The 57,671-nt window shown below is 70.8% G+C and carries 51 protein-coding genes and 1 tRNA gene (2 of these 52 only partly in view); 46 read left to right on the top strand and 6 right to left on the bottom strand.

The features are described from left to right. Together BIV04_RS17470 and BIV04_RS02905 are read right to left on the bottom strand one after the other, a co-directional pair. On the bottom strand, window positions 1–1,855 hold the 5' portion of the coding sequence (locus BIV04_RS17470) for a YgcG family protein (protein WP_143048516.1). 167 nt of this gene lie to the left of the window's left edge; only the first 1,855 of its 2,022 coding nucleotides appear in the window; it begins with the start codon at window positions 1,853–1,855; its stop codon lies beyond the left edge, outside the window. 106 nt (window positions 1,856–1,961) lie between these two features. Then, window positions 1,962–2,369 (bottom strand): hypothetical protein, encoded by a 408-nt coding sequence (locus tag BIV04_RS02905; protein WP_071253958.1) that lies wholly within the window; start codon window positions 2,367–2,369, stop codon window positions 1,962–1,964. Between the two features lie 50 nt (window positions 2,370–2,419). Between BIV04_RS02905 and BIV04_RS02900 the strand changes: the two genes are divergently transcribed. The 3 genes from BIV04_RS02900 (at window position 2,420) to BIV04_RS02890 (ending at window position 4,357) form a co-directional block, all read left to right on the top strand. Continuing rightward, window positions 2,420–3,310: a DMT family transporter gene (locus BIV04_RS02900; protein WP_071253956.1), complete on the top strand. Its 891-nt coding sequence runs from the start codon at window positions 2,420–2,422 to the stop codon at window positions 3,308–3,310. A gap of 142 nt (window positions 3,311–3,452) precedes the next feature. After that, the gene (locus BIV04_RS02895; RefSeq protein ID WP_143048515.1) at window positions 3,453–3,668 is read left to right on the top strand and encodes a hypothetical protein; all 216 of its coding nucleotides are present in this window, start codon (window positions 3,453–3,455) and stop codon (window positions 3,666–3,668) included. 104 nt (window positions 3,669–3,772) lie between these two features. Next, on the top strand, window positions 3,773–4,357 hold the full coding sequence (locus BIV04_RS02890) for a recombinase family protein (RefSeq protein ID WP_071253952.1): 585 nt from the start codon (window positions 3,773–3,775) through the stop codon (window positions 4,355–4,357). A gap of 88 nt (window positions 4,358–4,445) precedes the next feature. Here BIV04_RS02890 and BIV04_RS02885 read toward each other — a convergent pair. Further along, window positions 4,446–4,520 (bottom strand) — tRNA-Arg (locus BIV04_RS02885). Window positions 4,521–4,598: 78 nt separating this feature from the next. Here BIV04_RS02885 and BIV04_RS02880 point away from each other — a divergent pair. Next, on the top strand, window positions 4,599–5,306 hold the full coding sequence (locus BIV04_RS02880) for a pyridoxal 5'-phosphate synthase (protein ID WP_177174744.1): 708 nt from the start codon (window positions 4,599–4,601) through the stop codon (window positions 5,304–5,306). Window positions 5,307–5,420: 114 nt separating this feature from the next. Further along, window positions 5,421–6,248: a gamma-glutamyl-gamma-aminobutyrate hydrolase family protein gene (locus BIV04_RS02875; protein WP_255364124.1), complete on the top strand. Its 828-nt coding sequence runs from the start codon at window positions 5,421–5,423 to the stop codon at window positions 6,246–6,248. A gap of 54 nt (window positions 6,249–6,302) precedes the next feature. Here the strand turns inward: BIV04_RS02875 and BIV04_RS02870 are convergent, their stop codons facing one another. Beyond that, window positions 6,303–6,929, bottom strand: coding sequence for a hypothetical protein (locus BIV04_RS02870; RefSeq protein ID WP_071253950.1), 627 nt, complete (start codon window positions 6,927–6,929; stop codon window positions 6,303–6,305). Window positions 6,930–6,993: 64 nt separating this feature from the next. On the opposite strand from BIV04_RS02870, the gene argS reads away from it, so the two are divergent. The 21 genes from argS (at window position 6,994) to BIV04_RS02765 (ending at window position 29,251) form a co-directional block, all read left to right on the top strand. Continuing rightward, window positions 6,994–8,655: an arginine--tRNA ligase gene (gene argS, locus BIV04_RS02865; RefSeq protein WP_071253948.1), complete on the top strand. Its 1,662-nt coding sequence runs from the start codon at window positions 6,994–6,996 to the stop codon at window positions 8,653–8,655. A gap of 83 nt (window positions 8,656–8,738) precedes the next feature. Then, the gene (locus BIV04_RS02860; protein WP_071253943.1) at window positions 8,739–9,518 is read left to right on the top strand and encodes a DUF2993 domain-containing protein; all 780 of its coding nucleotides are present in this window, start codon (window positions 8,739–8,741) and stop codon (window positions 9,516–9,518) included. A 67-nt stretch (window positions 9,519–9,585) separates the two neighbouring features. Continuing rightward, complete coding sequence (gene lysA / locus BIV04_RS02855) at window positions 9,586–11,016, top strand: diaminopimelate decarboxylase (protein WP_071253941.1); 1,431 nt, start codon at window positions 9,586–9,588, stop codon at window positions 11,014–11,016. Window positions 11,017–11,085: 69 nt separating this feature from the next. Then, on the top strand, window positions 11,086–12,417 hold the full coding sequence (locus tag BIV04_RS02850) for a homoserine dehydrogenase (protein ID WP_071253939.1): 1,332 nt from the start codon (window positions 11,086–11,088) through the stop codon (window positions 12,415–12,417). Then, a complete protein-coding gene (gene thrC / locus BIV04_RS02845) occupies window positions 12,417–13,499 on the top strand; it encodes a threonine synthase (protein ID WP_054145791.1) in 1,083 nt (360 codons plus the stop codon). The genes BIV04_RS02850 and thrC overlap by 1 nt, the downstream gene beginning before the upstream one ends. Then, window positions 13,496–14,449 carry a homoserine kinase gene (thrB, locus tag BIV04_RS02840; protein ID WP_071253937.1) on the top strand — a complete coding sequence of 318 codons (954 nt, stop codon included), beginning with the start codon at window positions 13,496–13,498 and terminating at the stop codon, window positions 14,447–14,449. The genes thrC and thrB overlap by 4 nt, the downstream gene beginning before the upstream one ends. Before the next feature lie 290 nt (window positions 14,450–14,739). Next, window positions 14,740–17,019, top strand: coding sequence for a transcription termination factor Rho (gene rho, locus BIV04_RS02835; protein ID WP_071253935.1), 2,280 nt, complete (start codon window positions 14,740–14,742; stop codon window positions 17,017–17,019). Window positions 17,020–17,021: 2 nt separating this feature from the next. Further along, window positions 17,022–18,104 (top strand): peptide chain release factor 1, encoded by a 1,083-nt coding sequence (gene prfA / locus BIV04_RS02830; RefSeq protein ID WP_071253933.1) that lies wholly within the window; start codon window positions 17,022–17,024, stop codon window positions 18,102–18,104. Beyond that, window positions 18,101–18,991: a peptide chain release factor N(5)-glutamine methyltransferase gene (gene prmC, locus BIV04_RS02825; protein WP_255364123.1), complete on the top strand. Its 891-nt coding sequence runs from the start codon at window positions 18,101–18,103 to the stop codon at window positions 18,989–18,991. Before prfA ends, prmC begins: the two co-directional genes overlap by 4 nt. 39 nt (window positions 18,992–19,030) lie before the next feature. Next, window positions 19,031–19,708 (top strand): L-threonylcarbamoyladenylate synthase, encoded by a 678-nt coding sequence (locus BIV04_RS02820; RefSeq protein ID WP_071253931.1) that lies wholly within the window; start codon window positions 19,031–19,033, stop codon window positions 19,706–19,708. Next, on the top strand, window positions 19,705–20,985 hold the full coding sequence (locus BIV04_RS02815; RefSeq protein WP_071253930.1) for an MraY family glycosyltransferase: 1,281 nt from the start codon (window positions 19,705–19,707) through the stop codon (window positions 20,983–20,985). The genes BIV04_RS02820 and BIV04_RS02815 overlap by 4 nt, the downstream gene beginning before the upstream one ends. Then, complete coding sequence (locus BIV04_RS02810) at window positions 20,982–21,407, top strand: hypothetical protein (RefSeq protein ID WP_071253928.1); 426 nt, start codon at window positions 20,982–20,984, stop codon at window positions 21,405–21,407. The genes BIV04_RS02815 and BIV04_RS02810 overlap by 4 nt, the downstream gene beginning before the upstream one ends. Before the next feature lie 182 nt (window positions 21,408–21,589). After that, on the top strand, window positions 21,590–22,396 hold the full coding sequence (atpB, locus tag BIV04_RS02805; protein ID WP_043594504.1) for a F0F1 ATP synthase subunit A: 807 nt from the start codon (window positions 21,590–21,592) through the stop codon (window positions 22,394–22,396). Window positions 22,397–22,450: 54 nt separating this feature from the next. Then, complete coding sequence (gene atpE / locus BIV04_RS02800; protein ID WP_043594505.1) at window positions 22,451–22,684, top strand: ATP synthase F0 subunit C; 234 nt, start codon at window positions 22,451–22,453, stop codon at window positions 22,682–22,684. Between the two features lie 20 nt (window positions 22,685–22,704). After that, window positions 22,705–23,265 (top strand): F0F1 ATP synthase subunit B, encoded by a 561-nt coding sequence (locus BIV04_RS02795; RefSeq protein WP_071253926.1) that lies wholly within the window; start codon window positions 22,705–22,707, stop codon window positions 23,263–23,265. Window positions 23,266–23,267: 2 nt separating this feature from the next. Next, window positions 23,268–24,062, top strand: a complete 795-nt coding sequence (locus tag BIV04_RS02790) for a F0F1 ATP synthase subunit delta (protein WP_071253924.1) — start codon at window positions 23,268–23,270, stop codon at window positions 24,060–24,062. 59 nt (window positions 24,063–24,121) lie between these two features. After that, a complete protein-coding gene (gene atpA / locus BIV04_RS02785; RefSeq protein ID WP_055972164.1) occupies window positions 24,122–25,759 on the top strand; it encodes a F0F1 ATP synthase subunit alpha in 1,638 nt (545 codons plus the stop codon). A gap of 44 nt (window positions 25,760–25,803) precedes the next feature. Then, complete coding sequence (locus tag BIV04_RS02780; RefSeq protein ID WP_071253922.1) at window positions 25,804–26,703, top strand: F0F1 ATP synthase subunit gamma; 900 nt, start codon at window positions 25,804–25,806, stop codon at window positions 26,701–26,703. A gap of 41 nt (window positions 26,704–26,744) precedes the next feature. Then, a complete protein-coding gene (atpD, locus tag BIV04_RS02775; RefSeq protein ID WP_043594513.1) occupies window positions 26,745–28,205 on the top strand; it encodes a F0F1 ATP synthase subunit beta in 1,461 nt (486 codons plus the stop codon). Between the two features lie 2 nt (window positions 28,206–28,207). Further along, window positions 28,208–28,468, top strand: coding sequence for a F0F1 ATP synthase subunit epsilon (locus BIV04_RS02770; protein ID WP_043594515.1), 261 nt, complete (start codon window positions 28,208–28,210; stop codon window positions 28,466–28,468). A gap of 27 nt (window positions 28,469–28,495) precedes the next feature. Then, a complete protein-coding gene (locus BIV04_RS02765) occupies window positions 28,496–29,251 on the top strand; it encodes a YaaA family protein (protein WP_071253920.1) in 756 nt (251 codons plus the stop codon). A 33-nt stretch (window positions 29,252–29,284) separates the two neighbouring features. Here the strand turns inward: BIV04_RS02765 and BIV04_RS02760 are convergent, their stop codons facing one another. Then, on the bottom strand, window positions 29,285–29,845 hold the full coding sequence (locus BIV04_RS02760) for a methylated-DNA--[protein]-cysteine S-methyltransferase (RefSeq protein WP_083396078.1): 561 nt from the start codon (window positions 29,843–29,845) through the stop codon (window positions 29,285–29,287). A 189-nt stretch (window positions 29,846–30,034) separates the two neighbouring features. On the opposite strand from BIV04_RS02760, the gene BIV04_RS02755 reads away from it, so the two are divergent. The 9 genes from BIV04_RS02755 to BIV04_RS02715 all read left to right on the top strand — a co-directional run bounded on the left by BIV04_RS02755 (window position 30,035) and on the right by BIV04_RS02715 (window position 46,512). Beyond that, window positions 30,035–30,583, top strand: a complete 549-nt coding sequence (locus tag BIV04_RS02755) for an FHA domain-containing protein (RefSeq protein WP_143048514.1) — start codon at window positions 30,035–30,037, stop codon at window positions 30,581–30,583. Further along, a complete protein-coding gene (locus tag BIV04_RS02750) occupies window positions 30,580–31,377 on the top strand; it encodes a PP2C family serine/threonine-protein phosphatase (RefSeq protein ID WP_071253912.1) in 798 nt (265 codons plus the stop codon). Before BIV04_RS02755 ends, BIV04_RS02750 begins: the two co-directional genes overlap by 4 nt. A gap of 176 nt (window positions 31,378–31,553) precedes the next feature. After that, window positions 31,554–32,975 (top strand): serine/threonine-protein kinase, encoded by a 1,422-nt coding sequence (locus tag BIV04_RS02745; RefSeq protein WP_071253911.1) that lies wholly within the window; start codon window positions 31,554–31,556, stop codon window positions 32,973–32,975. Beyond that, entirely contained in the window at window positions 32,975–38,791 is a 5,817-nt protein-coding gene (locus BIV04_RS02740) for an Ig-like domain-containing protein (RefSeq protein WP_071253909.1), read from the top strand. Before BIV04_RS02745 ends, BIV04_RS02740 begins: the two co-directional genes overlap by 1 nt. A gap of 36 nt (window positions 38,792–38,827) precedes the next feature. Then, the gene (locus BIV04_RS02735; protein ID WP_071253902.1) at window positions 38,828–39,799 is read left to right on the top strand and encodes a MoxR family ATPase; all 972 of its coding nucleotides are present in this window, start codon (window positions 38,828–38,830) and stop codon (window positions 39,797–39,799) included. Then, window positions 39,796–41,259 carry a DUF58 domain-containing protein gene (locus BIV04_RS02730; RefSeq protein ID WP_255364121.1) on the top strand — a complete coding sequence of 488 codons (1,464 nt, stop codon included), beginning with the start codon at window positions 39,796–39,798 and terminating at the stop codon, window positions 41,257–41,259. The genes BIV04_RS02735 and BIV04_RS02730 overlap by 4 nt, the downstream gene beginning before the upstream one ends. Continuing rightward, entirely contained in the window at window positions 41,256–43,628 is a 2,373-nt protein-coding gene (locus BIV04_RS02725; RefSeq protein WP_083396076.1) for a transglutaminase-like domain-containing protein, read from the top strand. Before BIV04_RS02730 ends, BIV04_RS02725 begins: the two co-directional genes overlap by 4 nt. Next, a complete protein-coding gene (locus tag BIV04_RS16655) occupies window positions 43,628–45,484 on the top strand; it encodes a zinc-ribbon domain-containing protein (RefSeq protein ID WP_071253900.1) in 1,857 nt (618 codons plus the stop codon). The genes BIV04_RS02725 and BIV04_RS16655 overlap by 1 nt, the downstream gene beginning before the upstream one ends. Window positions 45,485–45,669: 185 nt before the next feature. Further along, window positions 45,670–46,512, top strand: a complete 843-nt coding sequence (locus tag BIV04_RS02715; protein WP_143048513.1) for a hypothetical protein — start codon at window positions 45,670–45,672, stop codon at window positions 46,510–46,512. Here BIV04_RS02715 and BIV04_RS02710 read toward each other — a convergent pair. Beyond that, window positions 46,509–47,525, bottom strand: a complete 1,017-nt coding sequence (locus BIV04_RS02710; protein ID WP_071253894.1) for an asparaginase — start codon at window positions 47,523–47,525, stop codon at window positions 46,509–46,511. The genes BIV04_RS02715 and BIV04_RS02710 overlap by 4 nt on opposite strands. 69 nt (window positions 47,526–47,594) lie before the next feature. Between BIV04_RS02710 and BIV04_RS02705 the strand changes: the two genes are divergently transcribed. The 11 genes from BIV04_RS02705 to BIV04_RS02655 form a co-directional block, all read left to right on the top strand. After that, a complete protein-coding gene (locus tag BIV04_RS02705; protein ID WP_071253892.1) occupies window positions 47,595–48,086 on the top strand; it encodes an OsmC family protein in 492 nt (163 codons plus the stop codon). A gap of 74 nt (window positions 48,087–48,160) precedes the next feature. Continuing rightward, window positions 48,161–48,721, top strand: a complete 561-nt coding sequence (locus tag BIV04_RS02700) for an FKBP-type peptidyl-prolyl cis-trans isomerase (protein ID WP_055972195.1) — start codon at window positions 48,161–48,163, stop codon at window positions 48,719–48,721. Between the two features lie 36 nt (window positions 48,722–48,757). After that, a complete protein-coding gene (locus BIV04_RS02695) occupies window positions 48,758–49,771 on the top strand; it encodes an FKBP-type peptidyl-prolyl cis-trans isomerase (protein WP_071253890.1) in 1,014 nt (337 codons plus the stop codon). Between the two features lie 88 nt (window positions 49,772–49,859). Continuing rightward, complete coding sequence (locus BIV04_RS02690) at window positions 49,860–50,936, top strand: 1-deoxy-D-xylulose-5-phosphate reductoisomerase (protein WP_071253888.1); 1,077 nt, start codon at window positions 49,860–49,862, stop codon at window positions 50,934–50,936. Window positions 50,937–51,020: 84 nt separating this feature from the next. Then, on the top strand, window positions 51,021–52,352 hold the full coding sequence (locus BIV04_RS02685; protein ID WP_218141786.1) for an RIP metalloprotease: 1,332 nt from the start codon (window positions 51,021–51,023) through the stop codon (window positions 52,350–52,352). Window positions 52,353–52,432: 80 nt separating this feature from the next. Then, window positions 52,433–53,581, top strand: coding sequence for a flavodoxin-dependent (E)-4-hydroxy-3-methylbut-2-enyl-diphosphate synthase (gene ispG, locus BIV04_RS02680; protein WP_171007237.1), 1,149 nt, complete (start codon window positions 52,433–52,435; stop codon window positions 53,579–53,581). A 231-nt stretch (window positions 53,582–53,812) separates the two neighbouring features. Beyond that, window positions 53,813–54,736, top strand: coding sequence for a MetQ/NlpA family ABC transporter substrate-binding protein (locus BIV04_RS02675; protein ID WP_071253886.1), 924 nt, complete (start codon window positions 53,813–53,815; stop codon window positions 54,734–54,736). An 84-nt stretch (window positions 54,737–54,820) separates the two neighbouring features. Beyond that, complete coding sequence (locus BIV04_RS02670; RefSeq protein ID WP_071253884.1) at window positions 54,821–55,882, top strand: methionine ABC transporter ATP-binding protein; 1,062 nt, start codon at window positions 54,821–54,823, stop codon at window positions 55,880–55,882. A 1-nt stretch (window position 55,883) separates the two neighbouring features. Next, a complete protein-coding gene (locus tag BIV04_RS02665; RefSeq protein ID WP_043596109.1) occupies window positions 55,884–56,543 on the top strand; it encodes a methionine ABC transporter permease in 660 nt (219 codons plus the stop codon). Between the two features lie 55 nt (window positions 56,544–56,598). Next, on the top strand, window positions 56,599–57,630 hold the full coding sequence (locus BIV04_RS02660) for a MoxR family ATPase (RefSeq protein ID WP_083396073.1): 1,032 nt from the start codon (window positions 56,599–56,601) through the stop codon (window positions 57,628–57,630). Between the two features lie 5 nt (window positions 57,631–57,635). Then, a protein-coding gene (locus BIV04_RS02655; protein ID WP_071253882.1) for a DUF58 domain-containing protein crosses the window boundary here: on the top strand, window positions 57,636–57,671 show its 5' portion. Its footprint extends 852 nt past the window's final position; the window shows 36 of its 888 coding nt (coding positions 1–36); it begins with the start codon at window positions 57,636–57,638; the stop codon falls past the right edge of the window.

Raw genomic sequence — 57,671 nt, 5'->3', positions numbered from 1 at the left:
TGCCGGTGACGATGCCGCCGAGGTCGGCCCCGGCCGACCCGCGGGTGCCCATGCCGCCTCCGAACGGGGTCGCCTGCTGGTAGGACGAGACCTCGGCCTCGGCGCCGGCCGCTGCAGCCTGCGACAGCTGGACGGCCTGGTGGGCCTCGAACAAGGCGGCGTCGCGGTCGGACGTCGCGAGCGACACCGCGGTGGCCAAGTGGCGTTCGGCCTCGGACAACCGGGTGCGCGGCTGTGGGCCGATGCCGCCGCGACGCGTCTCGATGAAGTCGCGGGTGGCGCTGATCTGGCTGCGTGCGGTCATCAGCGCCTGGTCGAGGGCCGCCTGGGCCCGGCGCTGTTTCTCGGTGCCTTCGCGCACGGCGGCGAGCACCTGGTCGATGCGGTCGTTCGCGGCACCGAGCGAGGCGACGACGGCGAGCGGGTCGTCGGTCGTCGTCTCGGCCAGCGCGACGGAGGCCCGTGCGGCCGAGACGGAGCCAGCGACGTCGACGCCCTGCGGGGCCGAGCCGTCGGGCAGGCCCTCGGCCGTCGCGACGTCCCGCCGCAGGTCGAGGGTCATCGCCGAGATCGTGCTGCCCGCCGTCCGAAGCGACTCGGCGGCCCCGTCGACCGCGCTCAGCAACTGGTCGACCTGCGCCAGGGCCTGCCGGGCCTCACGGACGGCGATGACGGCCTCCGAGGTGGAGGACGACGCCACCGCGGTCGCCGCCGTGCGGGTCCGCTCGTCGGCGAACTCGAGCAGGCGATCGGCCTGGTCGTCGTTCTGGTCGATCGACGCGACCGCGCGCGCCGAGTAGATCGTGGTCAGCTCGCCGATGACGGTGCGGGCCTTCACGAGCCGGGCCCGTCGGGTCTCGATCTCGCCGGGGAGGGCCGCCACGTCGCGCGGAGCCCGACTCTCGGCCTCTCGCAGCTCGTCGAACGCGGCGGACTGCTCGGCGAGCGACGCGTCGGCCGCCTCGCACAACTCGATGATGCGGGTCGTCCACTCGCGGCGTTGCTCGGGGGAGTCGGGGACGGAGTCGTCCAGCTTCTGCTGCAGGGCGAACGCCTCGCGGGCGTGCACCCGGGCCGCGTCGAGTGCCTCGGCGAAGGGCCGGGCCGCGTCGTCGCCGAACTGTGCGGCGGCGAAACCGACCTCGTGCGCGCCCGCGGTCAACTCGTCGTCGAGGGCGACCAGCACGCGTGCCGCGCGCTTGTCGAGCTCGTCCTGATCCGCCTTCTGCGCATCGAGCTCGCGGCGTCGACGTCGTGCCCGGCGGACCACGAACACCACGACGACGGCCGCCGCGACGAGGACCAGCACGAGCAACGCCCAGAGCACCCAGCTGAGGTCGGGGCCGGCCTCGTCGCTGCGGATGCCGTCGGCCAGGGCGACGGCGGCGCCGGCCCAGTCGCCGTCACGCAGCTCGGGCACGACGACGTCGGTCTGGAGCGCCTGTCGGTCGGATTCCGAGATCACGGACGTGTCGGCCGAGAGGTCGTAGAGCTGGTCGTCGACCGCCACCGAGAGCAGGACGTCGTTCGTGCCGAGCTGGTTCAGGGACGCCGTGGCCTCACCCCAGGCCGTACGGTCGGCGGGGGAGGAGAACGAGTCGACGTAGACGACGAAGAGGTTGACGCCGGTGTCGGTCGAGAGCCGGTCGAGGGCGTCGGCGACCTCGGTCTCGTCCGCACCCGACAGAACGTCGGCCTGGTCGACCACGTAGGCGCCCGAGAGGTCGACCGGCTCCACCGCCTGGGCGGGGACCACGCCGAGGGCGATCGCACCGATCAAGGTCAGCATCGCCGTGGACACAGCGGTGACCGCTCGGCTCGTCGGTCGTCGGCCGGTCGTCGATCTCGTGCTCACGACGCTCCCCTCGCTCGTTGCGGGGGAGTCTATCGACGGCCCCCGTCAGACCGCCCGCGTCGCGGTGCGCACGGATCGGGCGACGACGACCCGGTCACGGGACGGGTCAGGAGACGAAGAGCAGACCGACCGACGCGACGGCGCAGACCGCGCCGACCGCGTAGAGCACGACCCCCACGGTGCGGGGCGCCCGTCCGTCGTCCTGCGGGGGGTGGACGCGGGCACGGTGCGGGCGGTCCGGGTCGTAGTGCACGGTGAGTTCGGTCTCGAGCGGCGTCGTCACCGGGACGTCACCGAACTGCGTCTCGTGCAGCTGCCCGTCGACGTCCATCCATCGGGCGGTCGCGGCCCGGGCCCAGTCGGGCGGCGGGATGACCACGCCGACGGTGCTCTCGAGGCGGGTCGCACGGCGCCGCAGCACCCAGCCGGCCACGAGGAAGGGCGTGCCGACGATGAACCCGAACCAGCCGAAGAGCTCCACCACCGGCGAGATGACGGAGAAGGCGTCGCTCATGCCACGATCGTACTGTGCCGCCGCGCACCCCGTGACGAACCCGGAGCCCCGTGAACCCCAGCCCCCTCGGCCGTGTGCCGTCGCCCCTGCTCGCCGTCGCGGCGATCGTCTCGGTGCAGTTCGGGGCGGCCCTGGCCAAGACGCACTTCGAGGCCCTGGGGCCCCTGGGCGCCGCCGCACTGCGCCTCGCGTTCGGCGCGACCCTGCTGGTGCTGGTCTTCCGCCCGCGCCCCTGGCGATGGCCCGGCCGCACGTGGCTCGGCGTGATCGTGCTGGGTCTCGCGCTGGCCGGGATGAACTCGCTCATCTACCTCGCGATCGACGTCGTACCTCTCGGGGTCGCGGTCACCCTCGAGTTCCTGGGTCCGCTCGTCGTGGCGCTCGTGCAGACGAGGCGGTGGTGGGACGCGGCCTGGGCCCTGCTCGCCCTCGCCGGGGTCGTGCTGCTCGGCTCCGACTCGACCGGGGCGATCCCGATCGCCGGTGTGCTGCTCGCCCTCGGCGCCGGGGCGTTCTGGGCCTGCTACATCCTGGCCAACGCGTCCCTGGGTCGGGGTCGCGACCCCATGGGTACCCTCGCGACCGCCATGCTCGTCGCCGCCCTCGTGGTCGTCCCGTTCGGAGCACATGACGCGACGGTGGCCGTCCGGGCCGACCCGCGCCTCCTGCTGGTCTTCCTGGTGGTGGCGGCACTGACCTCGGCGATCCCGTACGCCCTCGAGTCGGTGGCGCTGCGGCGACTGCCGACACGGGTGTTCGGGGTGCTGTCCAGCCTGGGGCCGGCGGTGGCCGCCCTGGCCGGGCTCGTCGTGCTGGGTGAGGCGCTCGGGGTGCGCGAGGTGGTGGCCCTGGCCTGCGTGACCGCGGCGAGCGTCGGGGTGACGATCGCGGCCGGTCGTCGGCGACGTCGCGGGGCCCTCCCCGAGGCCCCGGCGGCCTGATCGGACGGCGCCGGGTCCGCCGCTGTCCGCGGAGCGAACGAGACGACGAGTCTGACAACTCCGCAGAGTCGTGTACCCCATGTGCGGGGTACGCTGCGATCACGGCCCACCAGACGGGCCGGAGAACGATGAAGGAGACATCATGGGTGCTGTCTTGGAGCGCACGTCCCGGGCCGAGGTCGTCCCGCTGGGTGACGGATTCCACCGCGTGTCGACGCCGACCGCCGGAGTGATCGGGTTCGTCCATGAGAACGACGGGCTGTTCGAGGTCCTGCGGGGCCGCGTCCGCACCGCCGTCCGGCGTGAGGGTTCGTACCGCACGCTCGACGTCGCGGTGATCGCGCTCACCTACAGTTGAGCACGACGATCCACTGACGGACGCCCCCGGGCGACCGTCCTCGAGGCCTCGCCGTCGGCGGGGCCTCACATCTCTGTCCGCCCCCTCTCGTCGGAAGGCCGCCCGTGACCGTCGTCGGGTACGCCCGCATCTCGCGAGACGACCCGTCGTCCGACCGGCAGACGGAGCGTCTCCGGGTCGGCGGATGCGAGCAGGTCTTCGTCGACCACTCCACCGGCACGAGGCAGTCCCGCCCCGAGTTCGCCAAGGCCATCGGCAGCCTGCGCGAGGGCGACGTCTTCGTCGTGACGAACGTCGACCGCATCGGCCGCTCGGTCGCCGAGCTGGTCGGTGTCATGGCGACCCTCGACGCGCTCGGCGTCGCCTTCCGCTCGATCGACGAGCAGATCGACGAGCTCAACGCCTACGGCCGCTTCTTCTTCCGCGTCACCGCCGCCCTGGCCCGCTTCGACGAGCAGGTCGGCGGCGAGCTGCACCGCGCCGAGACCCGCAAACGGCAGGAGGCGCGGGTGGCGCAGACCCCGAAGCCCCCGGTCTCGAGACGCCGCCTCGACGCGGCCCGCCAGCTCCGTGCCGAGGGTGCCAGCATGCGACAGGCCGCCGAGCACGTCGCCGTCCCCGAGCGCGTCCTGCGCCGCGAGCTCGAGCGCGACGACGCCGACCGCGCCCGCCGCCAGCAGCCCGACTGACCGGGCCCGGCATCGGCACGGCCTCGGTTCCGAGACTGTCGCAAGGGGAGACTGTCGCGAGGGCGGAACTGTCGCGAGAGTGAAGATGTGGTGCCCCCAGGCAGATTCGAACTGCCGCCCCTGCCTCCGGAGGGCAGTGCTCTATCCCCTGAGCTATGGGGGCCCGGGAACGTCGTCCAGGTTAGCAGCGAATCGGCCGCGTCTGGGACGACCCGACGGTGTGGGGGTGCATCGTGGGGGAGTGACCCAAGACGACCGCACCGACCGAGTCCGCCCCGACCGCACCGACCCCGACGGCCCGACCCTGCGAGACCGCCTCCGCTCGGCCAAGGTCTTCCACCCCGAGCTGCCCACCTTCGACGTCGACGACGTGGCCGACGACGCCGTCGACCAGTTCGTCTCGTGGCTCGTCGAGGCCGTCGACCAGGACGTCGCCCAGCCGCACGCCATGGTCATCTCGACCTCGTCGTCCGACGGCGACGTGACTGCTCGCACCCTGTTGCTCAAGGACGTCGACGACGGCGCCCTCTGGTTCGCCACCTCGTCGATCAGCCCGAAGGGTCGGCAGATCGCCGAGAACCCCCGGGTGGCCCTCACCCTCTACTGGCGTGAGCAGGGGCGCCAGGTCCGCGTGCTCGGTCGGGCGACGCCCGGCCCGCGTGACGTCAGCGAGAAGGACTTCACCGCTCGCCACCCCGACTCCCGTGCCGTCGCGATGACGCAGCCGCAGAGCAGTCCGATCACCGACGAGGCCGAGACTCGCCGTCGTCTGGCCGAGGCCAAGGCTGCCATCGAGTCCGACGACACCCTCGTGCCCGACGACTGGACGGCCTGGCGGGTGGACCCCACATCGATCGAGTTCTGGCAGGCCACCACGGGCCGCGACCAGGTGCGCCTGCGGTACGACCGCGACGGCGACGGCTGGACCCGCGCCTCCTTGTGGCCCTGACCGCCACGTCGGGCGCCGACGGCGCGACCGCGGCCCAGGCCGTGGCCGCGGCGCGGACGTAACGCGGCGACACGCACCTGGCAGGCCGTCGGCCCCGACGGCAGCATGGGGGGCATGACTTCGTACCGCGCCCCGTCGACCCGCCCGAGCGACCCCGCCGTCGCCTCGATGCGTCTCGCCGTGGTCGAGGTCACGAGGCACCGGCCGCACGCTCCCGAGTACCACGCCTACGTCGACGACATGAACTCCCGGGTGAGGGCGACCGCCGAGGCCGCGGGCTGGCAGGCGACGCGCTTCGCCGCGGGCGACCTCGGCACCGACGAGCTGCTGCGCGTGACCGCCGACGCCGACGCGATCGTCGTCCTCGGCGGCGAGGACCTCTCACCCCGTCTCTACGGAGGCGCGACCGGCTACCCGGGGGAGGGTCGCCACGACCCCGTGGCCGACGAGGCCCAGCTCGCCGTCGTGCGCCGCGCGATCGCCCGCCACACCCCGCTGCTGGGCGTCTGCCGCGGCCACCAGGTGATCAACGTCGCCCTCGGCGGAGACCTCGTGCAACACCTGGACGACCACGACGGGGTGCACCGCACCCCCGACGCCCCGGTCGATCAGCTCATGCACCCGCACGCCGTCGGGCTCGAGCCCGGCAGTCGGCTCGCTCGGGCCCTCGGCGCCGAGCCCGTCGTGCAGAGCGCACACCACCAGGCCGTCGGCCGCCTGGGCCAGGGTCTCCGCGTCGTCGGCCGCGCCTCCGACGGCACCGTCGAGGCCGTCGAGCACGACTCGGCCCCGGTCGTCGGCGTGCAGTGGCACCCCGAAGACAAAGGTGCCCCGGTCGACCAGCTCGAGGCGTTGTTGGCGTCCTTGGCAGCTTCTGTCGAGGCGGGGCGCCTCGCCGCGACCGCCCCCTCGCGAACGGACGAGGAGGCGCTGGTCGCCTAGGCCGCGCCCCTCACCCGAGCGCGCCTCCCGCCCTCGGGCCTCCCGCCCTAGGTCTCAGCCGACCTGCTTCAGTGCGGAGAGCACGGCCGACACGACCGGCTCGGCGTCGCCGGGTTCGAGGAACGTCGTCGAGCGGGCCACGACGAAGGCCGGGGACGAGAACGCCTCGGCCGTCCCGATCTCGCCGGGGGTGTCGAAGTAGCCCTCGACGCCGAAGGTCGGCACCGAGTTGCTGGTGGCGACGAGCTCGTTGGCCAGTTCGTCGAGGCTGTCCGGGTCGAAGTGCGCGACGCCGACCGTGACGGTGGCGCCGCTGGAGTCCTGCCACGTGCACGTCGTGCCGTCCGCGTCGGCCACCTGCTGCAGGGCCTCGCCGTCGCGGCTCTCGTCGCCGCTCGCGCGGTCGTCCGGCACGGCCGCCAGGCCCGGGTACCAGGACGTGAGCGACCCGGTGTCGAGCAGGTCGTCGCAGGCGATCGTGAACGGCGTGCTCACGAGGTCGGGCGTCGGCGTCGCGGTCGGCGTCGCGCCGGGGGTGGCGGAGGCCTGCGCGCCCGACGTCGGCGTGGCGCTCGGTGCGGCCTGCGACGGGGCCGTGCAGGCGGTGAGGGACAGGGCGAGGGCGCCCGTCACGACGAGGGTGCGCAGGACGACGGGGGAGCGGGTCGGGGCAGGGCTCATCCCCCCATCATCACCGACGGCGGGCTCGTCGTCGGCCCCGTGGCTGCCGGTAAGATCGACCCTCGTGACTCCCGCCGAACTCTCCACGTCCCTGCTCGCCGTCGTCCAGGGCGTCCTCGAGCGCCGAGGCACCGTCGACGTGGCGGTGACCGACGGCGACGTGGCGCTCGAGCGGCCGAAGAACCGCGAGCACGGTGACTGGGCCTCCAACGTGGCGATGAAGTTCGCCAAGCGCGTCGGCACGAACCCGCGCGAGCTCGCCACCGAGATCGCCGCCGAGCTGGCCGAGGTCGACGGAGTCGCCGACGTCGACGTCGCGGGCCCCGGGTTCATCAACATCCGCCTCGACGCCGCCGCCGCGGGTCTGCTCGCGCGGTCCATCGTCGAGCAGGGCGAGGCGTACGGTCGCGGCGACTACTACCGCGGCGTCACGATCGACCTCGAGTTCGTCTCGGCCAACCCCACCGGCCCGATCCACCTCGGCGGCGTGCGCTGGGCCGCGGTGGGCGACAGCCTGGCCCGCGTGTTCCAGGCCCAGGGCGCGCTCGTCACCCGCGAGTACTACTTCAACGACCACGGCGGGCAGATCGACCGCTTCGCGCGCAGCCTGCTGGCGAGCTCGCTCGGCGAGCCCACCCCGGACGACGGCTACGGCGGGCAGTACATCGCCGAGATCGCCGCACGTGTCGAGGCGACCTTCGACGGCGACGTGCGCGACCTGCCCCGTGACGAGGCGCAAGAGCTCTTCCGGTCGGTCGGCGTCGACTTCATGTTCGCCGACATCAAGTCCTCGCTGCACGACTTCGGCGTCGACTTCGACGTCTACTTCCACGAGAACTCGCTGCACGAGTCGAAGGCCGTCGAGCGCGCCGTCGCCCGCCTGCGCGAACTCGGCCACGTCTACGAGTCCGAGGGTGCGACCTGGCTGCGCACCACCGAGTTCGGCGACGACCGCGACCGCGTCATCGTCAAGAGCGACGGCGAGGCCGCCTACATCGCCGGCGACCTGGCCTACTACCTCGACAAGCGCGAGCGCGGCTTCGAGCGCAACCTGATCATGCTCGGCGCCGACCACCACGGCTACGTCGGCCGCATGATGGCGATGTGCGCGGCGTTCGGCGACGAACCCGGCGTCAACCTCGAGATCCTCATCGGCCAGATGGTCAACCTGCTGCGCGACGGCGAACCGATGCGCATGTCCAAGCGAGCGGGCACCGTCGTCACGATGGAAGACCTCGTCGACGCCGTCGGCGTCGACGCCGGTCGGTACTCGTTGGTCCGCAGCCCGGTGAACAGCTCGATCGACATCGACCTCGACCTGCTCACCAAGCGCAGCAACGACAACCCGGTCTTCTACGTCCAGTACGCCCACGCCCGCACCCGCGCGGTGGCGCGCAACGCCGAGGCCGCCGGGGTCACGCGTGACGCGTTCGACGCGTCGCTGCTCACGCACGAGACCGAGAGCGCCCTGCTCGGCGCCCTGTCCGAGCTGCCGCGCGTCGTCGTGCAGGCCGCCGAACTCCGCGAGCCGCACCGTGTCGCGCGCTACGTCGAAGAGCTCGCCGGCACCTACCACCGCTGGTACGACAACTGCCGCGTCACGCCGCTCGGCGACGACGAGGTCACCGACCTGCACCGCACCCGCCTGTGGCTCAACGACGCGGCGGGCCAGGTCATCCGCAACGGGCTCCGCCTGCTGGGCGTCTCGGCGCCCGACCGCATGTGACCTCCCGCGCCGCACCTCCTCGGTCTCGACCGCAGGAGGCGCGGCGTGAGCGATCCTCGCCGCCCGGCTGACAAGATGGCCCGATGAGCGACATCGACTCCGACTTCTTCGAGGCCAAGCCCGTCGCCCGCCGTCGGGGCCGAGGCTTCGGCATCTTCCTCTTCGTGCTGGTCGGTCTCGTGGTGGTCCTCGGCATCCTCGCCGTGGTCGCCGACCTCGTCGTCCGGACCGTCGCCGAGGACCAGGCCGAGAAGCAGATCTCGCAGCAGCTCGGTGACGCCGCCGGCCCCGTCGACGTGCAGATCGGCGGCTTCTCGATGCTCTGGCAGCTCGTGCAGGGCAGCATCGACCAGGCCACCATCTCGTCGGCGGGGTCGTCGGGCGGGCTCTCGTTCGACTTCGACGTGCGAGACGTCCCGACCGACCTCAGCGGCTCGACCGGCGCGATCACCGGAACGGTGACCGCCGACTCGGCGACCGTCAACGGTCTCGCGGCCGTGCAGGAAAGCGGAGGGGCCATTTCGTTCGGCGACGGACAGGTCACCTACGCCCGCGACTTCACGATCCCGCTCGTGAACACGGTCGTCCCCGTGGACGTCGTCGCCACGCCCTCGATCACGAGCGAGGGCCGGGTCATCTCGCTCACGCCGACGACGGCCTCGCTCCGGGACACGTCGGTGTCGCTCGACCTCGCGCCCTTCATCGGTGGCTACGCCTTCGACGTCTGCGCCGCGCAGTACCTGCCCCAGGGCACCACCCTGACCGGCGTCGCGGTCACGTCGTCGGCGGCGACCCTCGACGTGACCTCACCGGGCCTGCCGATCTCGTCGAGCGGCATCGGCACCAAGGGCTCCTGCTCCTGACCTCGCCCGCGCCGTCGAGGACGTCCCGACCGTGGCCGTCACGGTCGCCGGCGGTGGGTAGGCTCTGATGTCGTTCCCCGTCCTTCGAACCCCCGAGGTCCGCGTGTCCCCGAACCCCCTGGCCCCTGCCTGGCTCGTCGAGCCGACCGACGCCGACGCCCTCGACCCGGCGGTCTGGTCGGCCACGGCCCAGAGGTCGCCCGACGGCGAACTCGTCCTCGGCGGCGTCAGGGTCTCCGAGCTCGTGGCCTCGTTCGGCACCCCGCTGTACGTCCTCGACGAGGACGACGCCCGCACCCGGGCCGTCGAGGCCGTCCGCTCGTTCGAGCGCGAGGCAGCCCGGATCGGCACGACGGCGACGGTCTACTACGCCGCCAAGGCGTTCCTCTCGGCCGAGGTCGCCCGCTGGGTGGCCGAGGCGGGCATGGCCGTCGACATCTGCACCGGAGGCGAGTTCGCCGTCGCCCGGGCCGCGGGCGTCGACCCGGCCCGCATGGGGTTCCACGGCAACAACAAGTCGCTCGCCGAGATCGACCGCACGGTCGAGGCCGGCATCGGCACCGTCGTCCTCGACAACGCCGCCGAGGTCGGCCGGGTCGCCGCGGCGGCCGAGCGTCACGGGCGCGTCCAGCGCGTGCGCCTGCGGGTCAACTCGGGCGTGCACGCCTCCACCCACGAGTACCTCGCCACCGCCCGTGAAGACCAGAAGTTCGGCGTCCCGCTCTCCGAGACCGCCGAGATCGTCGGCTCGATCCGACGGCAGCCCTCACTCGAGTTCGTGGGACTGCACTCGCACATCGGTTCACAGATCTTCGGTTCGGACGGCTTCGCCGAGGCCGCCCGTCGCCTGCTCGCCGTGCACGCCGACCTGCTCGCGTCCGGCCCGGTCCCCGAGCTCAACCTCGGCGGCGGCTTCGGCATCGCCTACACGAGCGCCGACGACGCCCGCCCGCTCGACGACCTCGCCGTCGCCTTGGTCGACATCGTGCAGGCCGAGTGCCTCCGCCTCGGAATCGACGTGCCGCTCCTCGCGGTCGAGCCCGGGCGCGTCGTCGTCGGCCCCGCCGGCACCACGCTCTACGAGGTCGGCACCATCAAGGACGTCACGGTCTCCTCCGACGAGGGCACCGCGGTGCGACGGTACGTCAGCGTCGACGGGGGCATGAGCGACAACGCGCGGACGGCCCTCTACGCGGCCGACTACTCCGTGCGCATCGCGAACCGCACTTCCTCGGCTCCGCCCGCACTCGTGCGCGTGGCAGGCAAGCACTGCGAGAGCGGCGACCTCGTCGTGCTCGCGGACTACCTGCCCGGCGACGTCGCCCCGGGCGACCTGCTCGCCGTGCCCGCCACGGGCGCCTACTGCCACAGCCTCGCGAGCAACTACAACCACGTCGGGCGTCCCCCCGTCGTGGCCGTCCGTGACGGCCGGGCCCGCGTGATCGTGCGGGGCGAGAGCGAAGCCGACCTCCTGGCCCGCGACGCCGGCCTCGACTGATCGACCCGCGCCTCCTGACCTCGTGCGAGCACCGCACCCCGACGACGAAGCACCCGAGAACGGACTGACATGATCGAATACCGCAACGTGAGGGTCGCCCTGCTGGGCGCCGGCTCGGTGGGGTCGCAGGTGGCGCGGTTGCTGCTCGAGCAGGGCGACGACTTCGCCGGGCGCGCGGGCGCCGGACTCGAGCTCGTCGGCATCGGCGTGCGCGACGTCGACGCCCCCCGCGACGTCGACCTGCCGCGCGAACTGTTCACGACCGACGTCGAGTCGCTCATCGTGGGTGCCGACATCGTCGTCGAGCTGATCGGCGGACTCGAGCCGGCCCGCAGCTACGTGCTGCAGGCGCTCAACTCGGGGGCCGACGTCATCACGGGCAACAAGGCCCTGTTGGCGAGCCACGGCACCGAGCTCTTCGACGCCGCCGAGCAAGTCGGCGCACAGGTCTACTACGAGGCCGCCGTGGCCGGGGCCATCCCGATCATCCGCCCGTTGCGCGACAGCCTCGCCGGCGACCGCGTCCAGCGCATCATGGGCATCGTCAACGGCACGACCAACTTCATCCTCGACCGCATGGACACCGACGGCTCGAGCCTCGAGGACGCCCTGGCGACGGCCACGGCCCTGGGGTACGCCGAGGCCGACCCCACGGCCGACATCGAGGGTTACGACGCGGCACAGAAGGCCGCCATCCTGGCCAGCCTCGCCTTTCACACGGCCGTCCCCCTCGCCGCCGTGCACCGCGAGGGCATCACCTCCGTCACGCACGACCAGGTGGTCGCCGCGCGCAAGGCCGGGTACGTCGTGAAGATCCTCGCCATCTGCGAACGCCTGGTCGACGACGACGGAGTCGAGGGCGTCAGCGCCCGCGTCTACCCGGCGCTCGTGCCGTCGAGCCACCCGCTCGCGGCCGTGCACGGGGCCAAGAACGCCGTCTTCGTCGAGGCGGAGTCGGCCGGCGACCTCATGTTCTACGGCGCCGGCGCCGGGGGAGTCGAGACGGCGTCCGCCGTGCTGGGGGACCTCGTCTCGGCCGCTCGACGGCACGTCATCGGCGGCCCGGGCGTCGCCGAGTCCACCCATGCGAACCTGCCCGTCCTGCCGATCGGCCGTGTGTCGACCCGGTACCAGATCACGCTCGACGTGGCGGACCAGCCGGGTGTGCTCGCCGAGGTCGCCGGGGTGCTCAGCGACCACGGCGTGAGCGTCCACAGCGTCGAGCAGACGTCGGGTGCGACGCCGGGCGTCACGGTCGAGGGTGACGCCGTGGCCACCGCTACGCTGATCATCGGCACCCACCGGGCGCGCGAGTCCGACCTCGCCGCGACGGTGACCGCCCTGAAGAACGCCACGGTCGTGAACTCCGTCACGAGCGTGCTGAGAGTCGAAGGAGCCTGATGGCCCACCAGTGGCAGGGTGTCCTGCGCGAATACGCCGACCGTCTCGACGTCACCGACGCCACCCCGATCGTCACGCTGGGCGAGGGCGGAACGCCGCTCATCCCGGCTCCGGCGCTGTCGAACCGCACGGGTGCCAAGGTCTACGTCAAGTACGAGGGCATGAACCCGACCGGTTCCTTCAAGGACCGCGGCATGACGATGGCCATCTCGAAGGCCGTCGAGCACGGCGCCAAGGCCGTCATCTGCGCCTCCACCGGCAACACGTCGGCCTCGGCAGCCGCCTACGCCGCCCACGCCGGCATCACCGCCGCCGTGCTCGTGCCCGAGGGCAAGATCGCCATGGGCAAGCTCAGCCAGGCCGTCGCGCACGACGGCCAGCTGTTGCAGATCCAGGGCAACTTCGACGACTGCCTCGACATCGCGCGCGACCTCGCCGCGAACTACCCGGTGCACCTCGTCAACTCGGTCAACAACGACCGCATCGAGGGCCAGAAGACCGGGGCCTTCGAGGTCGTCGACGTGCTCGGCGACGCCCCCGACTTCCACTTCATCCCGGTCGGCAACGCCGGCAACTACACCGCCTACACGCGCGGCTACCGCGAGGACCTCGAGATCGGGCGCGCCACCAAGCTGCCGCGCATGTTCGGCTTCCAGGCCGCCGGCTCGGCGCCGATCGTCGCGGGCGAGGTCGTCAAGGCCCCCGAGACCATCGCCAGCGCGATCCGCATCGGCAACCCCGCCTCGTGGCAGCTCGCCCTCGAGGCGCGCGACCTGACCGACGGCTGGTTCGGCGCCATCACCGACGAGGCCATCCTCGCCGCGCAGAAGATCCTCTCGGCCGAGGTCGGCGTGTTCGTCGAGCCCGCGTCGGCCATCAGCGTGGCGGGTCTGCTCGAGCGTGCGGACGCCGGGGTGATCCCCGCCGGTGCCACGGTCGTGCTCACCGTCACCGGCCACGGCCTGAAGGACCCTCAGTGGGCCCTGCGACGCGCCGACGGCAGCGACGTGCAGCCGACCGTGGTCGCGAGCGACACGGCCCGGGTGGCCGAGGTGCTCGGTCTCGCACCGGCCTCTGCATGACCTCCGGGGTCGTCGGACGTTCGGTGCTGGTCAAGGTCCCCGCGACCTCGGCAAACCTCGGCCCCGGCTTCGACACGCTGGGACTCGCGCTCTCGCTCTACGACGAACTCGTGGTCACGGCGACCGATGAGCCCGGCGTCTCGGTCGAGGTCGCCGGCGTCGGGGCCGGTCAGGTGCCCACCGACGGGTCGAACCTCGTCGTGCAGGCCGTCGCCGCGGCCTTCGCCTCGGTAGACGTCCCCCTGCCCGGGCTGCGTCTCCGGGCTCGCAACGCCATCCCGCACGGCCGGGGACTCGGGTCGTCCGCGGCCGCGATCGTCTCGGGCATCATGGCCGCCAAGGGGCTCCTCGAGGGCACGGTCGAGCTCGACTCGGCGGCGTTGCTGGCCCTGGCGACCGAGATGGAGGGGCACCCCGACAACGTGGCTCCGGCGCTGTTCGGCGGCCTCACGATCGCCTGGATGAACTCGCACGGCCCGTCGCACAAGCGCCTGCTCGTGCACCGCGGGGTCTCGCCCGTGGTGTTCGTGCCCGAGTCGACCCTCTCGACCAAGCTGGCCCGCAGCCTGCAGCCCGCCTCCGTGCCGCACGAGGACGCCACGTTCAACGTGTCGAGGTCGGCGCTGCTGGTGGCGGCCCTCGTGCAGAGTCCCGAGTTGCTGCTCGCGGCCACCGAGGATCGCCTGCACCAGAGCTACCGCGCCAGCGCCATGCCCGAGACCGACGCCCTCATCCGCATGCTCCGCGACGCCGGGCTCGCGGCCGTCGTCTCGGGTGCCGGCCCCTCGCTCCTGGTGCTCGGCAGCGACCCGGCGCAGCGGCTGTTCGCCGCCGAGCTGGTGCGGGAACACGCCGTGTCGGAGTGGCGTCCGTTGATGCTGGCCGTCGATCTCAAAGGTGCTACAGTGGTGCCGCACCCGGTAGAAAACTCAGATTTCCTGGGCATCTAGCTTCGTCCCCGCCGTTCTTCGTGGGGGCTACCGCGTGGGGTCACAAGTCTTCGAGTCCCCGGGTCGCACATCCCGTAGTGCACATCTAGCAGTGTTCGTCTGCCGATCTGGTCGGCGCGCACCGCACCTCCCAGGCCTCCTGCCCATCCCGGGCAGCTGCTCGTTCAGGGCAGAGCCGGCACAGGGTCGCCCCCTCGGGGCGAACCCGCTCAGTGCAGGTCCGAGGCCACGAGGTGTGACCAGCTCTGCCCCGCCGATCAACGCGGGGGAGCGAAAGGAACCCATCACTCGTGACTGACGTCCAGAACGGCGCCGCTGCGCCGTCCACGCCCGAACTCACCGCCATGCGCCTGCCCCAGCTGCAGGCCCTCGCCTCGTCGCTGGGCATCAGCGGCATCTCGAAGCTGCGCAAGGGCGATCTCGTCGCCGCCATCGCGGCGAAGCAGGGCGAGGGGGCCGCCGTCGAGGTCGCCCCCCAGCCGACGCTCGACGGGGTCGTCGACGCCGGCGTCCCGGCCTCGGTCGAGACCGCTGTCACCGAGGGCGCCGAGGCTCCCGTGGTCGAGGTGGCTACCGAGCCCGCCGAGGCACCGACCCGCGCCCGCCGCGGCTCGCGTCGGGCCACGTCCGCGGCCGGGGCTCCCGAGTCCCGTACGGCCGGCGAGCACGTCAACGCCGGCGAGACCGGTGTCACTCCTCTCGTCGAGGTTCCCGCCACCGAAGCCGCCACCGTCGAGGCCCCCGCCGCCGAGCAGTCCCCGACCGAACAGGCTCCGACCGAGCCGGTCGCCGCCTCCGAGCGCCCGTCCCGCCGTCGTGGCTCGCGCCGCGCCTCCGACGCGTCCGTCGCCGCCGATGCGGCGCAGCCCGGTGCGTCCGTCGAGACCCCGGCCGCCGACGAGTCGGCGTCCACCGAGACGGCTCCGACCGCGTCCACCGACGAGGTCGGCTCCGACCCGCAGGGCCAGACCGACCAGCAGGCGTCCGACCCGGCCCAGTCCGAGCAGCAGAACGGCGACCAGCAGAACGGTGGCCAGCAGGTTGGTGGCCGTCGGAGCCGCAACCGCAACCGTGGCAAGGGCGGTCAGCAGCAGGCCCAGGCCGACCAGAACGGTGGCCAGCAGAACGGCGCCCAGAAGGTCGACGCCCCGCAGAACGGCCAGCAGCGCGGCGACCAGCAGCAGAACGGTCAGCAGCGCAGCGAGCAGCAGCGCGCCGACCAGCAGGCCCAGCGCGAGGCCGGCGAGAAGAACGACGCCGCCCGCGGTGAGCAGTCCGGCAACGGTCCCCAGTCCGGCGGTCAGAACGACGAGGGCGGCCGACAGGGCCGTGGCCGTCAGCGTGACCGCAAGCGTGGGCGTGGTGGTCAGAACGACGACGTCGAGCCCGAGATCGGCGAGGACGACGTCCTCATCCCCGTCGCGGGCATCCTCGACGTCCTCGAGAACTACGCCTTCGTGCGCACCACGGGCTACCTGCCCGGTGCGAGCGACGTCTACGTCTCGCTGGGCCAGGTCAAGAAGTATCACCTGCGCAAGGGCGACGCGGTCGTCGGTGCCATCCGTCAGCCCCGCGAGGGCGACCAGGGCCAGGGGCGCCAGAAGTACAACGCGATCGTCCGGATCGACTCGATCAACGGCCAGCCCGTCGACGAGGCGGCCAAGCGCGTCGAGTTCACCAAGCTGACCCCGCTCTACCCCCAGGAGCGCCTCCGTCTCGAGACCGAGCCCCAGAAGCTCTCGACCCGCATCATCGACCTCGTGTCGCCGATCGGCAAGGGGCAGCGCGGTCTCATCGTCTCGCCGCCGAAGGCGGGCAAGACCCTCGTGCTGCAGTCCATCGCCAACGCCATCGCGATCAACAACCCCGAGGTGCACCTCATGGTCGTGCTCGTCGACGAGCGCCCCGAAGAGGTCACCGACATGCAGCGCACGGTCAAGGGCGAGGTCATCGCCTCGACCTTCGACCGCCCCGCCGAAGACCACACCACGGTCGCCGAGCTGGCCATCGAGCGCGCCAAACGCCTCGTCGAGCTGGGCCACGACGTCGTCGTGCTGCTCGACTCGATCACGCGTCTCGGCCGTGCGTACAACCTGGCCGCACCCGCGTCGGGCCGCATCCTCTCGGGTGGCGTCGACTCGTCGGCCCTGTACCCGCCGAAGCGCTTCTTCGGCGCGGCGCGCAACATCGAGAACGGTGGCTCGTTGACCATCCTCGCGACCGCCCTCGTCGAGACCGGTTCGAAGATGGACGAGGTCATCTTCGAGGAGTTCAAGGGCACCGGCAACATGGAGCTCCGCCTGTCGCGCCACCTGGCCGACAAGCGCATCTTCCCCGCCGTCGACGTGAACGCCTCGGGCACGCGTCGTGAAGAGATGCTGCTCAGCCCCGACGAGGTCAAGATCACGTGGCGCCTGCGCCGGGCACTGGCCGGACTCGACCAGCAGCAGGCCCTCGAGATCGTCCTGCGCAACCTGCGCGAGACGCAGTCGAACGTCGAGTTCCTCGTCCAGGTCCAGAAGTCGGTCCCCGCCTCGAACGGACACGACTCCGGCCACAAGGAGCACTGAGCGTGTTCGAGTCGGTGGCCGTGCTGCTGGCCGAGCACGACGACCTGCAGACGCAGCTCAGCGATCCCGCCGTCCACGCCGACGCCGCTCGCGCCAAGAAGATCAACCGCCGCTACGCCGAGCTCAGCCGCATCGTGGCTGCCCACTCGGCTTGGCAGCAGGCGGCTGAAGACCTCGAGGCCGCGCGCGAACTCGCGAAAGAGGACGAGGCGTTCGCCGACGAGGTGCCCGGCCTCGAGCAGGCGCTCGACGAATCCCAGGAACGCTTGCGGCGCCTCCTGATCCCGCGCGACCCGGACGACGGGCGTGACGTGATCATGGAGATCAAGGGCGGCGAGGGCGGGGCCGAGAGCGCCCTGTTCGCGGCCGACCTGCTGCGCATGTACCTGCACTACGCCGAGTCGAAAGGCTGGAAGTCCGAGATGATCGCGAGCGACGACTCCGACCTCGGCGGCTACAAGAACGTGCAGGTCGCGCTCAAGTCCAACGCGTCCGACCCCTCGCAGGGCGTCTGGGCGCACCTCAAGTACGAGGGCGGCGTGCACCGCGTGCAGCGGGTGCCGGCGACCGAGTCGCAGGGGCGCATCCACACCTCGACCACGGGCGTGCTCGTGTTCCCCGAGGTGGACGAGCCCGAAGAGGTCGACATCAACCAGAACGACCTCAAGATCGACGTCTACCGGTCGAGCGGCCCCGGCGGCCAGTCGGTCAACACGACCGACTCCGCCGTCCGCATCACCCACCTGCCTACGGGCATCGTGGTCGCGATGCAGAACGAGAAGAGCCAGCTGCAGAACCGCGAGGCCGGCATGCGGGTCCTTCGTGCCCGCATCCTGGCCCGTCAGCAAGAAGAGCAGGCGGCCATCGCGTCGGACGCCCGCAAGAGCCAGATCCGGGGAATGGACCGGTCGGAGCGCATCCGCACCTACAACTTCCCCGAGAACCGCATCGCCGACCACCGCACCGGCTACAAGGCGTACAACCTCGACGCGGTCATGGACGGTGCGCTCGACCCCGTGGTCGAGTCGTGCATCCAGGCCGACGAAGAGGCACGTCTGGCAGAGATCGGCGACACCGCGTCGTGATCGACGCGATCGCCACGGCCTTCGACGGCGTGACGACGGTCGACGCGGCCCTCCGGGTCGCGTCGGCCGTCCTCGCCGACGCCGGGGTGCCGTCGCCCGACGTCGACGCCGAACTCCTGCTCGCGCACGTCACGGGCCTGGCCAGGGGAGTCGTCCGGGCGAAGGCCGTCACCGCGGCGTCGTTGACGACGGACGAGCAGGAGGCGCTGGTCGCCGTGATCACGCGCCGCGCCTCCCGCGAGCCCCTGCAGCACATCACGGGGCGGGCGTCCTTCCGACACCTCGAGCTGCACGTGGGGCCCGGCGTCTTCGTCCCGCGGCCCGAGACCGAAGGCGTCGCGCAACTGGCGATCGACGCCCTCCGCGCCGTGCCGGACGCGTCGCCCGTCGCCGCCGATCTCGGAACCGGCAGCGGAGCCCTCGCGTTGGCGATGGCCTCCGAGGTGCCGACGGCGACGGTCACCGCCGTCGAGCTGTCTCCCGAGGCGGCCGTGTGGACCCGTCGCAACATCGCCGCGGTGGGCGTCGACAACGTGCGCCTCGTCGAGGGCGACCTCGCCGACGCCCTTCCCGAACTCGACGGCACGGTCTCGGTCGTGGTGTCGAATCCGCCGTACGTGCCCGTCGGCATGGTCCCGCGCGACCCCGAGGTGCGCCTCCACGATCCCTCGCTCGCCCTGTACGGCGGCGAGGACGGCCTCGACCTCGTCCGGGCGTTGTCCCTCACCGCCCGACGGCTGCTGCGCCCCGGGGGAGCGCTCGTCATCGAGCACGGCGAGCTCCAAGGAGGCGCGATCCGCGACCTCCTGACGGCCGACGGATGGCGCTCCCCGGCCACGCATCCCGACCTCACCGGTCGCGAGCGGGCCACGACCGCGGTGCGCTGACCGGGTTCTCCCGGTCCGTCGCACTATCATCGTCAGGTCATGGCCACTTTTCACGACTGCTCCGTCGACTCCGAACTGCTCGCCGGCATGCGCATGGCGCGCGGTGCCATCGGTCGAGGCGAGCTCGTCGTCCTGCCGACCGACACGGTCTACGGCGTCGCGGCCGACGCGTTCGACCCGACGGCCGTCCAGCGCCTGCTCGACGCCAAGGGTCGTGGGCGTCAGTCACCGCCTCCGGTGTTGATCAAGGGGCAAGAGACCCTCGCCGCGCTCACCGACCGGGTGCCCGAGGTCGTCCGTCCCCTGCTCGACGCGTTCTGGCCCGGCCCGCTCACGGTGATTTTTCGTGCGCAGGCGTCGCTCAGCTGGGACCTCGGCGAGACGCGCGGTACCGTCGCCCTGCGCGTGCCGAGCCACCGCATCGCCCTCGAGCTGCTCGAAGAGACCGGCCCGCTCGCGGTGTCGAGCGCCAACCTCACCGGCCGGCCGGCTGCCGAGTCGGCGGGCGACGCGCGTCGCATGCTCGGCGACTCGGTGTCGGTCTACCTCGACGACGGCCCCGCGGGCACGTCGTACGAACACCGGGCCGGCGCCAACACGGGGTCGACGATCGTCGACGCCACGGGGGGTGCCGACGGGGTGCTGCGCATCGTGCGGCACGGTGTCCTGTCCGACGCCGACATCATCCGCGTCGTCGGGGTCGACGCGCTCGCGTGAGGTACTACCTCCTCGCGCTGGCGATCTCGGCCGCGGTCAGCTTCGTGCTGTCCGTCGTCGTGTGGCGGGTGGGCCTCAAGTACCGCCTCTATCCCAAGATCCGTGAGCGTGACGTCCACCAGACGCCGACGCCACGACTCGGGGGCATCGCGATGTGGGCAGGCATCGTCGTCGCCTTGCTCGCGGCGTGGTTCGTCTTCCCGCTGATCTCGGGAGTCGACTACTTCCGACTCGTCTTCGCCGACGCGGGGCCTCCGTTGGCCATCATCGGCGCCGCCACGATCATCGTCGTCATCGGAGTCGTCGACGACCTGTACGACCTCGACTGGATGACCAAGCTGGCGGGTCAGATCATCGCCGCCGGCGTCCTCGCCTGGCAGGGCGTCCAGCTCGTCTCGCTGCCCATCGGGGGCAGCCTGGCCATCGGCTCGCCGTACATGTCCCTCGTGCTCACGGTGCTGACGATCGTCCTCGTGATGAACGCCGTGAACTTCATCGACGGTCTCGACGGCCTCGTGGCCGGGGTCGCCATCATCGCCAACGGCGTCTTCTTCGTCTACAGCTTCGTCATCTCGATCACCATCGGCCAGACCGAGTACTTCAACCTCGCGGCCCTGCTCTCGGCAGTGCTGATCGGGGCCTGCCTCGGCTTCCTGCCGTTGAACTGGCACCCGGCCAAGCTCTTCATGGGCGACGCGGGTGCGCTGCTCACCGGCCTCGTCATGGCGACGAGCGCGATCTCGGTCACCGGGCAGATCGATCCGGCCGGGATCTCCCGGACGGCCCTCCTGCCGGCCTTCATCCCGATCATCCTGCCCTTCGCGATCCTCGTCGTGCCGTTGCTCGACTTCGGCCTGGCCGTCCTCCGGCGACTGAGCGCGGGCAAGTCCCCGTTCACCGCCGATCGCAAGCACCTCCACCACCGTCTGCTCGACATGGGGCACTCCCACTTCCAAGCCGTCCTGATCTTCTATGCCTGGACGATCGTGGCGGCCGTCGGGGGCCTGATGTTCCTCTTCGTCAAGCCGACCTACCTGGTGGCCGTGTTCCTCGGCGTCGGGTTGGTCGCCTGCACCGCTGCCACGTTGTCGCCGCTCAGCCGCCGCAAGAAGGTCGAGATCGCCGTCCAGACGACCCGCACGGGTGAACTCGCGACGACGGAGTCCGACCGGTTCGACCCGCTCGACGCCGCCGCGGACGTCCTCGATCCGCACGACACCGACACCGCGGCCAAGGCCGTGGTGCCCGAACTGACGAACCCGAAGGACCACCCATGAACGCCAGCTCGATCTTCACCCAGATCCTGAAGTACACGGGCCTGCTCGCCCTCGTCATCGCCGTGGTCGGAGGGGGGCTCGGCTACGTCTTCGCCGGCACCGACGGCCTGTGGAGCGCCCTCGTCGGGGTGGGGCTCGCGATCCTCTTCGCGGCGATCACGGCCGCGAGCATGCTGGTGGCGATCCGGTTCACGCTCGGGGCGTTCTTCGGCATCGTGATGGGTGCCTGGTTGCTCAAGCTGGTCATCTTCATCGTGTTGCTCGTCGTGCTGCGTGACCAGCCGTTCGTGAACGACGTGGTGCTCTTCCTGGCCCTCGTCGTCTCGATCGTCGGCACGCTCGCGGTCGACGCCCTCGTGGTCGTCCGGGGGCGCCTGGCGTACGTCAGCGACGCCACGCTGCCCCCTGCTCCCCAGGACTGACGGCCATGCCTGCACACGGTGAAAATACCTCGACCGATTCGTGCAAGCAACCATTACCTTGATAGGGTTGGCAGCGTTCCCCGGCCGCGTCTCCAGCGTGCACGGATGACAAACCCCACCAATCGTCGCGACACTTCAGGGTGCTCGCCCCGACACAGGAGATAGCGCTGATAGCGAACGCTGTGAACCTGCTCTCCGCTGCCGAAGCCGGCCACGGGGACGGGGGATTCCACGCCCCGACTCTTGACGAGTTCTTCCCTCCCGCCATCTTCTTCGAGGGCACCCCCTTCGAGCTGAACCGCATCATGCTGGTCCGCCTCTTCGCGATCGCCGTCATGTTGCTGCTGTTCTGGCTGGCCCTGCGCAAGGGACGGCTCATCCCGTCCCGCGGGCAGAGCATCGCAGAGCTGGGCCTCGACTTCGTCCGCATCCAGATCGTCGAGGAGATCCTCGGCGAGAAGCTCGGACGCAAATACCTGCCGTTGCTGGCGGCGATGTTCTTCGGCATCTTCGCCATGAACATCACGGGCATCATCCCGGGTCTCAACATCGCGGGCACCTCGGTGATCGCCATGCCGCTGCTCCTGGCGGTCGTGGCTTACATCATGTTCATCTACGCGGGCTTCCGTGAGGCCGGCGGTGCGACGTTCCTGCGCAACGCCCTCTTCCCGCCCGGTGTGCCGTGGGTCATGTACATCCTGCTGACGCCCATCGAGTTCATCAACATCTTCATCGTGCGGCCGATCTCGCTGGCCCTCCGACTCCTCTTGAACATGATGGTCGGCCACCTCTTGCTGGTGCTCTGCTTCGCGGCGACGCACTTCTTCTTCTTCAGCATGAGCGGGGGCTTCATGGCCTTCGGCGCTCTCACCCTCATCGGTGGCTTCGTGATGACCATCGTCGAGATGGCCGTCGCCGTGCTGCAGGCCTACGTCTTCACGCTCCTCGCTTCGGTCTACATCCAACAGGCCGCGGCGAAAGAACACTAAATACAGACGACGCACGTCATCCGACGTGCATCGCCCAACCGGAAGGAAACACAAGTGGACACCACCACGATCCTCGCTGAGATCAACGGCAACATCGCGACCGTCGGCTACGGCCTCGCTGCGATCGGCCCCGGCATCGGTATCGGCATCGTCGCGGGCAAGACCGTCGAGGCCATGGCTCGCCAGCCCGAGCTGGCCGGCCGCCTGCAGGTCACGATGTTCCTCGGCATCGCGTTCACCGAGCTGCTGGGCTTCATCGGCCTCGCCGCCGGCTTCATCTTCTCCTGATCAGTTAGGACGACACACCGATGATCGAGACGATCCTCGCGGCCGAGGGTGGTGCGCCCGAAGGCGCCGCCATCTTCTTCCCCGCTGGTTACGACATCCTCTGGTCCTTGGTCGTCTTCGTGGTCATCGCCGCGTTCTTCGGGCTCTTCGCGATCCCCAAGTTCCGCAAGATCCTCGACGAGCGTGCCGAGCGCATCGAAGGCGGCATCAAGCACGCCGAGGCCGCACAGGCCGAGGCTGCCAAGGCCCTCGACGAATACAAGAAGCAGCTGGCCGACGCTCGTGCCGAGGCCGCCCGCATCCGTGAGGCTGCGCGCGCCGAGGGCAACGAGATCATCGCCGAGCTCAAGCAGCAGGCGCAGGCCGATGCCGACCGCATCACCGCCTCCGCCCACGCGCAGATCGAGGCCGAGCGTCAGGCCGCCGTGGCCTCGCTCCGGTCCGAAGTCGGCTCGTTGGCGATCGACCTCGCGTCGGGCGTCATCGGTGAGTCGCTCAGCGACGACGCCAAGGCCTCGGCCGTGGTCGACCGCTTCCTCGCCGACCTCGAGGCGGACGAGAACGCTAAGGCGGGCAACTGACGATGGGTTCCATGTCCCGAGAAGCACTCGGTTCGGCGCGGTCGGTCCTCTCCGACCTCGGCGGGTCGGTCGACCTGACGACGGGTGAGCAACTGCTCGACGCCGGCCGGGTCGTCGGCGGCTCCGTTCAGCTGCAGTCGTACCTCGCCGACCCCGCCGTCGACGTGGCGACCAAGAAGCAGCTGCTCGACCGGCTCTTCGGGTCGTTCTCCGAGTCGACGCGTGCGGTGCTCGTGTCGGTCGTCGGCAGCCGCTGGTCGTCGTCCGACGATCTGCTCGCCGGCATCGAAGAGGTCGCCTTCCGGGCGATCGCGTCGACCACCCCGGCCGACAGCAGCATCGAGAACGAGTTGTTCGCCTTCGACGCCGCCGTTCGCACGGACGCGCAGCTCGAACTGGCAATCGGCTCCAAGCTGGGCGACCCGGACGCGAAGGCGGCCCTGGTCCAGCGTCTCCTCGGAGGCAAGGCCAGCCCTCAGACGATCACCATCGCCATGCACCTGGTGCGCCAGCCTCGCGGTCGTCGCATCGGCGAGTTGTTGCGTCATGCGGCCGACGTCGTCGCCGACCAGTCCGACCAGCTCGTCGCCACCGTCACGAGTGCCGTCCGCCTCGACGAGGCCCACGTCACACGACTGCAGCACGGTTTGGCCAAGCAGTTCGGGCGTAGCCTGCGCATCAACCAGGTCATCGATTCCGCCGTCGTCGGCGGTCTCCGGGTCCAGGTGGGCGACGAGGTCATCGACGGCACCGTCGCGACCAAGCTCAGCCTGCTCCGCCTGCAGCTCGCCGGCTAGTCACGCTCTCACACACAGACTCGAGGCCTCCCGAAGCCTCGCTACGAATAGGAATCACAATGGCAGACATCAAGATCAGCCCGGATGAGATTCGCGACGCGCTGAAGGACTTCGTCTCGTCGTACGACCCTTCGAAGGCATCGACCACCGAGGTCGGCCACGTCACGGACGCAGCTGACGGCATCGCCCACGTCGAGGGGCTCCCCGGCGTCATGGCCAACGAGCTCATCCGCTTCGCGGACGGCACGCAGGGCCTGGCCCAGAACCTCGACGAAGACGAGATCGGCGCCATCGTGCTCGGCGAGTTCTCCGGCATCGAAGAAGGCATGGAGGTCACCCGCACGGGTGAAGTCCTGTCCGTCCCCGTCGGCGACGGCTACCTGGGTCGCGTCGTCGACCCGCTGGGTGCTCCCATCGACGGTCTCGGCGACATCGCCACCGAAGGTCGCCGCGCCCTCGAGCTCCAGGCTCCCGGCGTCATGCAGCGCAAGTCGGTCCACGAGCCCATGCAGACCGGCATCAAGGCGATCGACGCCATGATCCCCGTCGGACGTGGCCAGCGTCAGCTCATCATCGGCGACCGCCAGACCGGCAAGACGGCCATCGCGATCGACACGATCATCAACCAGAAGGCCAACTGGGAGTCCGGCGACGAGAACAAGCAGGTCCGCTGCATCTACGTCGCCATCGGCCAGAAAGGCTCGACGATCGCCTCGGTCAAGGGCGCCCTCGAAGAGGCCGGAGCAATGGAGTACACGACGATCGTCGCCGCTCCCGCCTCGGACCCCGCCGGCTTCAAGTACCTCGCCCCGTACACCGGTTCGGCCATCGGCCAGCACTGGATGTACAGCGGCAAGCACGTCCTCATCATCTTCGACGACCTGTCGAAGCAGGCCGAGGCCTACCGTGCCGTCTCGCTCCTCCTGCGCCGTCCGCCGGGACGCGAGGCCTACCCGGGTGACGTCTTCTACCTGCACTCGCGTCTCCTCGAGCGTTGCGCGAAGCTGTCCGACGAGCTGGGCGCCGGTTCCATGACGGGTCTGCCCATCATCGAGACCAAGGCCAACGACGTGTCGGCGTACATCCCGACCAACGTTATCTCGATCACCGACGGTCAGATCTTCCTGCAGTCGGACCTCTTCAACGCCAACCAGCGTCCCGCGGTCGACGTCGGCATCTCGGTGTCGCGCGTCGGTGGTGACGCCCAGGTCAAGTCGATCAAGAAGGTCTCGGGCACCCTGAAGCTCGAGCTCGCCCAGTACCGTTCGCTCGAGGCCTTCGCGATGTTCGCGTCCGACCTCGACGCGGCGAGCCGCCGTCAGCTCGCACGTGGTGCTCGCCTGACCGAGCTCCTCAAGCAGCCGCAGTACTCGCCGTACCCGGTCGAGGACCAGGTCGTCTCGATCTGGGCCGGTACAAACGGCAAGCTCGACGAGGTCCCCGTGCCCGACATCCTGCGCTTCGAGCGAGAACTGCTCGACTACATGGGTCGCAACACGTCCGTGTTGTCCGATCTCCGCGAGAAGAACGTCCTGACGGACGAGATCGTCGCTGCTCTCGAGAGCGGCATCGACTCGTTCAAGCAGGAGTTCCAGACCGGTGAGGGCAAGCCCCTCGCTTCGGTGGGGCGCGAAGAGTTCAAGGCCACCGACGCCGACGACGTCAACCAGGAGAAGATCGTCAAGACGAAGCGCTGACGCGCCCGTTCGACGTTCACGACTGACGAGACAACAGGAGAGTAATGGGAGCCCAACTCCGGGTCTACCGGCAGAGGATCCGCTCTGCGCAGACGACCAAGAAGGTCACTCGCGCGATGGAGCTCATCTCGGCCTCGCGCATCCAGAAGGCGCAAGCCCGGATGAAAGCCTCCGGGCCGTACTCGCGGGCGATCACGCGTGCGGTGTCGGCCGTGGCGACGTTCTCGGACGTCGACCACGTGCTGACCACCGAGCCCGAGACGGTCGAACGTGCCGCGATCGTCGTGTTCACGTCCGATCGCGGTCTCAACGGCGCGTTCAGCTCGAACACGTTGAAAGAGAGCGAGCAGCTCGCACAACTGCTGCGGAGCCAGGGCAAAGAGGTCGTCTACTACCTCGTGGGTCGCAAGGCCCAGGGGTACTTCGCCTTCCGACGTCGTGATGCCGAGAAGGTGTGGACCGGCAACACCGACCAGCCCGAGTTCGCCACGGCGAAAGAGATCGGCGACGCGGTCGTGTCCAAGTTCCTCACCGAGGCGGCCGAGGGCGGCGTGGACGAGATCCACATCGTCTACAACCGCTTCGTGAACATGGTCAGCCAGGTCCCCGAGGTCGTCCGTCTGCTTCCCCTCGAGGTCGTCGAGGGCATCGAAGAGCCCGGCGAGGACGAGGTCCTGCCGCTGTACGACTTCGAGCCCGATCCGACCGAGGTCCTCGACGCCTTGTTGCCGGTCTACATCGAGAGCCGCATCTTCAACGCCATGCTGCAGTCGGCCGCTTCCGAGCACGCCGCCCGTCAGAAGGCCATGAAGGCAGCCAGTGACAACGCCGACACCCTCATCCGCGACTTCACCCGCCTGGCCAACAACGCGCGCCAGGCCGAGATCACGCAGCAGATCTCCGAGATCGTGGGCGGCGCAGACGCCCTCGGGTCGGCCAAGTAGAGCTCTGCACCACAGCATCATCATCCGAAGAGAGAGAAGCCATGACTGACACCGCAACCGCACCGGTCGCGACCGAGTCGGCTCCCGGCGTCGGGCGCATCGCCCGGGTCACGGGCCCCGTCGTCGACATCGAGTTCCCGCACGATGCCATCCCCGGCGTCTACAACGCGCTGACCACCAAGATCACCATCGGTGACACGACCACGCAGATCACGCTCGAGGTCGCCCAGCACCTCGGTGACGACCTCGTCCGTGCCATCGCCCTCAAGCCCACCGACGGCATCGTCCGCGGGCAAGAGGTCATCGACACCGGCGCCCCCATCTCCGTGCCCGTCGGTGACGTCACCAAGGGCAAGGTCTTCAGCGTCACGGGCGAGATCCTCAACCTCGAGGGTGACGAGACCGTCGAGATCACGGAGCGTTGGCCGATCCACCGCAAGCCCCCGAAGTTCGACCAGCTCGAGTCGAAGACTCAGCTGTTCGAGACGGGCATCAAGTCCATCGACCTCCTGACGCCTTACGTGCAGGGTGGCAAGATCGGCCTCTTCGGTGGTGCGGGCGTCGGCAAGACCGTCCTCATCCAAGAGATGATCCAGCGTGTCGCCCAGGACCACGGTGGTGTGTCGGTGTTCGCCGGCGTCGGCGAGCGTACCCGCGAGGGCAACGACCTCATCGCCGAGATGGACGAGGCGGGCGTGTTCGACAAGACCGCCTTGGTCTTCGGCCAGATGGACGAGCCGCCGGGAACCCGTCTCCGCGTCGCGCTCTCGGCCCTCACCATGGCCGAGTACTTCCGTGACGTGCAGAAGCAGGACGTGCTGCTCTTCATCGACAACATCTTCCGCTTCACGCAGGCCGGTTCCGAGGTCTCGACCCTTCTCGGTCGCATGCCCTCGGCCGTGGGCTACCAGCCCAACCTCGCCGACGAGATGGGTGTCCTCCAGGAGCGCATCACCTCCACGCGTGGTCACTCGATCACCTCGCTGCAGGCGATCTACGTGCCGGCCGACGACTACACCGACCCGGCCCCCGCGACGACCTTCGCGCACCTCGACGCGACCACCGAGCTGTCGCGCGAGATCGCGTCGCAGGGTCTCTACCCCGCGATCGACCCGCTGACCTCGACCAGCCGCATCCTCGACCCCCGTTACCTGGGCCAGGCGCACTACGACACGGCCATCCGGGTCAAGGCCATCCTGCAGAAGAACAAAGAGCTGCAAGAGATCATCGCCATCCTCGGTGTCGACGAGCTGTCCGAAGAGGACAAGATCACGGTGTCGCGTGCCCGTCGCATCCAGCAGTTCCTCTCGCAGAACACCTACATGGCGAAGAAGTTCACCGGTGTCGAGGGTTCGACCGTCCCGCTGAAGGACACCATCGAGTCCTTCACCGCGATCGCCGACGGCGAGTTCGACCACGTCGCCACGCAGGCCTTCTTCAACGTCGGTTCCATCTCGGACGTCGAAGAGAAGTGGGCTCAGATCCAGAAGGAGAACGGCTGATCGTGGCTGCTCTCACTGTCAGCGTCGTCTCGGCCGACCACGAGGTGTGGTCGGGCGAGGCGTCGTCGATCGTCGCTCGCACCGCCGAGGGTGAGATCGGAATCCTTCCCGGTCACGAGCCGATCCTCGCAATCCTGGCCTCAGGCCAGGTCAGGGTCCGGTTGTCCGACGGCACCACCGTCGAGGCGACCGCCGACGACGGCTTCCTCTCCGTCGAGAACGACACCGTGACGGTCGTTGCGCGCAACGCGCAGCTCAACTGATCACAGTCGTCTGCACCACCGAGTTCCATGCTGTTCCTGCTGCCCCCGTCCGAGACCAAACTCGACGGGGGCAGCGTCGGTTCACGGCTCGACGTGGCGGCACTGTCGTTCGGTGAACTCGAGGACCCTCGCCGCGCCTCCTTGGCTCTGCTCGACGAGATGTCCGCGGATGCCTCGGCGGCCGCCGTCGCCCTCAAGCTCGGCCCCACGCAGGCTCACGAGGTCGAGCGCAACCAGCGGGTGACGGTGTCGCCCACGATGTCGGCTCTGGCGCGCTACACGGGTGTGCTCTTCGATCCCCTCGGCGTCGCAATGTTCGGTGACGATGCATGGAGCTGGGCCCACCGACACGTGGTGGTGCACTCGGCCCTGTTCGGGTTGCTGCGGGCCGGCGACGAGATCCCGGCCTACCGGCTTTCGCACGACTCCAAGGTGCCTCGGACGTCGTTGAAGAAGCTCTGGCGCGGGCCTGTGTCCGAGGTGCTGGCCGGCGTGGACGAACTCGTCGTCGACCTGCGATCGGAGGGATACGTCGGCCTCGGGCCGGCAGGTCCCCGTTCCACGTACGTCAGGGTCGTCTCGGACGCGGGCGACCGACGTCGGGCCCTGAACCACTTCAACAAGAAGAGCAAGGGGTTGTTCGTCCGGGCGCTCCTGTCGGATCGTCCCGACTTGTCCGGCATCGACGACCTGACGCTCTGGGCCCGCGGTCGGGGCTTCGTGCTCGAGCCAGGGGACGAGACCGTCCTCGTGGCCGAATCGGTCCTCGAGGCCTCGGTCTGATCGTCGGCCGAACGACCTGTCGCCGTCTCCGGCTCAGTCGAGGGGCACGGGACCGTCTCGGAACGCGATGCCCTCGTGCCGGAGCAGCCACTTCTTCGTCTCGACCCCTGCACCGACGGTGTAGCCGGTGACGCCGCCCGTCCGACCGAGCACGCGGTGGCAGGGAACGAGCAAGGGAAGCGGGTTCGCCGCGACGGCTCCGCCGACGGCTCGTCCGGCCCGAGGGTTGCCGAAGGTCCCGCCGAGCCGCCCGTAGGTCGTGGCCCGTCCCCACTCGACCTCGAGCAGAGCGGACCAGACCGAGCGCTGGAAGCTCGAACCGACCAGGCGGAACGGCAGGTCGAAGCGGGTGCGCACCCCCTCGAAGTAGCCGTCGACCTGTCGTCGGGCGGCGTCGAGCAGACTGTCGGGCCGTTCGGGTTGATCGTCGTGGGGCAGCACGCCGTCGCGCTCGATCGCCAGGCCCTCGACGGCGAAGTGCCGGCTGACGATCTCGATGCGTCCGACGGGGGAGTCGAGCCGGACCAGACCCGGCGGTTCGTCGTCGCTGGCTCGGCCGGGCGGCAGCGGGGGCACGAGGACGAGGTCGGTCATGGCGTCACGCTAGGGCCGGGGTCCGGGCCCCATGAGGGTGCTCGGCGCCGATGTGCATCGATGGCATTCCGCGGAGCATGGGGAGGAGACGTCGTGCGGCGCCAGGCCGACGGGGTGTGCGTCACGCCGCGCGCTAGCGTGGAGGTCGTGGTCGCCCATGCGCGCCACGGCCCCGGTGAGAGGAACGAGATGACCGCCGCACAGTCACCTGACCCGTGGCACGAACGCCACGGGATCGACGACACGGTCGTCGGCCGTCGCGCCCGCCCCTCGGGCGCCGTGGACGCAGAGGACACGGTCCTCCGGGTGGCCCCGCAGGGGACCCCGGCGACGGGCCGGGAGCCGGACGCGTCCGTCCGTCCCGCACCGCGCCTCCACGGGGTGAGGGTCGCCGGACAGGACCTGCTGCTCGACGCGCCCGTCGTGGTGGGGCGCCGGCCCGCCGGGCCGCGCGTCGGGTCGGGGCCCGTCCCACGGCTGGTGACCGTCCCGTCCCCCCGCCACGAGGTCTCGGGCGCCCACGTCGACGTGCGCCAGCAAGGAGGCATCGTCGTGGTCACCGACCTGCGTTCGACGAACGGGACCCGGGTGACCGAGCCGGGACGCGTTCCCGTCGTTCTCCGGCAAGGCGAGTCGCTCGTCGCGCGTGCAGGCACGATAGTGGACGTAGGTGACGGGAACCTTCTCGAGATCCTGCCTCCCCAGCGCATCATCCCGACGAAAGAACCCCTCCTGTGACAGAGCTCGGCCGCCCCACGACCGCCCACGCCCTCGGCCTCGACGGCCCGGGGCTCACCTTCGACTGGGCAGGGGTGACCGACGTCGGTCGTCGCCGTTCCCACAACGAGGACAGCTACCTCGCCGAGGCCCCGCTCTTCGTGGTGGCGGACGGCATGGGCGGGCACAGCGCCGGCGACGTGGCCAGCGACGCGGTCGTGCGACGCATGAGCGAGATCGCGTCCCGGCCGTTCGCCACGACGGACGACGTCGAGACGGCTCTGCGCGTCGCGACCGAGGACATCGCCGTCGCGGCGGCCGACACCGAGCTCGGGGTCGGTACGACGGCCACCGGGGCGTTCCTCTCCCGCGAAGCAGACGGTGCCGAGGTCGACTTCACGGTCTTCAACGTGGGTGACTCGCGCGTGTACATGTTCGAGGACGGCCGTCTGCGCCAGGTCACCGTCGACCACTCCGTCGTCCAAGAGATGGTCGACGCCGGGCTCCTGCACGCGGACGACGCCGAGAAGCACCCCGACAGCAACGTCATCACCCGCGCGGTGGGGTTCGACGTCGACCCGCGACCGGACTACTGGCGGGTCCCCGCTCGACCCGGCCTGCGCCTCCTCGTCTGCTCGGACGGCCTCACCAAAGAACTTTCCGCGGACCGGATCGCCGAGGTGCTGGGCGGTGTCGAGGGTGCCGAGCCGGCGGCGACGGCCCTCGTCGAGGCCGCCGTCGAGGCGGGCGGGCGCGACAACGTGACGGCCCTCGTCGTGGACGTCCGGGGCGTCGAGACACCGGACGCCGACTAGGCGCGACACGCACCCGCGGACGGCCCGGCCCCCGAAGTGGGGGGACGCGGCCTGTCCACAGGGGGGCCCACGGGCCTCTCGGGCGTCAGGGGCCCCCGCGTAGAATGGCTGCGGTCGGACCGACGCCGACCGGCTCCACCCAGCCGACCCGGCATCGATCCCCCAGAGGAGGCGACGTGGCTCGACGACTGCCTTCGGCGCCCCCCGTGCTGCCGGGCTTCTCGCACGTGCGCGTGCTGGGCTCGGGCGGCTTCGCCGACGTGTTCCTCTACGAACAGAACATGCCACGCCGGCAGGTCGCGGTGAAGGTCATGCTCAGCGAGGTCGTGAACGACCAGGTCCGGCAGATGTTCCAGGCCGAGGCCAACCTCATGGCCCAGCTCAGCGCCCACCCGTCGATCCTCACGGTGTTCCAGGCCAGCGTCTCGGCCGACGGCCGCCCCTACCTGGTGATGGAACTCTGCTCGTCGTCGCTGAGCGAACGGTACCGGCGCGACCGCATCCCCGTCGCGGACGTCCTCCGCATCGGCGTCAAGATCGGCAGCGCGGTCGAGACGGCCCACCGGCAGGGCGTGCTCCACCGCGACCTCAAACCGTCGAACATCCTCATGACGGCCTACGGCCATCCCGTGCTGTCCGACTTCGGCATCGCCGCGTCACTCAGCGAGAGCGAGCCGCAAGAGGTCGTCGGCATGTCGATCCCGTGGTCGGCGCCCGAGGTGTTGCTCGACGAGACGAACGGCACGATCGAGTCCGAGGTGTGGTCGCTCGGCGCGACGGTGTACTCGTTGCTCGCGGGTCGGAGCCCGTTCGAGGTCCTCGGCGGTGACAAGAACGGCGCCTCCGACCTGATCGGCCGCATCGACAAGGCCAAGCTCGTGCCCACCGGTCGGACGGACGTCCCGCCCACGCTCGAGAGACTGCTCGCGAGGTCCATGTCGCGTCGCCCCGAGAACCGCCAGGCCAGCGTCCTCGAGTTCGTGCGCGAGCTGCAGCAGGTCGAGAGCGAGATCGGCGTCGTGCAGACGCCCATCGAGGTGGCCGTCGACGACTGGGCCCTCGCGACCGTGGCAGACCTCGAGGACAAGACGCGCCTCCGAGGAGTGACCCCCGTGCAGGCCTCCCGGCGTCGTCGCCGACGTCGGGCGACCGAGGCCCAGGTCCAGGCGCAGCACGGGGGTTCGCTGCAACAGAGCCGCGCGGTTCCTCGCAGCACGGGAACGCGCCCGGCGCGACGTCGGTCCGTCCTCGTCATGACCTGGGCCCTCGTGGCGGTGTCCGTCGTGGGCATCGGCCTGGCGGCCGCGGCGACGCTCGTGCTCGTCCGATCGACGTCGACCGACATCCCCCGTGTGGCCGACGTCGCGTCGTCGAGCGACGGGTCCTCGGTGGTCTTCACCTGGAGCGACCCGGGACTCCGGGCAGGTGACACCTACGTCATCTCGACCGGTGGGCAGACGAGCCAGCAGTCCGCCGACCGGTTCGTCGCCACCCCCGCCGACCCGGGTGACGAGGTCTGCATCACCGTCACCGTGAGCCGCGGTGGGTCGACCGGCCCGGCGAGCAACGAGAACTGCGCGACGGCGGGTCAGGGCTGATGGGACGGCTGCTCGACTGGGCTGCCCGTCGCCGATCCGCCGTGGTCACCGGCGTCGGAGTGGTCGTGGTGGCCACGCTCGTGACGACGATCGCCGTGGCCAGCGACGGCTACGAGGCCCAGCGAGTGGACCTGTCCGACGGCACGGTCTGGGTGGCCAACGGAGAACGGTCCGCGATCGGCCGGGCCAACACCGACGTCCTGCAGCTGAACTCGGCCGTGCGCAGCACCGGTGCCGATCTCTCGGTCGTGCAGCGCGGGCAGGACGTCCTCCTCGTCGACCGCAGCAACGCGACGGTCGGCCTCGTCGACACCGCGACGGCAGAGGTCGCCGAGAGCGTCCCGCTGCCCCCGGAGTCACCCGACGTGTCGATCGCGGGCGACCGGGCGCTCGTCGTCTCGCAGGGCACGGGCGAGGTGTGGAGCCAACCGCTCTCCGACCTGTCCTCCTTCAGCAACGAGGTCGATCCCGACCTCAGCCTCGGCAAGGGGCTGGTCACCAGCGTCACGGCCGACGGCACCGTGGCCGCCTACTCGACCGACACCGGTCAGGTCTCGCTCTTCGACGGCACGGTGTCGCCCGACGTCACCGAGACGCACGACGTGCCGGCCTCGTCGACCGCCGGGTACCAGGTGGCCTCCGTGGGCGGCCACTGGGCCGTGCTCGACACCGTCGGGGGGGTCCTGGTCGTCGACGGACGGCAGGTCGACCTGTCCGACCGGGCCTCGGGTGGGCTCGCCCTGCAGGCCGGGTCCGACACGGGTGACGAGGTGCTGGTCGCCACGTCCACCGGCCTCCTGTCCGTGTCGATCGACTCGTCCCGGGTCACCGAGGTCGTCGGCGGACGCGAGGGCAGGCCCGCACGACCCGTGGTCGTCGGCGACTGCCGTTTCGCCGCCTGGGCGGGCGGTTCGGCGTGGAGCGACTGCGCATCGGCCCGCGGGGGAGTCCTCGACCTCGACCAGGTCGCCGGAGGCGCGGACCTCGTCTTCGACGTCAACGCACGCCGGGTCGTGCTGAACGATCCGGCGACGGGGCGGTCGTGGGCCGTCCAGCGTTCCGGCCAGCTGATCGACAACTGGTCCGACCTCTTCCAGGAGGACCGCGACCAGGAGGAGCAGCAGGAGAACGACGACGAGCAACCGCCCGAGCTCGATCTCGACCAGAAACCTCCGGTCGCCGTGGACGACGCGTTCGGTGCACGACCGGGTCGGGCGAGCACCGTGCCCGTCCTGCTCAACGACTACGACCCGAACGGCGACCCGCTCGTCATCGACGACGTGTCCGCTCTCGACGACTCCGTCGGCCGACTCGACCTCGTCAACGATCGGCAGCAGGTGCTGCTCACCCTCGCCGACTCAGCTTCGGGCACGTTCACGTTCGACTACACGATCTCCGACGGCCGGGGCGGCCAGGCGAGTGCGACGGTCGCCGTCACCGTTCGACAGCCGTCCGAGAACTCGCCGCCGCAGCAGGCGCGCAGGACGACCGCGTCGGTGTCGTCGTCGGGGCGCGTCACCACCTCGGTCCTGGGCGACTGGATCGACCCCGACGGCGACGCCTTCTACCTGACCTCGGCGGGTGGGGTGGCCGGGGTGTCGTACAAGCCGTCCGGGGACGTCGTCTACCAGGACGCCGGCGCGGGCGAGACGACCGTGGACGTCCCGTTGACGGTCTCGGACGGCCGTGACGAGGGGCGGGGGGCGCTCTCGATCGGCGTGATGGGGGCGGGTGAGGTGCCGCTCGAGGCCCTGCCGTTCTCACAACAGGCCTACGCGGGCCAGCAGCTGACCGTGCGACCGCTGACCTACGCACGGGGCGGTACGGGCACGATCAAGCTGAACAGCGTCCCGGCGAAGGACGGCGTCACCGTGACGCCGAACTACGAACAGGGCACGTTCCGGTTCCTCAGCGACGCGCCGGGGACCCACCTCCTCGAGTACACGGTGACGGACGGCGACCAGACGGCGACCGGCACGGTCCGGGTGGACGTCCAGTCCCCTCCGGACGCGGGCACACCCCCGATCACGACGCCCAAGACGATCTTCGTCGAGACGCTGGGCACGCAGACCCTCGACGTCGTGGCGACCGATCGCGACCCGGCCAACAACGTCCTCATGCTCACGGCGACCGACGTCGTACCCGCCTCGTCCGGCATCAGGGTCGAGACACTCGACCAGCGCTACGCCCGCATCACGCTCGCGGCTCCGCTCGACGACGGGCCGGTCTCCTTCGGCTACACCGTCAGCAACGGCCTCGCCTCGGCCACCGGTACGGTGACGGTGGTCGAGATCCCGCGCCGGGCGATCACCCAGCCCCCGATCGCGACCGACGACCAGGTGACCGTCCGGGTGGGGGACTCGATCGACATCGACGTCCTCGCGAACGACGAACAGCCCGACGGCGACGAGCTGACGCTGGTGCCACGGCTCGAGAGCGACGTCCCGGCCGGCAGCGGGTTGCTGTTCGCGTCGGGCAACCGTCTGCGGTACCTGGCCCCGTCCACCCCGGGCAACGTCACGGCGACCTACACCGTCGAGGGCCCGGACGGGCAGCGGGCGTCCGCCCAGGTCGCCATCGCGGTCCGTGAGGTCGACGCCGGCAGCAACGCGGCGCCCGCACCCCAGTCGGTGACGGCGCGCGTCGTCGCCGGCGAGACGGTCCGCGTGGGCGTCCCCCTCGACGGGATCGATCCCGACGGCGACTCGGTCCAGCTGCTCGGGGTGGGCACGAACCCCGAGAAGGGCAGTGTGTCGACCGTCGGCACCGACTACGTCGAGTACCAGGCGAACACCAGCTCGGCGGGCACCGACAGCTTCACGTACACGGTCGTCGACGGGTTGGGTGCCCGGGCCACCGGCACGGTCCGCGTGGGCATCTCGACCCGCGCCGACGGGTCGCGCAACCCGATCGCGGTCGCGGACGCGGTGACGATGCGACCCGGGGGTTCCATCACGGTCCGGGTGCTCGACAACGACTCGGACCCCGACGGGGGCGCGTTGTCGGTCGACGCGGTCGAGGCGAACGGCGACGGCATCGTCGCCAAGGTCGTGTCGGGGACGATGGTGTCGGTGACGCCCCCCGAGACACCGGGTACGTACGGCCTCGTCTACACCGTGTCGAACGAGCGCGGTGGCCAGAGCTCGACCTTCGTCACCGTGACGGTCGATCCGGACGCGCCCCTGAACTACCCCCTCGCCGACGACACGGTGCTCGGTCTCAGCGACATCGCCGGTCGGCAGACCGTGACGGTCAACCCGCTCGCGAACGTGTTCTTCTCGGACGGCAGCACGTCCCAGCTCGACCTCGGACTGGCGCCGGGCTTCGGCTCGACCGCCGAGGTGACGCCGAACTCGCGCGTGACCGTCCGCATCACCGACTCGAGCCAGATCATCCCGTTCTCCGTCTCGAGGAAGGACGACCCCGGCATCCGCGCCTACGCCTTCATCGTCGTGCCCGGTTTCGACGACGCCCTCCCACAGATCGACCGGACCGTCCGCCCGATCACGGTCGAGAGCGAGAAGGCCGTCACGATCGACCTCGACCGTTACGTCATCTCCGCCGGTACCAACGGCGTCCGACTGACCGACCCCGGAACCGTCCGGGCGACGAACTCGAACGGTGACGATCTCGTTGTCGACGACACGACCCTCCGCTTCACGTCGGCCGACCTGTTCTCGGGCACGGCCTCGATCTCGTTCCAGGTGACCGACGGCCGCTCGGCCGACGACCCGGACGGACGGACCGCGTCGCTCGTGCTGCCCATCACGGTGACGTCGCGAGAGAACCAACCGCCCGTCTTCAACGGCACCTCGATCGACCTCGAACCGGGCCAGTCCCGCACGCTCGACCTCGCCAGGCTCACCACGTATCCCTATCCGGACGACGTCGACGAGCTCAGCTACTCGGTCGAGCAGAGCGGCGTGGCGGGCTTCGGCTACGACCTGTCGGGGTCGAAACTCACGGTGTCGGCAGACGCGGGCACCGCCAAGGGGACGAGCAGGTCGCTGCCCGTCGCCGTGAGCGACGCACTCAATCCTGGCCGGAGCGGTGCCGTCACCCTGTCGGTGGTGGGATCGACCCGACCGCTCGCCCAACCGGCGGCCGACCGTGCCGTCGTCAAGCGCGGGGCATCGACCACGGTCGAGGTGCTGCAGAACGACCAGGCGACGAACCCCTTCCCTGGTCAGGCGCTCCGGGTGGTGGCGATCCGGGGACTGAACGGGTCGTCCGTCCCGGCAGGTGTCTCCATCACGCCGAGCGGTGACAACCGCAGTCTCGCCGTCTCGGTCGCGGCCTCCGCCGCCCCGGGCGACACGAACCTCCAGTACCAGGTGGCCGACGTCACGAACGACCCCGACCGCTACGTGTGGGGCACCGTCACGATCAGCGTGCAGGACGTTCCGAACGCCCCCAACGCACCGGTCCGATCGGGCACGTTCAAGGGGGGACAGCTCACCCTCAGCTACACGGCTCCCGCGGCCAACAACTCGCCGCTGACCGGCTACCGTCTGACCGGCACCGGCTCGGCCGGCGGCTCGTACGCCAAGGACTGCGGACTGGCCACCGTGTGCACCCTGACCGACCTCGACCCAGAGCAGACCTTCCGGTTCTCCGTCACCGCGGTCAACGGCATCGGCGAGTCGGCGGCCAGCGCTTCGAGCGACCCGTACAGCGCCGACTACGTGCCCGCGGCGCCGACCGGGGTGAGGGTCGTGCCGACCAGCACCGCCGGTGAGCTCCAGATCTCCTGGAACGCCGTTCCCAAGCCGAGCCCCGGCACCGCCGTCGTGGGCTACACGGTGGAGGGCACCGGCCAGAACGCACCTGCACGACGTGACACGACGTCGACGTCGACGGTCGTCGGCGGGCTCGTCCCGGGGCAGCCGTACTCCTTCAGGGTCTTCGCCCGGAACGCCGCCCAGGTCACCAGCGACACCGACTGGGCGCGGAGCGACGCCGCGCAGGCCTCCGCCTTCGGTCCTCCCGGTCAGACGGCACCGAGTGCCGTGGTGCAGGCCGACGGTTCGATCAGGGTCTCGTGGTCGGATGCGTCGCCGGCCGGGTCCTCACCCGTCAGCTACTCCCTCTGGCGAAGCGAAGGCAACGTCGCGGGTACGGACTGTTCCCCGTCTCGGACGCGACTCTCTTCGAACGCGTCCAGCCCCTCGGACGACAAGACGGCCGAGAACGGCAAGCGCTACACCTACTTCGTCTACGCGGACAACACCGTCTTCTGCTCCGCCTCGGCGACGTCCGTCTCCAGCCTGCCGGGGAAGGCACGAGGAACGGTCACCGTCGCGAACAGCGGACAGGACCGGTTCGACGTGCGGGTGACGGATCTCTCCGTCGAGGGTGACGCCGACGGCGTCTTCTTCCAGGCGAAGTTCGGGGACAAGGACTGGGTGACCCCCTCGGCGGACGGTTACGTGACGTCACTCGCCGACTCGTCCGTCTACGGTCGCAACGCGTCGGTGGTCATCCGTGCGTGCCGGGCGACGAGCTGTTCCAACCAGAACTCGGATGCGAGCGCCGGTGTCACCCCGCTCCAGACCGTCGGGGAGATCACCTCGTGCCAGCCGGCGGGAAGGCTGAACACCAACGATCCTCGAAACGGCGGCGGCAGCACCTCCACCACGTTCGAGATCCAGTACAACGTGCCGATCCTCGGCATCACCAGCTGGCGGAACGCTTCGTCCGACGATCCGACGGCCGTTCCTGAGGGCGCTCAGCAGGCCCGGATCAAGGCGACGGTCGTCCCGGCGAGCGGCGATCCGCAGACTGCCGCGGGCTGGGTCACGGCAAACTGTGGCTGACGCCGCGACTCCCTCCCTCGAGAAAGACACGACACGATGAGCATGACCCCCGAGCAGGCGACCTGGTTCTCCGACATCTTCGGGCGCCTGGTGGCCAACGTCGACCAGGTGCTGCTGGGCAAGACCTTCGTCGTGCGGCTGTCGTTCACGGCTCTGCTGAGCGAGGGGCACCTGCTGCTCGAGGACTTCCCGGGCACCGGCAAGACCTCGCTCGCCCGTGCGATCGCTCAGAGCGTCCAGGGCACGAGCAACCGGGTCCAGTTCACGCCCGACCTCCTGCCCGGCGACATCACCGGCGTCAGCATCTACGACCAGAAGGCCGGTGAGTTCGAATTCCACCGCGGGCCGATCTTCTCCAACATCGTGCTCGCCGACGAGATCAACCGGGCCAGCCCCAAGACGCAGTCCGCCCTGCTCGAGGTCATGGAAGAGAGCCGCGTGACGGTGGACGGCATCAGCCATCCCGTGGATTCGCCGTTCATGGTGATCGCCACGCAGAACCCGGTCGAGCAGGCCGGCACCTACCGTCTTCCCGAAGCCCAGCTCGACCGGTTCATCATGAAGACCTCGATCGGCTACCCCGACCACGCGGCGACCGTGCGCATCCTCGAGGGCTCGGCCACACGGGTCCACGAGGGCAGCCTCAACCCGATCGTCCAGGCGGGGGTGATCACCGAGATGGCCCAGCTCGCCCGCACGGTGCACGTCGAGCCCACCATCAGCGACTACGTCGCCCGACTCGTCGACGGGACGCGCACCGCCCAAGAGGTCCGTCTCGGCGTGAGCGTGCGCGGTGCGTTGGCCCTCGTCCGCTCGGCCAAGACGTATGCGGCGTCCCTCGGCCGCCACTACGTGATCCCGGACGACGTCAAGTCGCTCGCCGAGCCCGTGCTCGCCCACCGTCTCGTGCTCGACCCCGAAGCGGAGTTCGACGGCGTCACACCGTCCAGCGTCGTCAGCCAGCTGCTCATCGAGACGGCGCCACCCGCCGAACGGGTAGCCGTGTGAGCGAGCGTCCCCGAGGCACCGACCGGGCCGCCCGGCCCGTGCCGGGGTCGACCGCGGACGGTTCCCGTGCCGGTCGCACCCGACCGCGGGGCGGCACGCGTGGCGTCGACCAGCGCTTCGATTCCGCGTTCTCGACGGGAACGCAAGGCCTGACGAACGCCCGCACCCGGATCGTCGGCGATCGCACCGGCATCGGCGCGGACCTGCTCGTCCTGCTCGTCAGGACGACCCGCGGGACACGCCGCGCCGTCCGCGGGGCCTTCACCAGCGCCTCCTCGGTGGTCACGCCCTTCGGGTGGTCGATGCTCGTCGGCGCACCGGTGGCGCTGCTCGTCGGCTACCTGCTCGGCTGGACCGAGTTCGTGGTGGTCGGCTTCGCCGCGATCGTCCTGCTGCTCGTCGCGGGGCTGGCGCTCATCGGACGCAACTCCGTCCGCATCACCCTCGAGATCCCGCACGAACGGGTGGCCGTGGGCGCAGAGGCCGCCGGCACCGTGCGGGTGCGGAACGCCAGCGGCCGTCGCATCCTCGGCGTGTCCGTCGAGGTACCCGTCGGCCCGGGGCTCGCCGAGATCGACCTGCCGAGCCTGCGGTCGGGTGACGAGGTCACCGAGTCGTTCGACCTGCCCACCACGCGCCGGGGTGTCGTCGCCGTGGGCCCGGTCAGCACCGTCCGTGGCGACCCCGTCGGCCTCGCCCGACGCGAGATCGAGTGGACCGGCGTCACCGAGGTGTTCGTCCACCCCCGCACCATCGGCATCCCGAGCACGAGCACGGGCCTCATCCGCGACCTCGAGGGAAACCCGACGCGTGACCTCTCGCCCAGCGACATCTCGTTCCACGCCCTCCGTGAATACCAGCCCGGCGACGAACGACGGAACATCCACTGGAAGTCGACCGCAAAGACGGGTACCTACATGGTGCGGCAGTTCGAGGAGAGTCGGCGCAGCCACCTCGTCATCGCCCTGAGCCTGGCGGCCGGCGACTTCGCGAACGAGGACGAGTTCGAGCTCGCCGTCAGCGTCGCGGGCTCGCTCGGTGCCCGGGCGATCAGGGACGCGCGGGAGGTCAGCGTCGTCGTCGGAGCGACCACCCCCGAGTTCGCCAAACGCAAGAACCTCGAGATCCGCTCGCTGAGCACGCTGACGCGCAACCGGCTGCTCGACGAGCTCGCGGTCGTCACCACGGCCGAGTCCGCCCTGGCCATCACCGACGTCTCACGGGTCGCCGGCGACCAGGTCGTGGGGATCTCGGTGGCGTTCCTCGTCGTCGGGTCCACGACGACCGTCACCGAGATGCGCGCCGCCGCCATGCAGTTCCCCGTCGGGGTCGAAGCGGTCGCGATCGTGTGCGACCCCGAGACGGTCCCCGGCATGAGGCGCATCGCCGATCTCACCGTGCTGACCATCGGCTTCCTCGAGGACCTGCAGAAGTCGCTCGCCCGGACGGCGAGCGCATGACCGCCGTCGACGAGGTCCGGACGCCCGGAGGGCCGGTGACGCCTCCTCCCCGCGCCCGGTCACGCACCCGGCCGTCGCGACTGCGGGCGCCGTTCGTCACCTCCGTCGTCGCGCTCTTCGCCGCCTCGCTCGGCACCGCGGCCGCGACCTTCTGGCCGGTGTACGAGAGTGCTGCCTTCGTGGTGCTCGTCGTCGTCGCCTTCGCGCTCGGCGTGGTCATCGCGCTCGGGTCGGCCGTCCTCCGACTGTCGAGCGTGTGGGTGTTCGTCGCCACGGTCGTGGCCTACCTGGTGCTCGGCGTGCCGTTGGCCGTGCCGTCGCAGGCCCTCGTCGGCGTGCTGCCCACGGGCAGGGGCCTCCTGACGTTGCTCTCGGCGACGGCTCTCGGCTGGAAACAGCTCGTCACCATCGCCCTGCCGGTGGGCAGCTACGAGGCCTTGCTGGTGCCGGTCTTCGTGCTCGTCCTCGTCGGCACGGTCGTCGGTCTGTCCGTCGCGCTCCGCGGGCGACGCGGAGAACTCGCCGTCGTCGTCCCGGTCACCGTCTGGATCACGGCGATCGTGCTCGGTCCGGGAGAAGCCTGGTGGCCCCGCGCCACCGGAGTCGCCGTGCTCGTGACGGTGGTCGCCTGGGTGGTCTGGTGGCGCCTCCGTCGGCGCCGCGTCGCGCTCGACGCCCTCACCGCCCGTGACGCCACGACCTCCACCGGCCACCGCCCGGTGGCCGTCCGGGCCGTCGTCGGCTCGCTCGCCACGCTGGCCGTCGCCGGTGCGGCCGGCACGCTCGCCGTCACGGCGGTTCCGCCCGCCACCTCGCGGACGGTGGCCCGCACGGTCGTCGAGCAACCGTTCGACCCCCGCGACCACGTCAGTCCGCTCAGCGGCTTCCGGGCCTACGAACAGGAGCCGACCGTCGACCAGACGCTCCTCACGGTCTCGGGCCTCCGCGACGGCCAGCGACTGCGCATCGCCACGCTCGACACCTACGACGGTGTCGTCTACAGCGTCGGCAGCGGCGAGGTCGACAGCGCCTCCGGGTTCTTCACGCGCGTGCCGTCTGACGTCGACCAATCCGAGGTCGACGGAGATGCGGCCACGGTGGACGTCACCGTCGGTGCCTACGACGACCTCTGGCTGCCCACCGTCGGCCGACTCGAGTCCGTCTCGTTCGACGGAGCGACGGCGGATGCACGACGGGACGCGTTCTTCTACAACGACCTGACGGGCACGGCGGCCGTCCTCGGCGGACTCGGGCCGGGCGACTCGTACCGGCTGGACGCGGTCGAGCCGCGCCAGCCCGGCGACGCCGAGCTCGACGCGCTCACGCCGGGGACGGCCACCGTGCCGACACCGCGGGACGTGCCCGACGAGCTCTCCTCCTCGGTCGAGGAGGACGTCGCCGGGGTCCAGGGGCCGGGGGCGCGCCTGCAGGCGGCGCTGAGCGCGCTGCGCGAGGACGGCTACGTGAGCCACGGGGTCAGCGCCGACGAGCCCGTCAGTCGATCGGGGCACGGGGCGGACCGCATCGCCCAGCTCTTCACCGACCCCGTCATGATCGGCGACGCCGAGCAGTACGCGACGGCGGCCGCGCTGATGGCCGACCAGCTGGGGTTCCCCGCGAGGGTCGTCATGGGATTCGCGCCCGAGACCGACGGTGGCAGCGTCGAGGTCACCGGGCCGGACGTGACGGCCTGGATCGAGGTCGACACCGCGCAGTACGGCTGGGTGGCCCTCGACCCGAACCCGGCCGAGCGGCCGATCCCCGAGGACCAGGTGCAGGACCCCACGCAGATCTCGCGTCCCGAGTCCGTCATCCAGCCTCCGCCCCAGGACCCTCAGGTGCGGGACGACCAGACGCCGCCGCAATCCGAGCAGGACGATCCCGAGACCCCTCCGGCCTGGTTGGCCGTCGTCCTGGCGATCGTCCGGATCGCCGGTTGGAGCGCACTGGTCGCCGGCCTGCTCGCGGCCCCGTTCGTGACGATCGTCGCCCTCAAGGCACGGAGGAGACGCCGCCGCCGGACGGCGACCAGTCCTTCCGCCCGCATCAGCGGCGGCTGGCACGAGTTCCAGGACGCCGTGGTCGACCACGGCATCCGCACCCCGCCGGCCGCGACGCGGAGCGAGGTCGCCGCCGTGGTAGGTGGTTCGCGTCCCGCGGTGCTGGCACGCGTGGCGGACCGTGCGGTGTTCTCGCCGAACCCGCCCGCCGAGTCCGACGCCGACCGCGTGTGGACGGCCGTCGCCGAGATGCGTCGGGCCCTCGGGGTGGGGCTCACGAGGCGGCAGCGGTTCGCCGCGGCGGTCTCGCTCCGATCTTTGCGTGGTTACCATGGGCGCACCCCTCCCGAGCGACAGAGGAACGACTGATGTACTGCCCCACCTGTGCCAGCCCCCTGCCCGTCGGCGCGATGTTCTGCGGCGAGTGCGGTCGGGCGGTCTCCAGCGCAGACCTCGCGGCCGCCCGCCGTCGGGCCGATGCCGCCGCCGAGCACGTCGACGCCACCAGCGCCCCCGACCTGCCCGAGGCTCCTTCGCGGGCGGCGTCGCACCCCCGCCGCGACGCTGCGGAGCCACCGTGGTGGGTGCGTGACCGTCGGACCGACACCGACACCGACACCGGCGCGGCCGAGGTCGACCTGCCCGGTGCCCACCACGCCCGGCCCGTGGCGCCCACGTCGGTTCCCGCACCCCCGGCCTGGCCGGTCGACGACCGTCCGGTCGAGCGCGGAGCCGAGGACGACCCTCGAGCACCGTCCGAGGAGGCGCAGGCAGAGTCCCCGATGGCCCCCGGCCCCGACGGTCCCGCGCTCCGCGACGGCCAGGTCGACGCCCTCGGAACGGTGGCTCCTGATGCGGTCGAACAGCCCACTCCGCTCCGGTCGCCCGCCAAGCACCCCGGCAACGGGCCACGCCCCACATCGGCCCCGCTCTGGACCGCGTCCCTGACGCCCGTCGGTTCGGACGATCCGTCTCCCGACGCGGCGTCAGCCGCCGAGTACCCGTCCTCTGAGGCGACCGACATCCGCCCGGACGACGAGGTCGAGATCGCCGAGGTCGAGTCGTCCGACACCGACGACGGCGCACGTCCGGCAGATGTCGACGACGGTCAAGAGGCCGACGGCCTCGAGGTCGCCGCGTCCGGTGAGCCCACCCCCGCATCCGCTCCCACCCCCGAGGTCACACCCGACGACCCGGCGGCGGCTCCTGTGGGGCGCCCGCCTCTCGTGCGTCCGACGACCGACGTGCCCCGGGACGGCGACACCGCCCCGGTGGCCGCGCTCGGCCGGGACTTCCGTCCGCCGATCCCTGGCGGGCCCCGTCCCGCTCCCGTCGAGTCCGGTCGTCCCGCGCCCGTCCCGCTCGTCGAGCCCGCGCCGCTCGTCCTACCGGGCTCCGCCGTCGTCACCGAACGGTGCACGCACTGTGGCGCAGCCGTCGGCGAGGACGACATCTTCTGCGGTGAATGCGGTGCGGTCGTGCAATCGGTCGCCCTGTCGTTCACGGGCCCCGTCGTCCCGCTCCCACCCGAATGGCGACCGGACGACGAGTCCGTCCTCCGCCGTGGTCCCGCCACCGAGGACGGCGAGGCCGTCCGATCGGGCATCGACGACGCCGGCACCGGCCAGGGCGATCCGGGCCCCCGCGGCGACGTCCCCGCACAGGGTGATGCCGACGACCAGCAGCAGGCGGCGCCACGCCCGGCCCCCGAGCCGATCGACCACGTCCCGGGCTTCCGGGCCGAGCGACCGGCCGTGACCCCGAGGCCGACCGTCGCCGACGTCCCGCCGGCCCCGACCTCGTCGTCGGCCCCGCCCTGGCGTCCTCGTCGTCCCCCCGTCGACCTGCCGGTGGACGACGACGTCGACGAGACCCGCATCGTCCGCCGTGGCGGCCTGGGGACCGAGTACGTCCTGCAGTTCAGCACGGGCGAGAGCATCACCGTCGACGGCACGGGTCTCGTCGGCCGGGCACCGACGCCCCAGCCGGGGGAGCGGTTCGACCAGCTCGTCCGCATCGTCGATCCCGGGAAGTCCGTGTCGAAGACGCATCTCGAATTCGGTCAAGAGGGTGGAGCCCTGTGGGTCAGCGACCGGTGGTCCGGCAACGGCACGGTCGTCCGCCCTCGTGACCTCCCTCCCCGCAGGGCCGATCCGGGCGTCCGAGTCCGGGTGACACGCGGCACCCGGGTCGAGATCGGCGAGCAGTTCTTCGTCGTCGTCTGACCGACGACTCCTCCACACGCGGCAGGGTCGGCGAAACCTCCCCGGCCCCGCCCACCCGGCACCGAATGCGGCAGGCAGTCCGCTCCACTAGGGGTATGAACTCGTCCACTCCCGCGTCGTCGTCGACCTCTGTGACGCGGTCGACCCCCATGGCGTCGTCGACCCACGCGACAGCGTCGACTCCCGTGACGTCCCCGGCCGTCGCATCCCGCGTGCGGCTGCCGTCGGCACCGGTCGAACCCCGTCCGACGGCCGCGCCGGTCGCGGCGATCACGACGGGCGCCGTCGTCTCGGGGTGCGGTGCGCTCGTCCCCTGGAGCGGCCCGCCTGCCGTCCTCGTGTCCTCCGTCGCGACGGCTCTCGCGGTCCTCGTCGGCTGGGCCGTCGACCGCGTCGTCGGAGCGACCCTCACGGCCCGTCGCGAACGATCGCGATTCCTGCGGTCCCTCGACGCGGTCGACGAGATCGTCACGCGCCTCCGGGCGGCACGGTCCCGTGAACTGGCCGACTGGTACCCCACGGCCGATCGGGTGGGTGCGTCCGACGCCGCACGTCGTCCGACGCGGGTGCTGGTGCTCGGGGTGGGTCGCGCCTCCAGCGGGCTCGTGCTCGAGGGGCGTCCCGAGGACGACCTCGAGCCGGGTGACCCGGCCGTCGCCCGACTGGCACGCCTCCGGGCCGAGGCGGCCACCCTCGACGGGGCGCCGCTCTGTGTTCCCCTCTCGTCGACCGTCCGGGTCGTCGGACCGCCCGTCGTGGCCGAGGCCGTGGCGTCGGGCCTCCGCCGTCAGCTGCGGGCGGCGGGGGCGTCGGCGGCCCAGGCGGCCGAGGCCGTCGACTGCGTGCTCGTCGGTGCGGTGCCCTCGGGGGGAGTCCTGTCCGAGGCCGAGCCGCCCCCGGTCGACACGGTCGTCGTGATCGGTCCGGACGGCGAGGCCACGGTCACCCTCAAGGACGGTCGGCCGTGTCGGCAGAGCCTGCGGGTCGCGTTCGTGTCGGTGCTCGACGACGCCGTGCGATGCGTCTAGCGGGCGAGCCCGCTGCCGAGACGGATGCGGCCCACGAGACCGTCACCGCCGGTGACCTTCTCGAGCGTGTGCTCGATCACGCGATCGGCGGCGGCCGCGTCGACGGCCCCTTCGTCGACCAGGAGGCGCAGCGCGACCAGGGTGCCGGCCCTCACGTTCCCGTCGAGCACCTTCACGGCCACGGCGACGCCGTCGGTCGTGCCCATCACCATTACGCCCTCGGCGCCCAGCTTGGCCAGCACGCCCAGCTCGTCGATCGTCACCGTGTTGGCGCGCCCGGGGCCGTCGATCGCCCAGGCGTCGCCGAGGACGGCCTCGACGAGGTGCGCCGCGTGGTCGTCGCGTCCCGCGCCGGTCGGGCGGACCGACCCGGTGATGCGGGCGATGGCCCGGGCCAGGCCGACCACGGTGGTCGCGATCACCGGGGCGCCGCAGCCGTCGACACCGGCGTGGTCGACGGTCTCGCCGGTGAACTCGGCGACCGTCTCGCGGACGGCGGCCTGCAGGGGGTGGTCGGTGGCGACGTAGCTCGACGGGTCCCAGCCGTTCTCGGAGCAGGCGAGCAGGAACGAGGCGTGCTTGCCCGAGCAGTTCATGGCGAGGCGGCGCTTCGCGGACGCCTCGCGGGCGCTGGCCCGGTCGCCGGGCCAGTCCGGGGGGCAGAGCAGGTCGTCCTCGGTGCTGCCCGAACGGCCGAGCAGTGCCTCGACCACGTCGAGGTGGGCCCGCGTGCCGGCGTGGCTCGCCGTCGCCAGGACGGCCTGCGGGCCGTCGAGCGAGACTCCCGACCGCAGCACCGTCAGTGCTTGCAGCGGTTTGAGGCACGAGCGGGGGTAGATCGTCGCGTCGGCGTCTCCGACGCGACGCAGTTCGTGCCCGTCGGCATCCACGACGACACCCGCACCGAGGTGACGGCTCTCGTCCCAGCCCGAGCGTTCGAGCACGGCCAGCTCGACGCTGCCCGAGGCGGTGAGGGGGTGACGGGAGGGCACGGCGGGGCGGGGGTCGGTCATGATGGGGAGTGTATCGAGGCCCGCCACGCGACCACGTCGCACCGACGAGGGGCCCGAGAGGGAGGCAGCATGCTCGACCACGACTACGCCGTCGACGTCCACTGGACGGGCGACCGGGGCGAAGGCACCACCTCGTACCGTTCGTACGGCCGGGACAACACGATCGTCGCCACCGGCAAGCAGCACGACATCCTGGCGTCGGCCGATCGAACCTTCCACGGTGACGCCGACCGGTGGAACCCCGAGGAGCTGCTGCTCGCCGCACTGGCGCAGTGCCACCTCCTCAGCTACCTGCACGTCGCCGCCACCGCGGGCGTGGTCGTGGTCGCCTACGAGGACGCCGCCGTGGGGCGCATGACGCAGACGCAGGACGGCGGCGGTCGCTTCACGTCGGTGACCCTGCGACCTCGGGTGACCGTCGCCGACGACGACATGGTCGAGCGCGCCCTCGAGCTGCACGCCGACGCGAGCCGCAAGTGCTTCATCGCGGCGTCGGTCGCCTTCCCCGTCGGCCACGAGCCGACCGTGGTGGCGGCGTCCAGAGAAGCCGACCGGGCGTGAGGCACAATGGCACGGCACCTCCGCCGCGCCGAGTCCCACGGCGCGAGCCCCGTCACTCCGACCGAGAGATCCCCATGCGCCGCTCCCTCGCCCTCCTGGCCGTCCCCGCCCTCCTCCTGTCGTTGGCGGCCTGCGCCGGCGACGCCGGCGGGTCGTCCGACACCGCGACGCCGACCAGCTCGGCGTCGTCGACGTCCGACGTCCCGCTGCGGGCCTCGGGCGAGCCCCAGGCCCCGCAGGCCGGCTTCCCGACCGTCGAACTCGACGCCGACGGCCGTCCGACGGTGACCGTCCCCGAGGCGGACGCGCCGACCGAGCTCGGCGTCGAGACCCTGATCAAGGGCGACGGCGCCACGGTGCAGGCCGGCGACACCGTCACCGTCCAGTACCAGGGCGTCATCTGGAACACCGGCGAGATCTTCGACGAGAGCTGGTCGCGCGGTGCGCCGGCCACCTTCTCGACCGACCAGGTCATCACCGGCTTCGCGGACGGCATGGTCGGGCAGACCGTCGGGTCGCAGACGGTCGTCGTCATCCCGCCGGCCGACGGCTACGGCGAGGCCGGCGCCCCGCAGGCGGGCATCTCGGGCACCGACACGCTCGTCTTCGTCATCGACATCCTCGCCGTCTCCTAGTCGGCCGTCGCCGTCGACCTCCGAGACGACTCCTCGATGACCCGCACCGCGCCTCCTCGTCCGTCCACCCGTGTCCGTCGAGGACGGATCGTCGCCCTGGCAGCCGTTCCGCTCGTCGCCCTCGTACTGAGCGGTTGCACGGGGGGTTCCGACCAGCCGTCTCCCACGGCGAGCGGCGCCTCCGGCGACTGCAAGGCGCCGGCGTCGGGGTCCCTGTCCGACGGCGTCGACGTCACGGGCGAGGTCGAGGCCGCGCCCGAGGTCAGCTTCGACACCCCGCTCGAGGTCACGTCGACCCAACGCACGACCCTGGTCGAGGGCAACGGCGAGGTCGCCGGGCCGGGCGCGGTGGCCAACGTCCGCATCGCGGTCTACGACGCGACCACCGGGGCCGAGGTCACGTCGGCCGGTTTCGACGAGGGCCAGCAGCCCACGCAGCTCACGGTGAGCACCGACTACTACGTGCCCGGCATCGTCGACGCGATCGCCTGCGTGCCCTCGGGCAGTCGCACGGTGACCGTCGCCTCTGCGGCCGACATGACGACCGCGACCGCGGGGGAGCAGGCCGCCACGCCCACGCCCGTGGTCATCGTCGCCGACGTCGTCTCCATCGTGCCGACCAAGGCGACGGGCGAGTCCCAGCCTCCCGAGGACGGCTTCCCGGCGGTCGAGCTCGCCGACGACGGTCAGCCGACCGTGACTATCCCGCCTGGCACCGACCCTCCGTCCGATCTGCAGATCGAGGTCCTCAAGAAGGGCGACGGCCCCGTCGTCCCCGACCCCGCGAACGTCACCGTCCAGTACCAGGGCGTCAACTGGACCACCGGCGAGGTCTTCGACCAGAGCTGGGGCAAGGGCACGCCGACGCCTTTCTCGACCGACCAGGTCGTGCCCGGATTCGCCAAGGCGATGATCGGTCAGACGGTCGGCTCGCAGGTCGTGGTGATCATCCCGCCCGCCGAGGGCTACGGCGAGGCCGGCCAGCCCTCGGCCGGCATCGGAGGCACCGACACGCTCGTCTTCGTGATCGACATCCTCGCCGTCGCCTAGCCACGGGTCGCCCAGCCGGGGGTCGCCCAGCCTTGGGGTGCTGAGCGGCGGTGGGCGGCCCCGCCGGCGCTCGCCCTAGGCTGACCCCATGCGTCGCATCACGATCCTCGGCTCCACCGGTTCGATCGGGGTCCAGGCCCTCGACGTCGTCCGGGCCCACCCCGATCTCTTCGAGGTGGTCGGCCTCTCCGCCGGCTCGGACCGCCAGGGCATGGCCGCTCAGGCGGCCGAGTTCGGCGTCGAGCACACGGCCCTCGGCACCGACGAATCGGTGCAGCTCGTCCGCGACGTCCGGGCCGACGTCGTCCTGAACGGCATCACGGGCTCGGTCGGCCTCGCACCGACCCTCGCCGCCCTGGACTCGGGTGCGTCGCTCGCCCTGGCGAACAAAGAGAGCCTGATCGTCGGTGGCGACCTCGTGACGCAGCGGGCCGCCCCCGGTCAGATCGTGCCGGTCGACTCCGAGCACTCGGCGATCGCGCAGGCCCTGCGCTCGGGCAGCGACCGCGAGGTGCGCCGGCTCGTCCTGACGGCGTCGGGAGGGCCGTTCCGCGGTCGCACGCGGGACTCGCTGGCCGCCGTCACCCCGCGCGAGGCGCTCGCTCACCCCACCTGGGACATGGGCTTGGTCGTCACGACGAACTCGTCGACCCTGGTCAACAAGGGGCTCGAGGTGATCGAGGCGCACCTCCTGTTCGACGTCGACTACGACCACATCGACGTCACGGTTCACCCGCAGTCGATCGTCCACTCCATGGTCGAGTTCGTCGACGGCTCGACCATCGCGCAGGCCTCGCCCCCCGACATGCGCCTGCCGATCTCGCTCGGGCTCGCCTGGCCGGACCGCGTCGAGGGGGTGGGCGTCCCCCTCGACTGGACCCGCGCCTCCACCTGGACGTTCGAGCCCCTCGACGAGCAGGCCTTCCCGGCCGTGCGGCTCGCCAAGCAGGTCGGGCGGGCCAGGGGCACCTACCCGGCCGTCTTCAACGCGGCCAACGAGCAGGCCGTCCTGGCGTTCCACGCGGGACGCGTCGGGTACCTCGACATCCTCGACGTGGTCGAGGCCGTCGTCGACCGGCACACCGCGGGCGAGAGCAGCCTCGAGGGCGTGCTCGACGCCGAACGCTGGGCCCGTGCCGAGGCGGACGCATTGCTGGCCCGCTGAGGCCGCCGCCCCAGTTCGGGGCTCCCAGCGTCGTCATGGCGTCGGCGCGGTGGACGTCCGGCCACGGGCGGCTACCCTTGCCCGGTGCAGACGATCCTCCTCTTCGTGCTCGGCGTCCTGGTCATGGTCGTCGGGTTGGCCGTGTCGATCGCCCTGCACGAGGTGGGCCACCTCGTGCCGGCGAAGAAGTTCGGCGTAAAGGTCGGCCAGTACATGATCGGCTTCGGGCCGACCGTCTTCTCGCGCAAGAAGGGCGAGACCGAGTACGGCGTCAAGGCGCTGCCCCTCGGCGGCTACATCTCGATGTCGGGCATGTTCCCTCCGGGCAAGACCGGGGGAGGCGCGCGCCAGTCGAGCACCGGCTTCTTCAACACCCTCGTGCAGGACGCCCGGACCGCCAGTGCCGAGACCGTCGACGAGGGCGACGAGTCGCGCACCTTCTACCGCCTGCCCGTGTACAAGCGCGTCATCATCATGCTCGGCGGGCCGTTCATGAACCTGCTCATCGCGATCGTGTTGTTCGCCGTGCTGCTCTGCGGCTTCGGCGTCCAGCAGGCGAGCACGACCGTCGGCAGCGTCAGCACCTGCGTCCTGCCCGCCGGGTCGACCGAGACGAGCTGCCCGTCCGACGCCCCCGAGGCCCCCGCCTACGCCGCGGGCATGCTGAACGGTGACCGCATCGTGTCGATCGACGGCACGACCGTCACCGACGGCGACCAGATCACGAGCATCCTGCAGCGTTCTCCCGGCGACACACTCGACGTCGTGGTCGACCGCGACGGCACCGAGCGCACGCTCCAGGTGACACCGGCGTTGTCCGAGCGCTACGTGACCACGTCGAGCGGTGCCGTCGCGACGAACCCGGACGGCAGTTCGCAGACGCAAGAGGTCGGCTTCGTCGGCATCGGCTTCGCCTACGAGAAGGTGCGCGAGCCCGTGACGGCTGTGCTGCCGGCCGTCGGCGACAACATCGCGCACGTGGTCGGCGTCATCGTCACCCTGCCGCAGCGTCTCGTCGGGGTGGCCCAGGCCGCCTTCGGCGGGGCCGAGCGCGACCCGAACGGCCCGGTCAGCGTCGTCGGCGTCGGGCGCATGGCGGGAGAGATCGCGAGCCTCGACACCATCCCCGTGGTCGACCGCATCAGCACCCTCGTCGGTCTGCTCGCGAGCCTCAACGTCGCGCTGTTCGTGTTCAACCTCGTGCCGCTCATGCCCCTCGACGGCGGCCACGTGGCCGGCGCCCTCATCGAGGCGATCCGCCGAGGCTTCGCCAAGCTCTTCCGCCGTCCCGATCCGGGCCCGGTCGACACGGCCAAGGCCATCCCCGTGACCTTCGCCATCGTGATCCTGCTCGGTGGCATGACCGTCCTGCTGACCTACGCCGACATCGTGAACCCGATCGACATCTTCGGCTGACGACCGGTCGCGGGCCTCGCGTGACGGGCCGGTCACCCGCCCGTCACGCGGCGTCCAGCGCCGAGGTTTACGATGACACCGTGCCAGCAGTCAATCTCGGAATGCCGAAGGTCCCCGAAGTCCTCGCCCCGCGCCGCAAGACGCGGCAGATCAAGGTCGGCAAGGTGCTCGTGGGCGGCGACGCCCCCGTCAGCGTGCAGTCGATGACCACGACTCCGACCCCCAACATCAACGCCACCCTGCAGCAGATCGCCGAGCTCACGGCCAGCGGCTGCGACATCGTGCGCGTCGCCGTGCCGAGCCGTGACGACGCCGAGGCCCTTCCGATCATCGCGAAGAAGAGCCAGATCCCGGTCATCGCCGACATCCACTTCCAGCCCAACTACGTCTACCAGGCGATCGACGCCGGTTGTGCGGCGGTCCGGGTCAACCCCGGCAACATCCGCAAGTTCGACGACCAGGTCGGCAAGATCGCCGCCGCGGCGAAGGCCGCGGGCGTCTCGATCCGCATCGGCGTCAACGCCGGCTCGCTCGAGCCCAGCATCCTGCAGAAGTACGGCAAGGCCACGCCCGAGGCGCTCGTAGAGTCCGCCGTGTGGGAGGCCTCGCTCTTCGAAGAGCACGACTTCCACGACTTCAAGATCTCGGTCAAGCACAACGACCCGATCGTCATGGTCAAGGCCTACCGCCAGCTCGCCGAGCGGGGTGACTGGCCCCTGCACCTCGGCGTCACCGAGGCCGGTCCCGAGTTCCAGGGCACGATCAAGTCGGCCACGGCGTTCGGCATCCTGCTGAGCGAGGGCATCGGCGACACCATCCGCGTCAGCCTCAGTGCCCCGCCCGCCCAAGAGGTCAAGGTCGGCCTGCAGATCCTGCAGTCGCTCAACCTGCGCGAGCGCAAGCTCGAGATCGTCAGCTGCCCCAGCTGCGGTCGTGCCCAGGTCGACGTCTACAAGCTCGCCAACGACGTCACCGACGGTCTCGAGGGCATGACCGTGCCCCTGCGCGTCGCCGTCATGGGCTGTGTCGTCAACGGCCCGGGCGAGGCCCGCGAGGCCGACCTCGGCGTCGCGTCCGGCAACGGCAAGGGGCAGATCTTCGTCAAGGGCGAGGTCATCAAGACCGTCCCCGAGTCCGAGATCGTCCAGACGCTCATCGACGAGGCGAACCGCCTCGCCGCCGAGATGCCCCCCGGCGAGCTGGGCTCGCCCGAGGTCGTCACCGTCTGACCCGGCACGCCCCGGGGGCGACGCGACCCCCTTCAGGAGGCGCGGTGCGAGGGTACTCGCACCGCGCCTCCTGCGTGTGGTCGCGTCCGTGCCCGGGGTCGCCTTGGCCGTGTGTCGTCGTGTGACGCCCCGATGTGACGCGCCCCGGGGCGTCGGCCAGCATGGAGCACGCACCGCGACAGCCTCGGCCCACCCCCGAGCGGTGCTCCCGCAGCGCCCCGAGAGGAACCCATGACCAGCAGCGCCCCCCTGATCGACGCCCCCAAGAAGGGCCCCGGTCGACTGATCGCCATCATCGTCGCGGTCGTCGTCGTGCTCGCCGCCGTCGGAATCGCGATCGGAGTCACCCGTGGCGGTGGCGACGACGAGACCGTCCGCATCGGCGTCGTCGGCGCGAGCGACCCGTACTGGGCCGACTTCGTCCAGGCCGCGGCCGACGAGGGCATCACGGTCGACCTCGTGGACTACTCGGACTACGAGCAGCCGAACCCTGCCCTCGCCGACGGCGAGATCGACCTGAACCAGTTCCAGCACATCGTCTACCTCGCGCAGTACGACGTGGCCTCGGGCAACGACATCGTGCCGATCGGTTCGACGGCGATCTACCCCCTGCCGCTGTACTCGTCGAAGTACACCGAGCTGAGCGACTTCCAGCAGGGCGACACCATCGCGATCCCCGACGACTCGAGCAACCTGGCCCGCGCCCTGCTCGTGCTGCAGTCGAACGGCCTGGTCTCGCTGAAGGACGGCGGCACGATCTTCTCGGGCGTCAACGACGTCGACGAGTCGAAGTCGAAGGTCAAGGTCGCCACGGTGAGCGCCGACCTCGCCGCCACCTCGCTGCCCGACTACGCCGGCGCGATCATCAACAATGACTTCGCGACCAAGGCCGGCCTGTCGACCGACGACGTCATCGCCCAGGACGACCCCGAGGACCCCTCGTCGGTGCCCTACGCCAACGTCTTCGCCGCCCGTGCGGAGGACAAGGACAACGCGACCTACCGGAAGCTCGTCCAGATCTACCAGGACACCAAGACCGTCACCGACGGCGTCGTCGACAACTCGGGTGGCACGGCGATCATCACGAAGATCCCCGCGAGCGACCTCGAGAAATCGCTGACCGAGACCGAGAAGCTCGTCGAACAGAACGGCTGACCCCACCAGGTCGCCACCCCCGGCCCGGACCGCGCGCAGACACCCGCTCGCGGTCCGGGCCTCCGCCCGTGCCGAGGAGAACGCGTGCCCGCCATCACCCTGACCGACGTCGTCAAGACGTACCCGCCCCGCGAGAAGGGCGCCGCACCGCTGACCGCGGTCGACGGCGTCAGCCTCGAGATCGCCGAGGGCGAGATCTTCGGCATCATCGGTTACTCGGGCGCGGGGAAGAGCACCCTGGTACGCCTCGTCAACGCCCTCGAGCCCACGACGAGCGGGAGCATACGCGTCGACGGTCGCGAGATCACCGGCCTGCGTGAGCGCGAACTGCGCGGGGTCCGGGCCGGCATCGGCATGATCTTCCAGCAGTTCAACCTCTTCTCGTCGAAGACGGTCTGGGGCAACGTCGAGTTCCCGCTCAAGGCAGCGGGGGTGCCGAAGGCCGAGCACCAGCGGCGCATCAGCGACCTGCTCCACTTCGTCGGCCTCGGCGACAAGGCGCACGCGCGGCCGGACCAGCTCTCTGGTGGTCAGAAGCAGCGCGTCGGCATCGCCCGGGCCCTCGCGACGAACCCCCGCATCCTGCTGGCCGACGAGGCGACGAGCGCGCTCGACCCCGAGACGACGAGCGAGGTGCTCGCGCTGCTCAAGCGCGTCAACGCCGAGCTCGGCATCACCATCGTCGTGATCACCCACGAGATGGACGTCATCAAGTCGATCGCCGACCGGGTGGCCGTGATGGACTCCGGACGCGTCGTCGAGACCGGCCCCACCTTCGAGGTGTTCTCCGACCCGCAGCAGGCGTCGACCAAACGGTTCGTCTCGACCGTCATCGCGGGCACGCCGCACGGTGACGAGCTCGAGGCATTGCGGGCCCGGCACGACGGCACCCTGGTGTCGGTGCGCATCGCCGAGGGCGGCGTCGACCAGCGCGACGTCTTCGCCCTGCTCGCCCGTCACGGCCTCTCGTTCGAGATCGTCTTCGGTGGCGTGAACGACATCCAGGGGCGCACCTTCGGCACCCTGACCCTCGCCGTGACCGGTGACGACGCGGCCGTCCGGGCGGCTGTCGCCGAGCTGGGCGACAACGCGACCGAACTGCCCACCTCGCCGACGACCTCGGCCGCACCCACGGAAGGACGCTGACATGGACTCCCTGATCGAACTGCAGCCGATGCTGTGGCAGGCGGCCGTCGAGACCGTCTACATCGTCGCCCTGACGCTGCTCTTCGGCGGCATCGGCGGGCTCGTGCTCGGCCTGGCGCTCTACCTGACGCGGGGCGGGGCCCTGTTCGCGAACCGCGTCGTCTACGGTGTGCTGAACGTGGTCGTGAACGTGTTCCGGCCGATCCCGTTCATCATCTTCCTGGCCGCGGCCCAGCCGTTGGCGAGGTTCGTCATCGGTTCGGGCAGCGGCAACCCGGCCATCATCTTCACCCTGTCGCTCGCCGCGTCGTTCGCCATCTCGCGCATCGTCGAGCAGAACCTGCTCACCGTGCAGCCGGGGGTCATCGAGGCCGCACGAGCCGCGGGGGCCGGCCCGGCCCGCATCATCGGCACGGTGCTGCTGCCCGAGGCGCTCGGACCGCTCGTCCTCGGGTACACGTTCATCTTCGTCGCGCTGGTCGACATGTCGGCGGTGGCCGGCTACATCGGCGGCGGCGGGCTCGGCAACTTCGCCCTGCTCTACGGCTATCGGCAGTTCGACCCGGTCGTGACCTGGGCCGCGGTGCTGCTGATCATCGTCCTCGTGCAGCTCGTCCAGTTCCTCGGCAACTGGCTGGCGAGGCGCGCACTGCGGCGATGAGGCACCCGGGCCGTGGGCACCGACGCTGTCGGGGGACTGGTTTACAGTGGGGCGCGTGACCGACACCGCCACCGCCAGCCAGACTCCGCCGCCGGCCTCGGCCCCCGTGACGCCCGCCGAACTCCAGCGGGCCCGGCAGATCGTCGGGGCGGTGTCGCAGGCGTTCGGCCGCAAGGTCGTGGGTCAGACGGCCCTCCGCGACACCCTGCTCGTCGCCCTGATCACCGGCGGGCACGTCCTGCTCGAGAGTGTCCCGGGGCTGGCCAAGACGACCGCCGCGCAGACCATCGCGCAGTCGATCGACGCCAGCTTCCGGCGCATCCAGTGCACGCCCGACCTGCTGCCGAGCGACATCACGGGCACGCAGATCTACGACGCCCAGAAGTCGACGTTCGTCACCCAGCTCGGGCCGGTCCACTCGAACTTCGTCCTGCTCGACGAGATCAACCGCTCGAGCGCCAAGACCCAGAGCGCCATGCTCGAGGCGATGCAAGAGCGGCAGACCACCATCGGTGGCACGGTCTACCGGCTGCCGTCGCCCTTCCTCGTCCTGGCCACGCAGAACCCGATCGAGCAAGAGGGCACCTACCAGCTGCCCGAGGCGCAGCTCGACCGCTTCCTGTTGAAAGAGATCCTCGACTATCCGACTCCGGCCGAAGAGGCCGAGATCATCCGGCGCATCGAGAGCGGCGTCTACGACGAGGCCGCTGCCCCCTCGACCGGCGTCGGCCTGGCCGACGTCGTCTACCTGCAAGACCTGGCCAAGCGCGTCTACGTCGACGCGTCGATCGTCAACTACATCGTTCAGCTCATCTACGTCACGCGGCACCCCCAGCAGTACATCCCGGCCACCCTCGCCGACTACGTCGAGTTCGGGGCCAGCCCGCGGGCGAGCATCGCCTTCATGCAGGCGGCCCGTGCCCTCGCCCTGCTCCACGGTCGCGACTACGTCATCCCCGAGGACGTCAAGCACCTGCGGCACTCCGTCCTGCGACACCGCATGATCCTCAACTACGAGGCCACCGCCGACGAGGTCGCGCCCGAGACGATCATCGACGCCGTGTTCGGCGCCGTCCAGACCCCCTGACGCCGGTGGCCAGCCTGCTGCTGCGCGTGCGGACGAAGATG

Source organism: Frigoribacterium sp. MCBA15_019 (assembly GCF_001864945.1).
Taxonomy (GTDB): Bacteria; Actinomycetota; Actinomycetes; order Actinomycetales; family Microbacteriaceae; genus Frigoribacterium.
This window is presented reverse-complemented; position numbering and strand designations above follow the sequence as displayed.

What these genes read in the sequence shown, in the direction of transcription:
- BIV04_RS02765 (WP_071253920.1), top strand. Translation starts at nt 28,496, where the DNA reads ATGCTGTTCCTGCTGCCCCCGTCCGAGACCAAACTCGACGGGGGCAGC.
- BIV04_RS02760 (WP_083396078.1), bottom strand. Translation starts at nt 29,845, where the DNA reads ATGACCGACCTCGTCCTCGTGCCCCCGCTGCCGCCCGGCCGAGCCAGC.
- BIV04_RS02820 (WP_071253931.1), top strand. Translation starts at nt 19,031, where the DNA reads ATGGCCACTTTTCACGACTGCTCCGTCGACTCCGAACTGCTCGCCGGC.
- BIV04_RS02675 (WP_071253886.1), top strand. Translation starts at nt 53,813, where the DNA reads ATGACCAGCAGCGCCCCCCTGATCGACGCCCCCAAGAAGGGCCCCGGT.
- BIV04_RS02665 (WP_043596109.1), top strand. Translation starts at nt 55,884, where the DNA reads ATGGACTCCCTGATCGAACTGCAGCCGATGCTGTGGCAGGCGGCCGTC.
- BIV04_RS02860 (WP_071253943.1), top strand. Translation starts at nt 8,739, where the DNA reads ATGAGCGACATCGACTCCGACTTCTTCGAGGCCAAGCCCGTCGCCCGC.
- BIV04_RS02795 (WP_071253926.1), top strand. Translation starts at nt 22,705, where the DNA reads ATGATCGAGACGATCCTCGCGGCCGAGGGTGGTGCGCCCGAAGGCGCC.
- BIV04_RS02695 (WP_071253890.1), top strand. Translation starts at nt 48,758, where the DNA reads ATGACCCGCACCGCGCCTCCTCGTCCGTCCACCCGTGTCCGTCGAGGA.
- BIV04_RS02735 (WP_071253902.1), top strand. Translation starts at nt 38,828, where the DNA reads ATGAGCATGACCCCCGAGCAGGCGACCTGGTTCTCCGACATCTTCGGG.
- BIV04_RS02740 (WP_071253909.1), top strand. Translation starts at nt 32,975, where the DNA reads ATGGGACGGCTGCTCGACTGGGCTGCCCGTCGCCGATCCGCCGTGGTC.
- BIV04_RS02895 (WP_143048515.1), top strand. Translation starts at nt 3,453, where the DNA reads ATGGGTGCTGTCTTGGAGCGCACGTCCCGGGCCGAGGTCGTCCCGCTG.
- BIV04_RS02725 (WP_083396076.1), top strand. Translation starts at nt 41,256, where the DNA reads ATGACCGCCGTCGACGAGGTCCGGACGCCCGGAGGGCCGGTGACGCCT.
- BIV04_RS02870 (WP_071253950.1), bottom strand. Translation starts at nt 6,929, where the DNA reads ATGAGCCCTGCCCCGACCCGCTCCCCCGTCGTCCTGCGCACCCTCGTC.
- BIV04_RS02690 (WP_071253888.1), top strand. Translation starts at nt 49,860, where the DNA reads ATGCGTCGCATCACGATCCTCGGCTCCACCGGTTCGATCGGGGTCCAG.
- atpA (WP_055972164.1), top strand. Translation starts at nt 24,122, where the DNA reads ATGGCAGACATCAAGATCAGCCCGGATGAGATTCGCGACGCGCTGAAG.
- BIV04_RS02810 (WP_071253928.1), top strand. Translation starts at nt 20,982, where the DNA reads ATGAACGCCAGCTCGATCTTCACCCAGATCCTGAAGTACACGGGCCTG.
- thrB (WP_071253937.1), top strand. Translation starts at nt 13,496, where the DNA reads ATGACCTCCGGGGTCGTCGGACGTTCGGTGCTGGTCAAGGTCCCCGCG.
- BIV04_RS02710 (WP_071253894.1), bottom strand. Translation starts at nt 47,525, where the DNA reads ATGACCGACCCCCGCCCCGCCGTGCCCTCCCGTCACCCCCTCACCGCC.
- BIV04_RS02755 (WP_143048514.1), top strand. Translation starts at nt 30,035, where the DNA reads ATGACCGCCGCACAGTCACCTGACCCGTGGCACGAACGCCACGGGATC.
- BIV04_RS02700 (WP_055972195.1), top strand. Translation starts at nt 48,161, where the DNA reads ATGCGCCGCTCCCTCGCCCTCCTGGCCGTCCCCGCCCTCCTCCTGTCG.
- BIV04_RS02905 (WP_071253958.1), bottom strand. Translation starts at nt 2,369, where the DNA reads ATGAGCGACGCCTTCTCCGTCATCTCGCCGGTGGTGGAGCTCTTCGGC.
- BIV04_RS02705 (WP_071253892.1), top strand. Translation starts at nt 47,595, where the DNA reads ATGCTCGACCACGACTACGCCGTCGACGTCCACTGGACGGGCGACCGG.
- thrC (WP_054145791.1), top strand. Translation starts at nt 12,417, where the DNA reads ATGGCCCACCAGTGGCAGGGTGTCCTGCGCGAATACGCCGACCGTCTC.
- BIV04_RS16655 (WP_071253900.1), top strand. Translation starts at nt 43,628, where the DNA reads ATGTACTGCCCCACCTGTGCCAGCCCCCTGCCCGTCGGCGCGATGTTC.
- BIV04_RS02790 (WP_071253924.1), top strand. Translation starts at nt 23,268, where the DNA reads ATGGGTTCCATGTCCCGAGAAGCACTCGGTTCGGCGCGGTCGGTCCTC.
- BIV04_RS02850 (WP_071253939.1), top strand. Translation starts at nt 11,086, where the DNA reads ATGATCGAATACCGCAACGTGAGGGTCGCCCTGCTGGGCGCCGGCTCG.
- BIV04_RS02780 (WP_071253922.1), top strand. Translation starts at nt 25,804, where the DNA reads ATGGGAGCCCAACTCCGGGTCTACCGGCAGAGGATCCGCTCTGCGCAG.
- atpD (WP_043594513.1), top strand. Translation starts at nt 26,745, where the DNA reads ATGACTGACACCGCAACCGCACCGGTCGCGACCGAGTCGGCTCCCGGC.
- BIV04_RS02875 (WP_255364124.1), top strand. Translation starts at nt 5,421, where the DNA reads ATGACTTCGTACCGCGCCCCGTCGACCCGCCCGAGCGACCCCGCCGTC.
- lysA (WP_071253941.1), top strand. Translation starts at nt 9,586, where the DNA reads ATGTCGTTCCCCGTCCTTCGAACCCCCGAGGTCCGCGTGTCCCCGAAC.